General features: G+C 63.8%; 46 protein-coding genes and 1 pseudogene (2 of these 47 running past the window's edge). 29 read left to right on the forward strand and 18 right to left on the reverse strand.

The window, feature by feature from the left end:
- The 4 genes from NY78_RS15220 to NY78_RS15235 form a co-directional block, all read left to right on the forward strand.
- Positions 1 to 734: the 3' portion of an ATP-binding protein gene (locus NY78_RS15220; protein ID WP_043637727.1), read on the forward strand. Its footprint begins 46 nt before the window's first position; only the last 734 of its 780 coding nucleotides appear in the window; the start codon falls outside the window, past its left edge; it ends in the stop codon at positions 732 to 734.
- Positions 735 to 751: 17 nt separating this feature from the next.
- Entirely contained in the window at positions 752 to 1,924 is a 1,173-nt protein-coding gene (locus tag NY78_RS25790; protein WP_047960221.1) for an Hpt domain-containing protein, read from the forward strand.
- Positions 1,914 to 4,037, forward strand: coding sequence for a chemotaxis protein CheA (locus tag NY78_RS15230; RefSeq protein ID WP_043637729.1), 2,124 nt, complete (start codon positions 1,914 to 1,916; stop codon positions 4,035 to 4,037). The genes NY78_RS25790 and NY78_RS15230 overlap by 11 nt, the downstream gene beginning before the upstream one ends.
- Before the next feature lie 121 nt (positions 4,038 to 4,158).
- Positions 4,159 to 4,602, forward strand: a complete 444-nt coding sequence (locus NY78_RS15235) for a Fur family transcriptional regulator (protein ID WP_043637731.1) — start codon at positions 4,159 to 4,161, stop codon at positions 4,600 to 4,602.
- Between the two features lie 239 nt (positions 4,603 to 4,841).
- Here NY78_RS15235 and NY78_RS15240 read toward each other — a convergent pair whose 3' ends face one another.
- Positions 4,842 to 6,716: a SulP family inorganic anion transporter gene (locus NY78_RS15240; protein ID WP_197084263.1), complete on the reverse strand. Its 1,875-nt coding sequence runs from the start codon at positions 6,714 to 6,716 to the stop codon at positions 4,842 to 4,844.
- 257 nt (positions 6,717 to 6,973) lie between these two features.
- On the opposite strand from NY78_RS15240, the gene NY78_RS15245 reads away from it, so the two are divergent.
- Entirely contained in the window at positions 6,974 to 7,345 is a 372-nt protein-coding gene (locus tag NY78_RS15245; RefSeq protein ID WP_043637733.1) for a hypothetical protein, read from the forward strand.
- 256 nt (positions 7,346 to 7,601) lie between these two features.
- Here the strand turns inward: NY78_RS15245 and NY78_RS15250 are convergent, their stop codons facing one another.
- Positions 7,602 to 8,084 (reverse strand): methyltransferase family protein, encoded by a 483-nt coding sequence (locus tag NY78_RS15250; protein WP_043637735.1) that lies wholly within the window; start codon positions 8,082 to 8,084, stop codon positions 7,602 to 7,604.
- A gap of 292 nt (positions 8,085 to 8,376) precedes the next feature.
- On the opposite strand from NY78_RS15250, the gene NY78_RS15255 reads away from it, so the two are divergent.
- Both NY78_RS15255 and NY78_RS23190 read left to right on the forward strand, forming a co-directional pair.
- Positions 8,377 to 9,228 (forward strand): DUF169 domain-containing protein, encoded by an 852-nt coding sequence (locus tag NY78_RS15255; RefSeq protein ID WP_047960223.1) that lies wholly within the window; start codon positions 8,377 to 8,379, stop codon positions 9,226 to 9,228.
- 345 nt (positions 9,229 to 9,573) lie between these two features.
- Positions 9,574 to 10,098 (forward strand): hypothetical protein, encoded by a 525-nt coding sequence (locus NY78_RS23190; protein ID WP_053062240.1) that lies wholly within the window; start codon positions 9,574 to 9,576, stop codon positions 10,096 to 10,098.
- A 102-nt stretch (positions 10,099 to 10,200) separates the two neighbouring features.
- On the opposite strand, the gene NY78_RS15265 is transcribed toward NY78_RS23190, so the two are convergent.
- From NY78_RS15265 to NY78_RS15290, 6 genes are all read right to left on the reverse strand, one after another.
- Positions 10,201 to 10,899, reverse strand: a complete 699-nt coding sequence (locus NY78_RS15265; protein ID WP_053062241.1) for a CatA-like O-acetyltransferase — start codon at positions 10,897 to 10,899, stop codon at positions 10,201 to 10,203.
- Between the two features lie 6 nt (positions 10,900 to 10,905).
- Positions 10,906 to 11,454 (reverse strand): cysteine hydrolase family protein, encoded by a 549-nt coding sequence (locus tag NY78_RS15270; protein ID WP_231584012.1) that lies wholly within the window; start codon positions 11,452 to 11,454, stop codon positions 10,906 to 10,908.
- A gap of 15 nt (positions 11,455 to 11,469) precedes the next feature.
- Entirely contained in the window at positions 11,470 to 12,567 is a 1,098-nt protein-coding gene (locus tag NY78_RS15275) for a nicotinate phosphoribosyltransferase (RefSeq protein ID WP_043637739.1), read from the reverse strand.
- A 359-nt stretch (positions 12,568 to 12,926) separates the two neighbouring features.
- Positions 12,927 to 15,572: an alanine--tRNA ligase gene (alaS, locus tag NY78_RS15280; protein ID WP_043637742.1), complete on the reverse strand. Its 2,646-nt coding sequence runs from the start codon at positions 15,570 to 15,572 to the stop codon at positions 12,927 to 12,929.
- Between the two features lie 455 nt (positions 15,573 to 16,027).
- Positions 16,028 to 17,104: a recombinase RecA gene (gene recA / locus NY78_RS15285; RefSeq protein WP_043637743.1), complete on the reverse strand. Its 1,077-nt coding sequence runs from the start codon at positions 17,102 to 17,104 to the stop codon at positions 16,028 to 16,030.
- 199 nt (positions 17,105 to 17,303) lie between these two features.
- Entirely contained in the window at positions 17,304 to 17,609 is a 306-nt protein-coding gene (locus NY78_RS15290) for a hypothetical protein (protein WP_043637745.1), read from the reverse strand.
- Positions 17,610 to 17,824: 215 nt separating this feature from the next.
- On the opposite strand from NY78_RS15290, the pseudogene NY78_RS15295 reads away from it, so the two are divergent.
- Positions 17,825 to 18,891: pseudogene (locus tag NY78_RS15295) on the forward strand (tRNA(5-methylaminomethyl-2-thiouridylate) methyltransferase).
- Between the two features lie 222 nt (positions 18,892 to 19,113).
- Here NY78_RS15295 and NY78_RS15300 read toward each other — a convergent pair.
- Positions 19,114 to 19,773, reverse strand: a complete 660-nt coding sequence (locus NY78_RS15300; RefSeq protein ID WP_043637747.1) for an HAD family hydrolase — start codon at positions 19,771 to 19,773, stop codon at positions 19,114 to 19,116.
- Positions 19,774 to 19,913: 140 nt separating this feature from the next.
- On the opposite strand from NY78_RS15300, the gene NY78_RS15305 reads away from it, so the two are divergent.
- The 4 genes from NY78_RS15305 (at position 19,914) to NY78_RS15320 (ending at position 25,074) form a co-directional block, all read left to right on the forward strand.
- Positions 19,914 to 21,086, forward strand: a complete 1,173-nt coding sequence (locus tag NY78_RS15305) for an NAD(P)/FAD-dependent oxidoreductase (RefSeq protein WP_043637750.1) — start codon at positions 19,914 to 19,916, stop codon at positions 21,084 to 21,086.
- Between the two features lie 26 nt (positions 21,087 to 21,112).
- Entirely contained in the window at positions 21,113 to 21,910 is a 798-nt protein-coding gene (locus NY78_RS15310; protein ID WP_043637752.1) for a hypothetical protein, read from the forward strand.
- A 255-nt stretch (positions 21,911 to 22,165) separates the two neighbouring features.
- Positions 22,166 to 24,340: a sensor domain-containing diguanylate cyclase gene (locus NY78_RS15315; protein WP_082140061.1), complete on the forward strand. Its 2,175-nt coding sequence runs from the start codon at positions 22,166 to 22,168 to the stop codon at positions 24,338 to 24,340.
- A 122-nt stretch (positions 24,341 to 24,462) separates the two neighbouring features.
- Positions 24,463 to 25,074: a hypothetical protein gene (locus tag NY78_RS15320; protein ID WP_043637757.1), complete on the forward strand. Its 612-nt coding sequence runs from the start codon at positions 24,463 to 24,465 to the stop codon at positions 25,072 to 25,074.
- An 83-nt stretch (positions 25,075 to 25,157) separates the two neighbouring features.
- On the opposite strand, the gene malQ is transcribed toward NY78_RS15320, so the two are convergent.
- From malQ to NY78_RS15335, 3 genes are all read right to left on the reverse strand, one after another.
- On the reverse strand, positions 25,158 to 26,663 hold the full coding sequence (gene malQ / locus NY78_RS15325; protein ID WP_043637758.1) for a 4-alpha-glucanotransferase: 1,506 nt from the start codon (positions 26,661 to 26,663) through the stop codon (positions 25,158 to 25,160).
- A gap of 335 nt (positions 26,664 to 26,998) precedes the next feature.
- Positions 26,999 to 28,921 carry a 1,4-alpha-glucan branching protein GlgB gene (glgB, locus tag NY78_RS15330; protein WP_043637759.1) on the reverse strand — a complete coding sequence of 641 codons (1,923 nt, stop codon included), beginning with the start codon at positions 28,919 to 28,921 and terminating at the stop codon, positions 26,999 to 27,001.
- 82 nt (positions 28,922 to 29,003) lie between these two features.
- Positions 29,004 to 29,843, reverse strand: coding sequence for an MBL fold metallo-hydrolase (locus NY78_RS15335; RefSeq protein WP_043637760.1), 840 nt, complete (start codon positions 29,841 to 29,843; stop codon positions 29,004 to 29,006).
- 113 nt (positions 29,844 to 29,956) lie between these two features.
- On the opposite strand from NY78_RS15335, the gene NY78_RS15340 reads away from it, so the two are divergent.
- The gene (locus tag NY78_RS15340; protein WP_043637761.1) at positions 29,957 to 30,253 is read left to right on the forward strand and encodes an SH3 domain-containing protein; all 297 of its coding nucleotides are present in this window, start codon (positions 29,957 to 29,959) and stop codon (positions 30,251 to 30,253) included.
- Between the two features lie 92 nt (positions 30,254 to 30,345).
- On the opposite strand, the gene NY78_RS15345 is transcribed toward NY78_RS15340, so the two are convergent.
- Positions 30,346 to 33,258, reverse strand: coding sequence for an insulinase family protein (locus NY78_RS15345; protein WP_043637762.1), 2,913 nt, complete (start codon positions 33,256 to 33,258; stop codon positions 30,346 to 30,348).
- 336 nt (positions 33,259 to 33,594) lie between these two features.
- Here NY78_RS15345 and NY78_RS15350 point away from each other — a divergent pair, with 336 nt between their 5' ends.
- Both NY78_RS15350 and NY78_RS15355 read left to right on the forward strand, forming a co-directional pair.
- Positions 33,595 to 34,632 carry an OmpA family protein gene (locus tag NY78_RS15350; protein WP_043637763.1) on the forward strand — a complete coding sequence of 346 codons (1,038 nt, stop codon included), beginning with the start codon at positions 33,595 to 33,597 and terminating at the stop codon, positions 34,630 to 34,632.
- Between the two features lie 76 nt (positions 34,633 to 34,708).
- A complete protein-coding gene (locus NY78_RS15355) occupies positions 34,709 to 35,644 on the forward strand; it encodes a LysM peptidoglycan-binding domain-containing protein (RefSeq protein WP_043637764.1) in 936 nt (311 codons plus the stop codon).
- Between the two features lie 246 nt (positions 35,645 to 35,890).
- On the opposite strand, the gene NY78_RS15360 is transcribed toward NY78_RS15355, so the two are convergent.
- Entirely contained in the window at positions 35,891 to 36,511 is a 621-nt protein-coding gene (locus NY78_RS15360; RefSeq protein WP_043637765.1) for an XTP/dITP diphosphatase, read from the reverse strand.
- A gap of 125 nt (positions 36,512 to 36,636) precedes the next feature.
- On the opposite strand from NY78_RS15360, the gene rimO reads away from it, so the two are divergent.
- From rimO to NY78_RS15385, 5 genes are all read left to right on the forward strand, one after another.
- Positions 36,637 to 37,935 carry a 30S ribosomal protein S12 methylthiotransferase RimO gene (gene rimO / locus NY78_RS15365; RefSeq protein ID WP_043637766.1) on the forward strand — a complete coding sequence of 433 codons (1,299 nt, stop codon included), beginning with the start codon at positions 36,637 to 36,639 and terminating at the stop codon, positions 37,933 to 37,935.
- A 566-nt stretch (positions 37,936 to 38,501) separates the two neighbouring features.
- A complete protein-coding gene (locus NY78_RS15370) occupies positions 38,502 to 40,232 on the forward strand; it encodes a 30S ribosomal protein S1 (protein WP_043637767.1) in 1,731 nt (576 codons plus the stop codon).
- Positions 40,219 to 41,157 carry a signal peptide peptidase SppA gene (gene sppA, locus NY78_RS15375; protein WP_043637768.1) on the forward strand — a complete coding sequence of 313 codons (939 nt, stop codon included), beginning with the start codon at positions 40,219 to 40,221 and terminating at the stop codon, positions 41,155 to 41,157. Before NY78_RS15370 ends, sppA begins: the two co-directional genes overlap by 14 nt.
- A gap of 156 nt (positions 41,158 to 41,313) precedes the next feature.
- A complete protein-coding gene (locus tag NY78_RS15380) occupies positions 41,314 to 42,198 on the forward strand; it encodes a fumarylacetoacetate hydrolase family protein (protein ID WP_043637769.1) in 885 nt (294 codons plus the stop codon).
- A gap of 117 nt (positions 42,199 to 42,315) precedes the next feature.
- Positions 42,316 to 42,561, forward strand: a complete 246-nt coding sequence (locus NY78_RS15385; protein ID WP_043637770.1) for a hypothetical protein — start codon at positions 42,316 to 42,318, stop codon at positions 42,559 to 42,561.
- A gap of 165 nt (positions 42,562 to 42,726) precedes the next feature.
- On the opposite strand, the gene pyrF is transcribed toward NY78_RS15385, so the two are convergent.
- The 3 genes from pyrF to glmS are packed head-to-tail and all read right to left on the reverse strand — an operon-like array spanning position 42,727 to position 47,214.
- A complete protein-coding gene (gene pyrF, locus NY78_RS15390; protein WP_043637771.1) occupies positions 42,727 to 43,416 on the reverse strand; it encodes an orotidine-5'-phosphate decarboxylase in 690 nt (229 codons plus the stop codon).
- Between the two features lie 16 nt (positions 43,417 to 43,432).
- The gene (locus NY78_RS15395) at positions 43,433 to 45,382 is read right to left on the reverse strand and encodes an N-acetylmuramoyl-L-alanine amidase (RefSeq protein WP_043637772.1); all 1,950 of its coding nucleotides are present in this window, start codon (positions 45,380 to 45,382) and stop codon (positions 43,433 to 43,435) included.
- Positions 45,383 to 45,390: 8 nt separating this feature from the next.
- Complete coding sequence (glmS, locus tag NY78_RS15400; protein WP_043637775.1) at positions 45,391 to 47,214, reverse strand: glutamine--fructose-6-phosphate transaminase (isomerizing); 1,824 nt, start codon at positions 47,212 to 47,214, stop codon at positions 45,391 to 45,393.
- Positions 47,215 to 47,844: 630 nt separating this feature from the next.
- Between glmS and NY78_RS15405 the strand changes: the two genes are divergently transcribed.
- The 5 genes from NY78_RS15405 to NY78_RS15425 all read left to right on the forward strand — a co-directional run bounded on the left by NY78_RS15405 (position 47,845) and on the right by NY78_RS15425 (position 52,647).
- Positions 47,845 to 48,339 (forward strand): AmiS/UreI family transporter, encoded by a 495-nt coding sequence (locus NY78_RS15405; protein WP_043637836.1) that lies wholly within the window; start codon positions 47,845 to 47,847, stop codon positions 48,337 to 48,339.
- Positions 48,340 to 48,458: 119 nt separating this feature from the next.
- Positions 48,459 to 49,955, forward strand: a complete 1,497-nt coding sequence (locus tag NY78_RS15410) for an outer membrane homotrimeric porin (protein WP_043637776.1) — start codon at positions 48,459 to 48,461, stop codon at positions 49,953 to 49,955.
- 236 nt (positions 49,956 to 50,191) lie between these two features.
- Positions 50,192 to 51,406: an AmmeMemoRadiSam system protein B gene (amrB, locus tag NY78_RS15415; protein ID WP_043637777.1), complete on the forward strand. Its 1,215-nt coding sequence runs from the start codon at positions 50,192 to 50,194 to the stop codon at positions 51,404 to 51,406.
- Positions 51,403 to 52,413 (forward strand): radical SAM/SPASM domain-containing protein, encoded by a 1,011-nt coding sequence (locus tag NY78_RS15420; RefSeq protein WP_043637779.1) that lies wholly within the window; start codon positions 51,403 to 51,405, stop codon positions 52,411 to 52,413. The genes amrB and NY78_RS15420 overlap by 4 nt, the downstream gene beginning before the upstream one ends.
- A 12-nt stretch (positions 52,414 to 52,425) precedes the next feature.
- The gene (locus NY78_RS15425; protein WP_156180960.1) at positions 52,426 to 52,647 is read left to right on the forward strand and encodes a type II toxin-antitoxin system PemK/MazF family toxin; all 222 of its coding nucleotides are present in this window, start codon (positions 52,426 to 52,428) and stop codon (positions 52,645 to 52,647) included.
- 149 nt (positions 52,648 to 52,796) lie between these two features.
- On the opposite strand, the gene NY78_RS24805 is transcribed toward NY78_RS15425, so the two are convergent.
- Positions 52,797 to 53,546 (reverse strand): hypothetical protein, encoded by a 750-nt coding sequence (locus NY78_RS24805; protein WP_156180961.1) that lies wholly within the window; start codon positions 53,544 to 53,546, stop codon positions 52,797 to 52,799.
- A 191-nt stretch (positions 53,547 to 53,737) separates the two neighbouring features.
- Between NY78_RS24805 and NY78_RS15430 the strand changes: the two genes are divergently transcribed.
- The 4 genes from NY78_RS15430 to tsaA form a co-directional block, all read left to right on the forward strand.
- A complete protein-coding gene (locus NY78_RS15430; RefSeq protein ID WP_043637780.1) occupies positions 53,738 to 54,697 on the forward strand; it encodes an ArsR/SmtB family transcription factor in 960 nt (319 codons plus the stop codon).
- On the forward strand, positions 54,687 to 56,111 hold the full coding sequence (gene ahcY, locus NY78_RS15435) for an adenosylhomocysteinase (protein WP_043637781.1): 1,425 nt from the start codon (positions 54,687 to 54,689) through the stop codon (positions 56,109 to 56,111). The genes NY78_RS15430 and ahcY overlap by 11 nt, the downstream gene beginning before the upstream one ends.
- Before the next feature lie 147 nt (positions 56,112 to 56,258).
- Positions 56,259 to 57,449, forward strand: a complete 1,191-nt coding sequence (locus tag NY78_RS15440) for a GGDEF domain-containing protein (RefSeq protein WP_043637782.1) — start codon at positions 56,259 to 56,261, stop codon at positions 57,447 to 57,449.
- A 165-nt stretch (positions 57,450 to 57,614) separates the two neighbouring features.
- Positions 57,615 to 57,671: the start of a tRNA (N6-threonylcarbamoyladenosine(37)-N6)-methyltransferase TrmO gene (gene tsaA, locus NY78_RS15445; protein WP_047960224.1), read on the forward strand. 471 nt of this gene lie beyond the right edge of the window; the window shows 57 of its 528 coding nt (coding positions 1–57); its start codon is at positions 57,615 to 57,617; its stop codon lies beyond the right edge, outside the window.

Genomic DNA, 57,671 nt, shown 5'->3' on the forward strand with positions numbered 1-57,671 from the left:
CGGCCAGCTTGGCGCTGCTGGATCGGGCCGTGGACGAAACCGTGCGGTTCATTACCGGCAGAAACGTCTCGGGGAGCCTTTTCGACGTCAAACTGCTCTTGCGCGAAGCCCTGCTCAACGCCGTCATCCATGGCAACCGCTCCGATCCCCTGCGCCAGGTGACCCTCGACGTCACCGCCGCCGACGGCCGTCTCACCATCACCGTGGCCGACCAGGGACCGGGCTTCGACTGGCGCTCGGGCCTGGCCAAACCGCCCCCGCCCGAAGCCACCAGCGGCCGGGGACTCACCATCCTGACCCTTTACGCCGACGACGTGCGTTTCAATGCCGCCGGCAACCAGGTGACCCTGACCAAGGCCGTCTCCGGCCTGCGGGGTCCCGCCACCCCCCCCAAAGACGCCGGGGACAACACCGCTTGGAGCCCGCCCATGCACGACATCAGTATCAGCGACGGCTGCACCATCCTGACGCCGGCCGGAGACATCGTGGCCTCTGTGGCCGATGACTTGCGGGCGCGCTGCAAGGAAATCATGCAGCAGCTCACCGGCCCCCTGGTCATTGATCTGACCCGGGTGGAACTCGTCGACTCCGTTGGCATCGGCCTTTTGATTGCCGTGCACAACACCCTGTCCAAAAAAGGCGAACGGCTTATCCTGGCCCATGTCAGCCCGGATCTGGCCACGCTGTTGCGCACCATGCGCCTGGACAAACATTTTTCCATCCAACCGGCGTAACAACGCCCGGAGACGCCATGGACCAGATGGATGACGAAATCCTTGCCATGTTCATCGAGGACACCCGGGAGCACCTTGCCAATATCGAAACGGCCCTCATGGATATGGACCGGCTCGGAGCCGACATCGACGAGGAGCTCGTCAACACCGTCTTTCGCGCTGCCCATTCCATCAAGGGCGGCGCGGGGTTTTTAAATCTCAACAACACCCGCGACCTGTCCCATCGCCTGGAAAATCTCCTGCACATGATCCGCAGCCGCGAGATCGTCCCGGAAACCCGGATCATCAACCAGCTCCTGACCGGCTTTGACCGGCTGCTCGCCCTGGTCGAGGCCGGACCGGCCAGCGACGCCGAAGACATCAGCGAACTCCTGGCCAGCCTGTCCGGCATCGCCACCGAACATCTTTCCACCGAACAGCGGGCCGAGGCCGTGTCCATCGTGCCCGTCGCCCTGCCCGGCGGCGAAGTCATCTTCGAACTGGATGCGCTGACCCTGCGCCAGGGAGCAAGCGGCGGCAAAAATCTCTACCTCGTCGAATACGACCTCATCCACGACGTCCAGGCCCGGGGGAAAACCCCCTTTGACGTCATCGCCACCATGGAATCGAGCGGCCTGATCGTCGATTGCCGCATGGAACTGGCCGCCGTCGGCGACCTCGACGCCCCGCCGGTCAACCGCATTCCCTTTTACGTGCTCTACGCCTCCATCGTCGAGCCGGACATCATCGGCTACCTGTTTGCCCTGGACGTCAGCCGCATCCACCCCTTCCCGCTGCCTGAACCACCGGCCGCGCCCGTCCCGGCCGGGGTTGCCGCGGCCCAGGATTTCGGTCCCTGGCAGCTGTCCCTGGACCTGGACACGGCCTCCCTGCGCCTTGGTTCCGGGCAGGCCCCGGACGCGGGGACGGCCCGCGAGGCCTTGCTGGCCGCCCTCTCCCAAGGGTTGCCCACCACCATTGACTGGGGCGCGCCCCCGTCCTGCGATCTGGCCATGCTCCAGGTGCTGGTCGCCGCCGCCCGGACCTATGCCGCCCGGGGACTGGACCTGACCCATGTCGCCTGTTCCCCGGTCGTGACCAGCACTGCCGCACGGGCCGGGATCACCCCCGCGGCCCTGGCCGCAGCCGGCCTGCCCGGCCACCTGTTTGCCGCCTGCCCAGGCGTTCCCGGAGGACCGGATGGCATTTGACGCCGAGACCCACGCCCTGTTCCAGGAAGAAGTCTCCGAAACCCTCGCCGAACTCGACGGGGCCTTGCTCGAACTGGAAAAAAATCCCGCCGACAAAAACCTGGTCGACCGGGTTTTTCGCGCCGTCCATACCCTTAAAGGGGCCTGCGACATGTTCGGCATCACCCCGGTGGTGTCTTTGGCCCACAACCTGGAGTCCCTGTTCGACCATGTCCGCAGCGGCTGGAGGGTGGTGAGCAAGGAACTGCTCGACACCGCCTTTGCCGCCAAGGACCGCTTCGCCACCATGCTGGCCGAAGGAGCCGACCCGGCCGCCCTGGAAGACCCGCAGCTTTTGGACCGGCTCAGGCAATTGCTGCGCACGCCGGATGCGCCGCAGGAGGCCGTCGTGCCCGAACCAAGCCCCCAGGCCGCCCCGGACGACGCGTCAAACCTGGGCCAAAACGATCCCGAAGGCACGGCCGCCCAGGCCACGGCCACCTGGAGCGTCACCCTGTCGCCGTCCGATCCCGGCTTCCTGTCCCGTAGCGACCCGCTGCCGCTCCTCGACGAACTTCGGGGCCTGGGCCAGGCCACAGTGACCTGCGACGTCTCCGGGGTGCCGGATCTGGCCGAACTCGACCCGGCCGATTGCCGGCTGCGCTTTCACGTCTGCCTGACCGCCGACACCGCCACGGTCCCGGACGCCAACACCCTGCGCGATGTCTTTTTATTCCTGGACAACCAAGCCGACGTCGTTGTCACTCCGGGCAACGGCCCGCTTCCGGTCTTTCCGGCCGCCGGGGCCGAAGGCGTCCCGGCCCAGGCCCGACCGGCAGCCCAGCCGGCCGCGTCGACGGCAGCCGCCAAGCCCGTGCAGCCGCCCGCTGCCCCGCCATCCCCCCCGGTTGCGGCCACGGCCAAGGCAGCCTCCCCCCCGGCCGGCGAGGCCAGACCCCAGGCCGCCAAGAAAGAAACCATGCAGAGCCTGCGGGTGGATGCCGGCAAGCTCGACGATCTGGTCAACCTTGTGGGCGAACTGGTCATTGCCCAGGCCCGGCTCACCCAGCTGGCCGCCAGTCTGACCCATCCGGCGCTCATCAGCGTGGCCGAGGAAATCGAACGGCTTTCCAACGAACTGCGCGACAATACGCTTGGCATCCGGATGCTGCCCATTGGCACCACCTTCAGCCGGTTCCGCCGGCTGGTGCGCGATTTGTCCTCGGAAATGCAGAAATCCATCGAGCTGGTCACCGAGGGCGGGGAAACCGAGCTGGACAAAACGGTCATCGAGCAGCTCAACGACCCGCTGGTCCACCTGCTGCGCAACAGCATCGACCATGGCATCGAATCCCCGGAGGAACGGCTGGCCGCCGGCAAGCCCGAAGCCGGCACAATCGTTATCTCGGCCGAACACGCCGGCGGCGAGGTGGTGATCAACATCACCGACGACGGCAAAGGCATGTCCGCCGAACGGATTCGGGCCAAGGCCGTGGAAAAGGGGCTGGTCGCGCCCGATACCCGTCTGACCGAGAGCGAATGCTTCAACCTGATTTTCCTGCCCGGCTTTTCCACGGCGGAAAAGATCACCAACATCTCGGGCCGGGGCGTGGGCATGGACGTGGTCAAACGCAGCATGGACGCGCTTCGCGGCAAGATCGACGTGCAAAGCGAGCCGGGCAAAGGGACGCGCATCACCATCAAGCTGCCGCTCACCCTGGCCATCATCGACGGCCTCCAGATCAAGGCCGGCGAGGACCAGTACATCATCCCGCTGTCGCTGGTGGAGGAATGCGTGGAACTGCCGCGCGACCGGGCCGAGGCCTCGGGCCGGGGCCGCACCATCCAGCTGCGCGGCGAAATCGTGCCGTTTATCCGGCTGCGCGAGGCCTTTGAACTCGACGGCCAGCCGCCGGCCATCGAACAGATCGTGGTCACCCGCTTCGAGGGCGAACGGGCCGGCATTGCCGTGGATCAGGTGCTTGGCCAGCAGCAGACCGTGATCAAGAGTCTTGGCAACTACATCGGTTCGGTGTCGGGCATCTCCGGGGCCACCATCAACGGCGACGGCACCATGTCGCTGATTCTCGACGTGCCGACCCTGGTGGCCTCGGTCAAGCGGGTGGCTGCGTGAGGCCGGACCGTGGCGGGCCGGCAGCGTCGCCAGCTCGCTGGGGCATTTTTCCCCACACATTGACCCCTTGCCCCGAGGCCGCTACAATCGCCGAAATCCGTGGGACGAGGACCCTTGCCGCATGAAAGATCCGTACGACCTGTTTGCCGATTTCGTGGCGCGCCAAAAGCTCAAGATGACGCCCCAGCGGCGGCAGATTCTTGACGTTTTTCTGGCCGAAAAAGGCCATGTCACGTCTGAAGAACTCTACCAGAAGGTCAAGGCCGAGTTCCCGTCCATCGGACAGGCCACGGTCTACCGCACGCTCAAGCTCCTGGCCGATTCCGGGCTGGCCAAGGCCGTGGAATTCGGCGACGGGGCCATGCGCTATGAGATCCTCTATGGCCAAAGCCACCACGACCACCTCATCTGCGAGTCCTGCGGCGTCAACGTCGAGGTCGTGGACCCGGCCATCGAGCAGTTGCAGGAAGACGTGGCCCGACGCCACGGCTTTGCCCTGACCGGCCACAAACTCTACCTCTACGGCCTGTGCCCGGAGTGCCGCAAAAAGCGCTCCGTGGCCTAGGCTGGCCTGCCGCAACACTACGGTCGTTTTTTTGAGGGGAAAGAGCCCTCCTTGCCTGGTGTCCGGCCTGCCGGCCGAAGCGAATTACCCGGCCGCCGCTCGGGATTCCTCCCGGTCGGTGCGCGGTTGCCCCGGGCTAATTCCGTCTTTGTCCCATCGGACGTTGTGGGTCCTCTCCCGGCCGGTTCGCGGCTGTCTCGGGCGGTTCTCCGGTCCGTCGCCTCTCCGTCCGCCCGGCCTTAGTCCGGCTCTCCAGTCGTTCCTGCGGTCCCGGCCGACCCCTCCCTGCTTCGGCTGCGCCCTGCCCCGGACCCAGCCGCCCAGCCGCCCGGCCGCGTGGCGCACTCGGCAAAAACCCGGGCCGGACAGCAGGCGCAGCGTTCCGGGTCGAGCCGCTCCACAATGCCGGCAATGGCCGATTCCTTGTCCGGAAAGACGTTTTGCCTGCCGATGCGGTCCAGACAGCCACCCCGCTCCAGCAGCTCCAGCACCTCCCTCTTGAGTGAACAAAAAAAGATCTCCCGCCCCGACAACTTCATGGCTCCGGCCTCGTGAAAGAGCATGTGGCAGCCGCCGGCGTCGATAAAATTGATGCCCGAACCGAGGATCAGAATGTGGCACTGCTCGGGGCTCCTGGCCACGAGACGGTGCAATTCCTCGGCGATATGGTTGACGGCCCCGAAGAAAATCGAGCCGTCCAGGCGCAGAATCTTCAGCTGCGGGCACTCGGCCAGGGGCTTTCGCCGCACATTGGTCAGGGCGCGGTGGGCCGAATCCGGATTCGGGGCCAGGGTGATGAAATGCGGGTGGCTGGTGCGGCGCAGGTAGAGCAGAAGCGACAGCATGACCCCGGCATAGATGGCAAATTCCAGGGCCACAAAGAGCGTGGCCAGGAAGGTCGCCCCCAACACCCCGGCTTCCGAGCGGTCCGTGTGCAGGATATGGCGGATGGCCTTGCCATTGACCAGCCCGGCCGCCACCAGCACGATGACCCCGGCCATGGCCGGTATGGGCAGATAGGCCGTGGCCGGGGCAACAAGCAGCACCACCGCGGCCAAAAACAGGGCCGAAAAGACCGCTGCCAGCGGCGTCTTGGCCCCGGCGTCGAAATTGACCCCGGTGCGGGTGAACGACCCGGACGAGGCATAGCCCGACAAAAAGCCGCCGACCAGATTGGCCAGCCCCTGGCCGATAAATTCCTGGCTGTTGTCGATGGTCTGCTCCGAGCGCACGGCCACGGCCCGGGCAATGGACACGGCCTCGGCCAGGCCAAGCATGGCTACGGCCAGGGCTCCGGGGAAAAGCACCCGGAAAGTGCCGAGATCAAATTCCGGCAGGGACAGGGGCGGCAGACTGGACGGCAAGGCCCCGACCAGCTTGGCCCCGTGTCCGGCCCCGTCCACCAGCTGGCAGACCAGACTGCCGCCGACAAGGGCCAGGAGCAGGGCCGGGGAACGCGGCCAGAGCCGGCGAAGAAGGATGGCCAGGACCAGCGTGGACCCGGCAATGAGCGCCACCGTCCCGTTTATGGCCGGGAGCTGCCCCAAAAAAGCGAACCAGGTTTCCAGAAACGAGCCGCCGCGCGGCAGCGTGACCCCGAAAAAATGCCCCAGCTGGCTGGTGGCGATCAGGATGGCCGCACCGGCCGTAAAGCCCGTCACCACCGAATGGGACACAAAATTGACCACCCCGCCCAGGCGGGCCAGTCCCAGGCCGAACTGCACCAGCCCGCACAGGGCGGTCAGGGCCAACACGAGGCGGATATAGTCCGGCGACCCCGGCAGGGCCAGCTGGCTGACATTGGCGTAGACGACCAGGGAGATGGCCGTGGTCGGGCCGGAGATGAGGTGCCAGGAGGAACCGAACAGGGCAGCCACGATGACCGGGGCCATGGCGGCGTAGAGACCGTACTGGGGCGGCAGCCCGGCAATGGCGGCAAAGGCCACGCCCTGGGGCAGGACAATGACCGCGCCGGTCAGCCCGGCCCACAGGTCGGCGGACAGCGTGCGGCGGTTGACCCGCGGCCACCAGCCAAGAAACGGCAGGAACCGGGGCAGGGTCTTTTTAAGCGCGTCCAGGGACGTCGGACGTCGGGGCAGTTCACAGCGTTCCATGCCGGTCTCCAGGGCTGGGCGTATGCTAGCGACCATACCCGGGAAGCCGGCAGGGTCAAGCCGGCTGGTCTGCAGCAGACGACGCCCTCGCCCTCCGCGCCCATCGCTCCCACGCCCCCTTGCCACGACGGGGAAAGCGTCTTACAGTTTCATTCCTTTCCTCCACGGACGGAGCCGGTCCCCGATTGATGCGGGGCCGCGAGGGCAGGCACGCTCGTGTCCCCGCCGCGCAGCGCTTTTGCGCCCGGAGTCCGCCCATGGCCGCCATTGCCGCCACATCCCCCATCGGGGCCTATCAGCGCGAGGCGTCTCGCCTGGCTTCGGCTGTGCCCAACGTCGGCGGCAAGATCGTCAACCGCGAGGCCGGGTTCAACGTCGGCCCGTTTTCCGTGCGCTATACCGCCACGGACTATGAATTCGACCTCACCGGGGCCACGGCCCAGACCCCCCAGACCTCGTTCGCCGACACCCTGGACGCGGCCGCAACCGTGGCCAAGCTGGCCGAAATGCCGGCCCTGGAAGAAACGCCGCCGCCCAACGCCCTGACCCGCAGGCAGGCCCTGGCCGGCTACGCCGCCGCTGCCACAGCCAGACCCGCGACCCCGTCCATGTTCTCGGTGCGGGCGTAGATCGTTGAAATGATGCAGGGAAGAGTGCCTCCGGCGGCCGGGGTGTTGGGTGAGAAAAGAGAAAGAGTGCCTCCGGCGGCCGGGGGCCTGAGGCCCCCGGACCCCCCAGCGGGAAGAGGTTTTTTAGGGGGTTTTGGACGGGGGGTGTCAAACGGGTCGGTTGTGGGCCGGAAACAGCCCGAGCCGAGGCTTGACGGCAACCACGGCTGCTCCGATGACCGGAAGGATGCCCCCGGCCACCGGCAAAGACGTTGCCTCAGCCGGCCGAAGGCTCACCCGACCGGCTGAATTTGGGCACGATGCCGCCCACGCGCCGGCAGTAGCGTTGGTACTCCTCGCCATAGCGCCCAAGCAGCCAGGCTTCCTCGTGGGGAATGCACAAGCGGTAGATTATCGCCGCCACAACCGGTGTGAGCAGGGAGAGAAGCGTGCCCTGCATCAGCGCCAGCCCCGGCACAATGCACCAGACCCAGGCGGCGTAGAGGGGATGGCGCACCACGGCAAAAATGCCGCGCGTGGCCAGCTGTCCGGCGTCAATGGCCTTGTAGACGGAAAAGGTGCCCAGGGCATAGACGACTAGGCCCAGAAAAAGCAGCACGCCGGCTCCGGCCAGGGCCAGCCGCTCGGGCACAAGCCGGTCGCAAAACGAGGCAATGAGGATGGTGTCGTAAAAAATGGCCAACAGCGCATAGCAGATCGTGGCCCGGTACAGCATGGTTCCCATACCCCAACGATTCATGGCCCCACCTCCAAGGTCATGACTCGGTTGCACCCAAATTTTCGCCGCCTGTCAAGCCTGCCGCCGCCCTGCACGCTGCCGGACAAGCCGGATTTCCGACCCGGGCCAAAGCCCACTACCGCTCCCGGGGCTTTGCATGGTAGCATTGCTCCCACACGGGGTAGGCCGCCCCCCCCCCCCGCGCGCTTGCTGCGCCCACGTTTTCCCAAAGGGAGTTTTCTGGCCTTTCGACACCAGCGCCGGACCTGAACCTGACCTGTCCCGGCGCGCAAATCGCCCGCCGGAGGTCGCCATGCCCGACACCTTCCCCGATCCGTCCCTGCCCGAAACGTCCCTGGACAAGCTGCTCGCCGCCCTGGGATTGACCGAAGAGCCATATGGTCTTTTTTACACCGACAGCGAACCGGTCGACGGGTTTTTCCCGGATGCCGGCCCGCCGCTGTCCCTGGAACGCGAGGCCCGGGGAGAGGTGGACTGGGGCGCCGTCTGGGGCCATTTTTCCTGCGTCATGGGCAAGCTCTGGCTGGCCCGCAAAAAGCGCGCGGCCGCCTGGTTTGACGCCGAACACTACGGCTGTCCCGGCGGTTCCTTCTACCTGGGTTTTCACGCGCCCCAACTGGAATTTATCACCTGCTACGTCTCGACCGGCATCCCCGGCAGCCCGGTGACCGGCGAACGCTACCTGCCCTCCCCGGCCTCGGCCCGCCGGTTTTTCACCGAACTCGCCCCCCGTCCGGCCCCGGCCAAATACTGCGTGCTCAAACCCATCACCCATTTTGCCCCGACCGAACTCCCGGAAACCGTGATCTTTTTCGGGCGCGGCGAGGTCCTGACCGGCCTGTCCACCCTGGCCGCCTTTGTCGCCGATGATTTCGAGATCGTGGCCGCGCCCTTTGGGGCCGGGTGCAGCTTCATCGCCACCTGGCTGTTCCATTATCAGGCGGCAGGCCGCCCCCGGGCCGTGCTCGGCTGCGGCGACCCGTCGGCCCGCAAGTTCATGAAGCCCGACGAAATGACCTTTACCGTGCCCTACGCCCTCTATCGGCAATTTCTTATGCGCTGGCCGGAATCCTTCCTGCCGACCAAAACCTGGGGCCTGGTCCAAAAAAAGATCGCCCGCAGCCGGGAGGCCTGGGGGGAATGAGCGGGAGCGGTGGGACCGCTCTGACGCAGCCACGCCCGAGACAACAGTGGATTTCGCCGCCCGCATCCCCGGGGCCAGGCTGGTCGTCATCGAGGACGCCAGCCACAGCCACCATCTGGAGCAGCCGGAGGTGTATTTGGAGGCGTTGGCTGGGTTTATGGCGTAAGCGGCCCAGGCCGCACAGGTCTGCCGGGCGATGCCGTCGCCGCAGCGCCTGCCCCTGGCGCGTCGGTGGCAACGGCCCGGCATCGACGCCCGGGGCCGGAGTGCAGCGGGAAAATCGCCCGAAACGGGCAAACGGGAACACGCAGAAATCCGGCCGCAAACAAGGAGACAGGGGTCACTATGCCCGCCCGCAAACACTTCAGTTTTTTATCAAAAATCCTGCTGGCTCTAACCAGTCGCCATGGCATTATCGCCTTCAACATCTTTCTGACGGGGCTGTCCGCCATCTCGCTTTGGGTCATGCTCCCGATGATTTATGATGCGGCCAGCCATACCTCGGAACTTGAGAACATTGCAGAATATCTTGGCGTCATTTTCATCGGCTACGGCGTCGCTATTGAGGAACGCCAGTCGTTCATGGGCATCTTCAAGCTCTATCCCGAGTTCCAGACGCCCTTTCAGAGCAGGATAGACCACATCTGCCACGAATACGGGCTTTGTTATCTCCTGCTCGGCCTTTTTATGGAGATCTGCGTCGCCTGCATCAAAATCCCGGACGCCATCATCGACACGGACAACATAGAGGATATTTTCTTCTCCATCAGCGCCCTGTTCTTGTTCGCAAGCGCCGCGCTCATGATCCACCAATCCTGGATTCTGTTGCGGGCCAGGGACGTTGCAAACGAGGGCAGCCAGGAGCCGTGATGGGTTTGTAGCCAGCCAGGGAGCGATCGGCAGCGTTTTTCCCGTGTGAAGGGCGCTCGAAACAGGACCGGAAGGGCCGGGGCCCCCTCCCCCTTGCAGGCGTCAGACCCCCGAAAACACGCCCTCCGGTTCACTCAGGACGGCTTCCAACCGCTCGCAAAACAGACTCACGTGCCGGCCGTCCACGAAGCTGTGCAACACTTCCAGCGCCACCGGCAGGGTCAACAGACCAGGGTCGATCTTGCCAAAGACCACGCGCGGCACGGAATCCTGCCAGGGGTCGCCCCAGGGGTTGGACAGGGCCGTGAAGGCCACCTCCGGCAGATTGCTCATGTAAATAAGGCCCTGGCCTTCCGCGCCGGCCGGAGTCAGGGTCGGGCGCAGGTCGGCCGCAGCCCGGGCCGCGTCCAATGCGGCGGCAAACCGGGCAAAATCCGTAGCATACCCGGCCACGCAATTGGCATGAAGGCTTTTCCCCTGCGGCACATAGGTGAACCCGGCATTAACCGTGTCAAACTCCACCGGCCGCAGATCAACCAGACGCAAACGCAGTTCCGGCACGCTGTTGGCGCTTTGCATGATCGCGTAATACAGGCAATCCGACAGTCGCGGCTTTGTCCCGGCGCACCGCTTTCTATAGGTCGTCAGGTTCTCGACGGACACCGGTGCGGTGACAGCCAGACAGGGATTGCGCCGGCCCTGGAAAAACTGGAAATGCTCCCTCCGTTCCCACTGGTCCAGATCGATAACGCGCATGGCCTTGCCCACTCCACAACAGCTCGATTCTCCAGATGCAGCCATACGCCCTCAGCCCAATTGCCCAAGAAGCGCTGCCGTGTCCGTAAACGCGACTCCGGCCTGACGCATGGTCTCCAGGGCTTTGTCGGCGTCGCCTTCATGCAGGTCCACGCCGGCGATGGCGTCCAGGACCACGGTGACAGCCAGTCCCCTGGCCCGCGCGTCCAGGGAACAAGCCTGCACGCAGTATTCCGTGGCCACGCCGGCCATGTAGAGATGGGTTGCCCCAAAGGCCTTCAGAAGATTCTCTGCCGGGGCATGGGCCAAAAATGACATGGCGTCTTTATGGAACACAATGTCTCCGGGGCCGGCCTGGAGCTCGTCGACGATCCGCGCCCCCCAGGTGCCCATGACGCAGTGCGGCGGCCAGGAGGCAAACTCTTCGGAATCCTCCGGGTGGGCATCGTTCACATACAGGACCGGCCAGCCGGCGGCGCGAAAGGCGGCCCGAAGCCGGACGATGGGGTCCACCACGCCCTGGCCTTTGGCAAAATACAGTTTGCCCGACGGCTTGATGAAATCATTGAGCATATCGACGATGACAAACAGTTTTCCCACAGCGACCGCCATTGGCTAAAGGATGCGTTGCAGACGCGGATTGGCCCGGTAGCCCCGGCCCGTCTTGGCCAGATCCCGGCCCTCGATCCGCACGATGTCGGCGGTGGCGCACCAGGCGTCAAACAGACCGCCAATTCCCAGGGAATCAAAAAGCCGGCCATGCTCGCGTTCGGCAGCGGCAAAGGCGGCCACCTTGGCCGGATTGCCAAAGCCGCTGGAGAGCACGATGCCGACGTGTTGCAACCCGGCGGCGTCCAACGCCCGACGCAGAGCCAGCGTGCCGGCCACGGTGACGCCCTGGCCCGTGACAAAGGCGCGGCCGTCAAAGGGTGTCCCGCCCTGGGCCATAAGCTCGCCGGCCGTGTCCAGGCGCACCCCTTGCAAGCGGTCGCCCAAGGCCCGGGCCGTGTCCAGGGCATCGTCAATTTCGTGGTTAAAGGTGTCGACCAGGGCGATGCGGCCGCACTCGGGTTCGATGTGGCGGTCAAAAGCCAGGGTCGCCTCGCGCGTTGCGTGCTCCGGTCCGACATGGTGGGCAAAAACCAGAATGAGGGCATGGGGAATGGTGCCAACGCCAGCCGCGAGGCCAGCCGCAGCCGCTCCGGCATCCGTGGCGCAGGAATCAAACCCGGCCGCAACGGCCGCCCGGCTGATGGCCGCCTCCATGGACCAGTGCCAGTGTCTGGCCCCGAAATACATCAGTCCCTTGTCCGGGACCAACCGGCGAATGGCCCCGGCCTTGGCCGCAACCGCCGCCAGATCCGGCGCGGCCAGCCCGTTTGCCTGGCTGGTGCGGGCGGTCAGGACGCCCAGATACATGGTCTCCAGCTCGATAAAATCCTGGATCGGGCCTTCGATGTGCATGACCGGTTCGAGCGGCGAAAAGGGGCTGCCGTCGGGCAGGGCCATGACTGTGCCGCCATGCTCGGCCAGGGGCGAGTAGGCGCGAAAAAGCTCGGCCGCCTCGGCCACGCCCTGGAGAACGCCCGGCCCGTTGCGGAAAAAGACCTGTATGGTCGCCCGGGGACTCAGCCCTTCGCGCGCAAGGATCAGGCGCGAGCGGATGAAATACTTATCGGTATAGGGCAGGTGGCTTTCGGGAAGCGGCGGCATGGCGACTCCATGATCGGGCGCAGGCTGTGGTTACGTAGGCATTTGTTCAACAAATAGTGTGCCTTCACGGCGTTGCCAAGCGAAACCTGCGGGGCTGATCCTGCTTTGAAAAGCGCAACTCCAGGCGTGCTGGCCCTTCTTCAGGCAATCTCCCACCCGATACCGGCGGAGGGTCGCAAAAAAGGCGGCCCCCGCTTGGAACCGCCTTTCGTCTTGCTCAAAAAATCCAGCGCACCCGCCAGCTGGCGCACCGCTGCACAACCAGCGCCGCAAACCCCTTGAAAACTTCTTCCAGTGCAGGGGTCCGGGGGGATCATCCCCCCGGCCGCCGGAGGCATTCTTTCTCTTCTCTGCTCCCCTCACTCCCCCGCCACGGCCGCCTTGACCTTGGCCAGGGCTTCGTCGATGCCGGCCGGGTTGGTGCCGCCGGCCTGGGCCATGTCGGGCCGGCCGCCGCCGGAACCGCCAACCGCCACGGCCGCGTCCTTAATCAGCACCGGAGCCGTAAATCTGGCATGCAGGTCTTTGCTGACGGCAACGATCAGGCTGACCTTGCCGCCTTCCTGCTCGGCTGCGATGGCGATGACGCCGGAGGGGAGCTTGCTGCGCAGATCGTCCATGGCTTCGCGCAGCGCCTTGACGCTTGGCGCGTCCACCCGGGCGCACAGCAGCGGCACGCCATTGACCTCTTCCAGGCCGGCCATGAGGTCGCGGCCCTGGCCGGAGGCCAGCTTGGCGGCCAGCTGTTCCTTGTCCTTGCCAAGGGCCTTGATCTCGTCGAGGAGCTTTTTGACCCGCGCCGCCAGTTCGCCCGGCTTGGCCTTGACGGTTTTAAGCGTCTCGTCGAGTTCGCCGCGCATGGCCCGCACATGGTTGATGGCATTGACGCCGGTGACGGCCTCGATGCGCCGGGTGCCGGCAGCCACGCCGGACTCGGATAAAATGTAGAAACTCCCGGCCTGTCCGGTGGCCTTGATGTGCGTGCCGCCGCACAGTTCCATGGACACGCCCTGGACGTCGACCACGCGCACTTCGTCGCCGTATTTCTCGCCGAAAAGGGCGGTGGCCCCCTTGGCCCGGGCCGCCTCAATGCCAAGAACCTCGGTCACGACCGGGGCGTCGAGCAGGATGGCCGCGTTGACCTCGTCCTCCACCCGGGAGAGTTCCTCGGCGGTCATGGCCGAAACATGGGAGAAGTCGAAGCGCAGCCGGTCGGGCGTCACCAGCGAACCGGCCTGATTGACGTGGCCGCCCAGCACGTTTTTAAGGGCCTTGTGGAGCAGATGGGTGCAGGTGTGGTTGCGGGCGCTGGCAGCGCGAACGGCCGCGTCCACGGCCAGCTCGGCTTCCTGGTCGAGCAGGATTTCGCCGGTTTTCACCTCGATATGGTGTGCCGTCAGCTCTGTGCCGGCCTTGATGGTGCCAAGCACGGCCACGTCGCCGGTCAGGGTCGTCACCTTGCCCACATCGCCGGCCTGACCGCCGGATTCGCCGTAAAAGGGGGTGACGGCGCAGACCATGTAGCCGGTTTCTCCGGCCACCAGGCGTTCGACCGCCAGCCCTTCGGCGGAAATAAGCGCATTGACCCGGCTGGCGGCGGTCAGCTGGTCATAGCCCACAAAGCGGGACTTCATGCCGGATTCCAGCAGCTCCAAAAAGAGCACGGCCGGATCGGTTTCGCCGGAACCCTTCCAGGCTTTTTTCGCCCGGGCCTTCTGCTCGGCCATGGAGGCCTTGTAGCCGTCCTCGTCGGCCGTGATGCCGCGCTTGCCGGCCACGTCGTTGACGATGTCCAGCGGGAAGCCGTAGGTGTCGTAGAGCTTGAAGGCGAAGTCGCCGGTGATGACCGTCTCGCCGGCAGCGGTCATGCGGTCGAGTTCCTCGGCCAGGATGGCCAGACCCTTGTCCAGGGTCACACCGAAGCGCTCTTCTTCCTCGCGCACCACCCGCTCCATGAATTCGCGGCTGGCGACCAGTTCCGGGAAGGCCTCGCCCATGACGTCGACCACGACGCCGGCGGTTTTGTAGAGGAACGGATCAGACAGGCCGATGAGCTTCCCGAAGCGCAAGGCCCGGCGGATCAGCCGGCGAAGGACATAGCCCCGGCCCTCGTTGGAGGGCATGACGCCGTCGGCCAGGAGAAAGGCCACGGAGCGGCTGTGGTCGCCGATGACCCGCAGGGCGGTGTCGTGCTCGTCGTTGTCGCCGTAGGTCACGCCCGCGATGGTGGCGGCGGAGGCGATGATGGCCTGGAAAAGATCGATGTCGAAATTGGAATGCACGCCCTGGACCACGGCGGCAATGCGCTCCAGGCCCATGCCGGTGTCGATGCTCGGACGCGGCAGGGACACGCGGTTGCCCGGCTCGATCTGGTCGTACTGCATGAAGACGAGGTTCCAGATTTCGAGATAGCGGTCGCAGTCGCACTTGCCGATGCCGCAGTTCGGGCCGCAGCCCACTTCCTCGCCCCGGTCGTACATGATCTCGGAGCAGGGACCGCAGGGGCCGGTGTCGCCCATGGACCAGAAATTGTCCTTGTCGCCCAGGCGGAAGATGCGGTCGTCGGAGAGGCCCGCGATCTTTTTCCACAGCCCGTGGGCCTCGTCGTCGTCGAGGTAGACCGTGGCGTAGAGGCGGGATTTGTCCAGGCCGATGACCTCGGTCAAAAATTCCCAGGCGAAGGTGATGGCGTCTTCTTTGAAGTAGTCGCCAAAGGAGAAGTTGCCGAGCATCTCAAAAAACGTGTGATGGCGGGCGGTGCGGCCGACGTTTTCCAGGTCGTTGTGCTTGCCGCCGACGCGCAGGCATTTCTGCGAGGTGGTGGCGCGCACGTACCCGGGCTTGTCCTGGCCGAGAAAGACCTTCTTGAACTGGACCATACCGGCGTTGGTGAAAAGAAGCGTCGGGTCTTCGCGCGGCACCAGCGGCGACGACGCCACCACCTGATGTCCCTTGGACGCGAAAAATTCCAGAAACTTGGCGCGAATCTCGGTAGCCGTCATCATTGTTTTTATGCCTCCGCATGGGGATGGAAGATCAAAGGAATCACATCCCCCGCATCTTCCTCGAAAAGTAAAGACGAAGAGCCAGGAGGGGCGTTGCCCCTCCCGGACCCTCCCCATCGGGGGGGATCATCCCCCCCGAACCCCCTGTACGGGGTGGGGTGTAAATTTCATACGCTGCCCGCTCAGTTGGCGGGAGCAGTCTGTTCAATAAAGCGCCCGTGGTCTTGCCGTAGCTCTCTGCCAGCAGCACGCCCCCCCAATGTGGGGTCCGGGGCAACGCCCTGGCCGCCAAAACAACGGGGGGTCTCGTCAGACGTACGCTCCGCTTGCCCCGGACCACAGCCGACCGGATTGCCAGTCAACTCCAAAAAACCCTTTAAAAATTCTCCCCTTTGCAGGGGTCCGGGGGGATCATCCCCCCGGCCGCCGGAGGCACTCTTCCTCCTGCCGCTCACCTACATGCCGTCTTCTTCTTCCATCACTTCGGGCGTTTCAGGGGTGGGCGGCGGTGTGTATTCGGCAAAACCCAGGTGTTCGCGCAGCTTGCCTTCGATCTGGTCGCGGATGTCGGTATGTTCCTGCAAAAAGGCCCGGACATTGTCGCGGCCCTGGCCCAGGCGTTCGGAACCATAGGCGAACCAGGAGCCGGACTTGTCCACGATGCCGGCTTCGATGCCCATGTCGATGAGTTCGCCTTCGCGGGACACGCCCGTGCCGTAGAGGATGTCGAACAGGGCCTCGCGGAACGGCGGGGCGCACTTGTTCTTGACCACCTTGACCCGGCAGCGGCTGCCGTAGGTCTCTTCCTTGTCCTTAAGGGTCTGGATGCGGCGGATGTCCAGGCGGATGCTGGCGTAAAATTTGAGGGCATTGCCGCCGGTGGTGGTTTCCGGGCTGCCGTAGCCGGTCATGCCGATCTTCATGCGGATCTGGTTGATGAAAATCACCGACGTATTGGATTTGTGAATGGTGCCGGTGAGCTTGCGCATGGCGTGGGACATGAGCCGGGCCTGGCCGCCGACTTGCGTTTCGCCCATTTCGCCTTCGAGTTCGGCCTGGGGAATAAGAGCGGCCACGGAGTCGATGACCACCACGTCCACGGCGTTGGAGCGCACCAGCAGATCGGCAATGTCCAGGGCCTGCTCGCCGTAGTCGGGCTGGGAAATAAGCAGTTCCGGGGTGTTGACGCCAAGCCGCCGGGCGTAGTTGACGTCCAGGGCGTGTTCGGCGTCAATAAACGCGGCCGTGCCGCCGAGCTTTTGGGATTCGGCAATGATGTGCAGGGCCAGCGTGGTCTTGCCCGAGGATTCCGGGCCGTAAATTTCCGTGATGCGGCCCTTGGGGATGCCGCCGATGCCCAGGGCCAGATCGAGGCCGATGGAGCCGGTGGGAATGGACGGAATTTTTACGTGGGCCGAATCTTCCATACGCATGACCGCGCCCGCCCCGTGCTTGCGTTCGATGGTGGTCAGCGCGGTGGCGAGGGCTTCGTTGCGGAAATCTTCGGGGCTTAACGCGGGCTTACGGGCCATATCGCCATGCTCCTGGCGTTGATTGTTGGGGCGCAAAGGAGAGCACTTAGCAAAAAGCCTGCCGCCCGGCAACTTCGACGACGCCAGGGGCCGGCGGCGACAGCGACCTGCTCAGCCGGCCCGACACCCTTTGGGCAACGCCATCCTGCCGCCGTCTCAGGAGAAATCTGGACGGCGGCCAATAGGGCGAACGATGGGCTCAGGACGGAAGACGACGAGGGGCGGGATGGGCGGACAGATGGGGGGCGGGCTGATGGTGACGGGACAGCCGGCGGGAGGCTGGTTTTTTCTCTGCCTTGTAAATGGGCAACCGCTTCTTTTCCCAGTTCAAAGCATCAAGGCCGGTGTGAAAGGCCGCCAGGCAACGCTGGAGCCGGCCGAACACCGACTCGATGTCTCCAAGCACCTGTTGAAAATTGGCGAGGCTTTCCTCCTGGGCGTCGAGCTTGGCCCGCAGGGCCTTGATCGCAGCGGCCGAAGCGGCCGGGGGCATATGCTCTAACATGGCGCTGTCTCCCGCAGGCCGGAGGGGCCGGACCTGCCCGTTTCCCGGCCGCAGGGGGCTGCGGTCCGGGCCGTAAGCAGATAGACGGTCCATGTTGTGCACGGGTGACAAAACCGGGACCATGCGGTGAATTCGCTGCGCCGGAAAGGCAGCCCCACGCCCCGGCCCGGCGATTGCCCCTTGCCACGGCGGCCGGGAGGCTTTAGCTACGCCGCATGAAATCATACCACGCCCTGGCCCTTTTTTCCGGGGGCCTCGACAGCATATTGGCCGCCAAGACCATCGCCGCTCAGGGACTTCGCGTCCTGGGCCTGCATTTCGTCAGCCCCTTTTTCGGCAAACCGCACAAAATCGAGCACTGGAAGGCCATTTACGGCCTGGACATCATCCCGGTGGACGTGTCCGAGGCCTACGTCAACATGCTCTCGGCCGGCCCGGACCACGGCCTGGGCAAGTCCTTGAATCCCTGCATCGATTGCAAGATCCTCATGCTGCGCCACGCCAAGGAACTGCTCGCCACCTACGGTGCGACCTTTCTCATTTCCGGCGAGGTGGTGGGCCAGCGGCCCATGTCCCAGCGGGTGGACGCCCTGAACATCATCATCCGCGACTCCGACACCAAGGGCATTTTGCTGCGGCCGCTGTGCGCCAAGCGGCTGGCCGAGACCGAGCCGGAGACCTCGGGGTTGGTTGACCGGGAAAAGCTCTTCGGCATGAACGGCCGGGGCCGCAAGGACCAGATGGATCTGGCCGAGGTCTATGGCTTGAAGGAAATCCCCACGCCGGCCGGGGGTGTCTCCTGACCGAACAGGCCTCGGCCCGGCGCTTCCTGCCGCTTTTCATGCACAGTAAAGCCCCCCGGCCGGCGGATTTCGAACTGGCCAATATCGGCCGGCAGTACTGGGCCGGGGGACATTGGCTGGCCATTGGCCGCAACCGGGCCGACAACGACGCCCTGGAAGCCCTGGTCGGCCCGGAGGATATGCTTTTTAAGGTGCGCGACCTGCCCGGTCCGCTCGCGTTGGCCAGACGCCTGCCCGGCGTGGACTGGGACGACGCGGCCGTTATCGACGCGGCCGCGTTCATGGCCTCGTTTAACCCCAAAGCCAAGGCCATTGCCGGGCCGGCGCGGGTGGACGTGGCCGGCTGGTCCCGGGGATCGGTGATCATCACCCCCGCGCGCCAGACGACCCTGCCCTGGGCCGAGCCGACCTGGGAGGAAGTGGTGGAGAGGAAACGGGAGCGATTCAAGGTCTGCGGCGACGGGCGCGGCGCGCAGTAAACGGCCGGCGTCGCTCCGGGGCATGCCGCCGGCCATGCCGGCCCATCCGCTTGCAGCCTACCCGGCGTCCTTCGCCTGCCACCGCCTGCCTGCACGCCCTCGAAGGGGCGGGGCGTCTCACTTGGGCTGCCATCCCCCTAGCCGGGGGCCGGGGGGCTACCCTCCCCCCGGCGGGGTTCGGGGCAGCGCCCCGATTTTTCCTCCGCTCTTCTTCTCTCCCCCCTACGCCAGCAGGACCACCAACGCGGCCACATCGTCGGCCAGATAGTCCGGGTCGTGGCGGGCCAGTTCGGCCAGGGGAATGCGGCCGCTGGCCAGGGCGGCGGTGCGGACGCCGGCGGCCTTGCCCGTGGCCACGTCCATGGGATGGTCCCCGACCATGAGCGCCCGGGCGGGCGGCACGTCCAGACACGCCAGGGCGTCGAGGAGATGGCGGGGATCGGGTTTGACGTGGCGGGCGTCGTCGCGGGCCAGGATCACCCCGGCAAAGTCGGCGGCGTCGGGGAAAACGATGTCCACGGCGGCCCGGCAGTTGCGGGTGATGATGCCGATCTTGATTCCGGACCGGGCCAGGGCGGCCAGGGCCGGACGGGTGGCGTCAAAGAGCCGGGCGGCGCGGGCGGCCTCGATCTCCTGGTCCATGATGGCCCGGGCGGCGAACAGCTCGAACCGGGCAGCGGCCTGGGGCGAATCCCGACCGATGGCCTCGGCCAGAAACCGGACATATTCCAGGGCCGGCAGGCCGTTTGGCGTGGGCACGTCGGGCAAAAAGCCAGCCGCCACGCGGCCCACCTGGGCCTTCATGGCCGTAAAATCGAGGACCAGTTCGGCCAGGGTGCCGTCGAAATCGAATACGGCCGCATCAAACAGGGGCTTTTGCATCACGAATTGACCTTGCCGGCGGATTGCCCGACGGGCTTGTCGCAGGTATGATCCCCGGCTGTGTAGACGGGGCGACGCTCCATGGCAACCAACGGGCACGGCCCTTTGCCGCCGCAACCTCTAGCCGCGATACCCACCCCATGATTGAAACCCACGATGCCGTCATTATCGGGGCCGGCCCGGCCGGGTCCACTGCCGCCCATGTGCTGGCCCGCAAGGGCGTACGCGTCCTGGTGCTGGACAAGGCCGAATTTCCCCGCGACAAGCTGTGCGCCGGGCTGCTCACCTGGAAGGCCGTGGACGTGCTGGAACGGGTCTACGGCGATACGGCCGAAGGCCTGCTCGCTTCCGGCGTGTTCAACGCCGCCCAGCCCGGCTACGCCATCCGCTTCCGGGACCGCATCATTGCCAGCGGCGAGACCCTCTATCCCTTCCATTTCACCAGCCGCCGGGTGTTTGACAAGCATCTGCTCGATCAAGCCGTGCGGGCCGGAGCCGACGTGCGTCTGGGCAGCCATGTCGCCTTTGTCGATCCCCTGGCCGGCGTGGTGCGCTTGGACGACGGCCGGGAATTTCGCGGCCGCTACGTCATCGGCTGCGACGGCGCGGCCAGTCTGGTGCGCCGGGCCTGCCCCTTTGACAGCGCCGCCTGGAAGGCCGGCATGGGCGGGGCCCTGGAATTTTCCCTGCCCCGCACCGATCCGCTTCTGGCCGGGGCCGTCCATCCCGACCTCTCGGCCGACCATCCCACGGTCTATGCCGGTTTTCTGCGGGCCGGCTATGGCTGGGTCTTCCCCCACGCCGACAGGCTCATCATCGGCATCGGCGGGCACAGCGCCCGGCATGGCCGGGAATTTCGGGCCAAACTCCGGGAATTCGTGGCCTTCCTCGGACTGCCGGAGCGACTGGCCGACGCAGCCAAAGGCCACGGACTGCCGTACGGCAACTACATCAAAACGCCCTGGCACGGCCGCACCCTGCTGGCCGGCGACGCGGCCGGGCTGGTCGAAACCCTTTTTGGCGAGGGCATCTATTACGCCCTGCACAGCGGCGAACTGGCCGGCGAGGCGGTCAGCGCCGCGCTGACCCGCAACGCCGATCCGGCCGCGGTCTACGGCCAGGGGCTTAACCGCGACATCCTGCCGGAACTCATCTGGTCGCACCGGCTGCGCCGGGTGCTCTACGCCAGCCAGTCCTGGGGCTTCCTGCCGCTTTTATGCTTTGTCCGATGCGGCGGCCGGCTCTTTGGCGAAATGGTCCACGGCCTGCGCTCCTACCGGCTGCTGCTGCCCCGGGCCAAAGGACCGGCCTGAGCGGACACCCCCAACCCGGAGGGCGTATGACGCGACACGCTGCTTTCCATGAGACCCTGCCCCGGCGCAGGGCGGACCGGACGCCGCTTGCGACCCTCCGGCGGCTGCTGGCCGTTGTCGCCTGCTGCCTGCTGGCGCTTGTGGCCGGGTGCGCCGCCAAGCCCAAACACGACGCCCCGGCCAAACCCACAGGGTTTGACTCGGCCGACGCCAAAAACATCCACGACTTCATGGAGCGCTATCCCGACATCGCCGCCAGCGGCGACGGCAAGGCCATGTTGCGTATTTTGACCGAAGACGCCCGCTACGTGCCGCTTCTCGGCAACGCCATCCGCCCGATCCGGGGCGGCGAACTCTCCAAACAATTACCTGCTGTCATCGCTGAGGAAAAGCGCATGGGCCTGCATCTGGCCTGGCGTGAACCCATGGACATCCAGGTCAAGGGCGAACGGGGCAGCGTGCGGGTGGTGGCCGATCTGACCTGGCGTCAGTCCGGGCAGGCCAGGCAGGCGGTCATGAGCTGTTATTTCGGGTTGGTGCGCGATGAAAACCTGCTGTGGAAAATCAAGGAATTTCACGGCGAACCCGTGGGACCGGATTTCCGGCTGCCAGCCAAAAATCCCAATCTCAAGCCGCTGCCGCCCCGCGAAGCCCCCCATGGCCCCGCCAAAAAGCGCGTCATAAAGGGTGAGCCGCCAAAGCCGGCCCCAGCCGCCAAACCGGCCCCGGCTGCAGCGCCCGCACCGCAGCAACAACCCGAGGCCGCTCCGCCGTCAGACGGTTCGCTCGTGCCGACCAATGAGGCTCCCAGGCCGCTGTTTTAACCCGTCGGGGCGGGGCGTTGTCCCCCCCAAAATCCTCTGCTGCTGTCTGGCCCGGAAGCGCCTGGAGTCCTCCCGGTTCCGAAGACAACGCAGCTTCAAGGGATGCGTCCGCAAAGCAGTCAAGCCCGAGATCATCCCGGCAACGCAACAAAGGGAACGAATGCATTGACGCCTCTCTGACGTTGCCGCTGACGGAAAAGAAGACAACCTTGCTTTCGCGCGCAATTCATGTGAGGCATACATACTGGATGGGAAATGTCTGCCGACGAAGCGACCCCAAGGGAGACGGAATCTTTGAACAAATCACTATTTACGTTAAAAATTGTTCTATTATCAACAGTTCCCATCATACTTTTTTCAATCATATCCATCACGCTGCTCATTTACAAGATGCATGCACTCAACAACAGCGTTGAAAACACGACTGGAAGCTCTCTCAACATCATTTACACCAAAATGCTTGAGGTTAAAAGCACTGATATTTCCGAGAAAGTCTTATTCAAAATCAATACAGTACTTGACGAACTGAACATCTTGCGCGCAGCCGCCCAACAATTGATTGATAAAAAAGCGTCTCGCGACATCGACAGCGAAATAAAAACAAATCCATGGATCAACCATGGATTTGTGTACAATTCTGAAAAGAACTGGTCAAACCTTGCCAAGTCCGAAACCAACATCAGCCTAAGCGTCTGGGGCTACCTTCACGACGCCGTCGGCTCGATAAACCGAGCCACCCAAGAATACGTGGCCCTCATGTCGCCAATCCAGATGCTCATGCAGGTTATCGGAGAAAACGGCGTGGACAAAGGCTGGTATTACCTCTGCGGTCCCAAGGAAACGCCAGTCATGATCATGACCCCCTGGGCGCAAATGCCGGAAATATTTGACCGACTATATCCGGGGCACAACGCGGAAAACTGGTGGGACCATTTCTTTCCCGGCGTTGTCGAGGCCTGGAACGGGTGGCTTGCGACCCCTGATTTCGCCATCGGCAATTTTCGCAGCCAGGTCACCGTAACGCCCCTTTATGAAGACGCCGGCGGGACAGGCCTGATGGTCACGTTCTTTGCCCCCCTCTGGAATGCGGCCCGGACGGCAAATTTCGGCACAGCAGCCGTGGACTACAACATCAAAAACATCCTGGACATTGTCAGCGAGGAGAAAATCGGCGAGACCGGCTTCGCATTTCTCGTGCAAAGCGACGGCAACGTCTTGGGCGTCACAGACGCCATCGCGGAAAAACTGCAGCTGTCGCGAAGCACTGGCGAGGCAACAGGCGTTGCAATTTCCCGCTATACTCTCAGAGACAGCCGACTCCCCGAGCTGGCTGACATTGCCAAAAATATTGGCGGGGTCCAAAATTTCGCAACATACCAGTTCGACGACGGCCAGGAAAATGGCCAGTTCATCTCCATCAAGCGCATGCTTGGCCACAATGCCTGGGCGGGAAACGGCCCTACAATAACAAAAGAGGCCCTCTATCTTGTGGCAATTGTTCCAGAGGAAGAAGTTTTTCAAGTAAAAGATCATATTCTTGGCAGAATCAATATCCTTCAGCGAGACACCCTCTACTCGCTTATAGCCGTCTCGGCGGTTCTGGCCCTTCTGAGCATCTCCGTCGCAGTTTGGTATGCACTCCAGAACACTCGCCAGATACGGAAAATGTCACGAGGAATTTCCGAGGTCGGTCAAAAACGATACGGCATGTCTATCGACATCGTCGCCAAGGATGATCTTGGCGAGCTGGCGCGCTCCTTTAATCAAATGACGCAGGATATCAGCACAGCCTACCGGCAGCTTGAAAACTACGCGCGCGAACTTGAAGACAAGGTCAAAGAACGCACGCTGCATCTTGAGAAAGCAAATGAAGAACTGCAAAAGATCAGCACAGTCGATGGATTGACGCAAGTATACAATCGAAGGCACTTCGACAAACGTCTTGAGGATATATGGCGAGAATATGCCCGGCTCCAGCACCCTATTTCGCTCATCCTGATTGATATAGATTATTTCAAAAGATACAATGACAACTACGGCCATCAGTCGGGGGATACCTGCCTCTGCCTTGTCGCCGGCGTGCTGCTGGAACATGCAAAACGGAGCAGTGATGTCGTCGCCCGCTACGGAGGCGAAGAATTCGCTGTCATTACCTGCGACACGCTTGCATCAACCTGCAAACTTGCTGAATCCATGCGCCTTGCCGTGCAGTCGCTTGCCATTGAGCATGCTGCTTCTGAAAAAGGAATCGTTTCGATCAGTCTGGGGGTCTCCTCGATCCTGCCCAGGGCCGACGGGGATATGGGCATTCTCATCAAGAATGCGGACATGGCCCTGTATGAAAGCAAGCATAACGGCCGGGACAGGGTCAGTGTCCGCCTTATTGAACCAGCAGGCGCAGCGTCCGCCGCCAAGGACGCACCCAGGTAAGACGCTCCCTGCACGCTCCTGCGACGCCCTGTTGCCCTATGGTCTCGAATTTGGGGCCGATCCGGCTTGCGCTCGTCGACCAGGGTACGCTACTGCAAGACAATACCAAGTGAGGAGGGGATATGCGCGGGATATTCGTTTTCATCGCCCTGGCGATGTGCGTCATGCTGGGAGGGACGGCCATGGCGCGCCAGCCCGATGGATTTGCAGGAACGGCTTTCGGCACGCCCCTGGCCACCCTGCCCTCTTTCACGCCCCTGAAAAAAGACGGCAACGTCACCTATGCCGTCAATCTTGCCGAGAGCTACCGTTTAAACGGCCAAGCGCCGGTGGTGGTCTACGGTTTTGCCTCGGGCAAACTGTTTGCAGCCTTTGTCCGCCTGGACGGCCTGATTGAACGTGAGGCCATGGTGAAGCGGCTTGTGGAGCAATACGGCCAGCCGGTCGTGGCCATGGACGATGGGTCCGAGGTGCTGCGCTGGCGCAAAGGCAAGGTCAAGATCAAGCTCAAGGCCAACGCGGCCACGGGGTCCCTCAAACTCGCCTATTATTCCGGGGCCGTCCCCGGCCCTGCGGCCAAGCGGTTGGAACTGGACAACGTGGATATCGACGCCCTGGTCAAGCTCTACGAAAAAGACAAGATCAGCAAGAACATCACCCTGCCGGCAGCCTCCCCCGAGCAGCGCTCGCCCTTTGACGGCAAGCCTGCCGCGCCGGATCACCGGATCCAATAGACGGACCGCCCAAAAGAGCACGGCCAGACGGGACACACGCATATCGCTGTCCCGTCTGGCCGTGCCCGGCAAAAAAACCAATCTCAATGGTTGCGGCCGAAAATTCCGGTCATGGCCCTCAGCCGCGCGGCAATGGCCGGCTCGAACTGGTCGTCCACGGCCCGCCAGCTCCAGTTGCCCTTGGCCACCGACGGCATGTTCATGCGCGCGCCCTCGCCCAGGCACAAAAGATCCTGCATGGGCACGACCACCTTGGAGGCCGCGCTGGCCATGACCAGACGCAGCAAGGCCCAAGGCACTTCCTCATGGGGAATCTGCCGGCCGAGATAGGCGTAAAGCGACTCCAGAGCCTCGCTGCCGGATTCGCTGCGCGCCCAGCCCAGGGTGGTGTTGTTGTCGTGGGTGCCGGTGTAGGCCACGCTGTTTCGGCTGTAATTATGCGGCGCGTCGCGGTTCACGGCGAGGCTTGAACCAAAGGCGAACTGAAGCACGCGCATGCCGGGAAAGCCGAAATCCTGCATGAGTTCGCGCACCTCGGCGGTAATGACGCCCAAATCCTCGGCAATGAGCGGCAGGGCCGGAAACCGCCGGGTCAGGGCCGTAAAAAGCGCCCGGCCCGGAGCCTTGACCCACTCGCCCCGAACGGCCGTCTTCTCGCTGGCCGGGATCTCCCAATAGGCCTCAAAGCCCCGGAAATGGTCCAGACGGACGATGTCATAGAGGGCCAGGGTGCGCTCCATGCGTCGCAGCCACCAGGCAAAGCCGCTCGCTTCATGGGCCGGCCAATCGTAGACCGGATTGCCCCAGCGCTGCCCTGTCTCGCTGAAATAATCCGGCGGCACGCCGGCCACCAGGACCGGCCGCCTGTCCGGACCGAGCTTGAACAGGCCGGGATTGGCCCAGACGTCGGCGCTGTCCTCGGTAACATAAATGGGCATGTCGCCAATGACCTGGATGTCGGCCTGGCGCAGTTCGGCCCGAAGCGCCTTCCACTGCCCGTCAGCCAGATATTGCACGAACCGGACATACTCGATCTCTTCGGCCATGCGCTGGGACAAGGCGGACAGCTCCCTGGCGTCGCGGTCGCGCAACGCCTTGGGCCAATCGCCAAACCCGGCCTCGCCATGCTCCCGCTTGGCCGCCCGGAACAGGGCGTAATCATCCAGCCAGCCGGCTTCGTCCCGGCAAAATATCGTGAAGCCGGCATCCAGCCCCACCCGCTCCCGGTTCTTGCCAAAAGCCAGCCGCAACAGGGCGTCTTTCTTCACTTGCGCCTGTTCGTAATCGGCCACGGCCGGATTTCCCGCCACGGCCGCCGCCTCGATCTCCTCCGTCGTCAACCAGCCGTCCGCAACCAACTGCTCGGGGCTGATCAAGAGCGGATTCACGGCAAAGGCCGAATCACTGCTGTAGGGCGAATTGCCTATATAGGTCGACGTCGGCGTCAGCGGCAGAATCTGCCAGTACGACTGGGACGACTGGGTCAAAAATCGGGCGAACCGCCGCGCCCCCGGACCGAAGTCGCCAATACCGAACCGGGACGGAAGCGAGGTGATGTGCATGAGCACGCCGCTGGCTCTACGCTGCATGGTGGCTCCTTTTGTGGGAATAAAGGAGAGAATGTGGGGGAGGGAACCCCGGGCCAGCGGCCCGCAGCAATGGGTCCGTCCCAACTCCGACACTCCCCAAAACTTTTAACGGGATCAAAATTACATTTTCATGGTCAGGCAGCAAGCCCGCACGAAATACCCCATCTTCGACGCGCCCCCACCCCGGCCATGCGCCCAACCCGCTTACCGCTCTCCCTCGCCCCTATCCGGGGGTCCGGGGGGATGATCCCCCCGGTGGGTCCAGGGCAACGCCCTGGTGGGGTCTGGGGCAACGCCCCAGCAGGGTCCGGGACAGCGTCCCGAATGTCCCTCCCCTACGCCGGCTTCAGAAACACCGCGCCGAGCGGCGGCAGTGTCAGGGTCAGGGAATGGGGCCGGCCAAAGCTCTCGATCGTGTCGGCCATGACGGCTCCGGCGTTGCCGAGTCCCGAGCCGCCGTAGCTGCGGGCGTCGCTGTTTACGAGTTCGCGCCAAAGCCCCGGGACGGGCACGCCGACGCGGTAGTTCTCGCGGGGCACGGGGGTGAAATTGAGCACCACGAGCACCATGTCGCCGGGTGTCTTGCCGTGGCGCAGGAAGGCCAGGACGCTGGCTTCCGTGTCGCGGTAATCGATCCACTCGAAGCCTTCGGCCTTGAAGTCGCGTTCGTGCAGGGCCGTCTCGGTGCGATACAGACGGTTGAGGTCGGCCACCCATTGCAGGATGCCCTGGTGGGGCGGCGATTCGAGGAGTTCCCATTGCAGTTCGGCGTCGTGGTTCCATTCCTGCCACTGGCCGAACTCGCCGCCCATAAAGAGCAGCTTCTTGCCGGGGTGGCCGTACATGAATCCGTAGAGCAGGCGCAGGTTGGCAAAGCGCCGCCAGTCGTCGCCGGGCATCTTGGAGAGCAGGCTGCCTTTGCCGTAGACCACTTCGTCGTGGGACAGGGGCAGGACGAAATTTTCCGTAAAGGCGTACCAGATGGCAAAGGTAAGCTGGCCGTGGTGGTATTTGCGAAAGATGGGGTCGAAGGCGAAGTAGGCCAGGGTATCGTGCATCCAGCCCATGTTCCACTTCATGCCGAACCCGAGGCCCCCGAGGTAGGGCGGGCGCGAGACCATGGGCCAGGAGGTGGATTCCTCGGCCATGGTTTCGGTGTCCGGGAAGCGGGTGTAGGTCATTTCATTCAAGCGGCGCAAAAAGTCGATGTTTTCCAGATTTTCGTGGCCGCCATGACTGTTGGGAATCCATTCGCCCTCGCGGCGGGAGTAGTCGAGGTAGAGCATGGAGGCCACGGCGTCCACGCGCAGGGCGTCGATGTGGTAGTGCTTGAGCCAAAAGAGCGCACTGGAAATAAGGAAGGCGCGGACTTCGAACCGGCCGGTATTGAAGATGTAACAGTTCCAGTCGGGATGGTAGCCCTTGCGGGGATCGGCGTGCTCGAAGAGATGGGTGCCGTCGAAAAAAGACAGGCCATAGCCGTCGGCCGGGAAATGGGAGGGGACCCAGTCGAGGACCACGCCGATGCCGTTTTGGTGCAGCCGGTCAATGAGGGTCATAAAGTCTTGCGGCGTGCCGAAACGGCTGGTCGGGGCAAAGTAGCCCAGGGTCTGGTAGCCCCAGGAGCCGAAGAAGGGGTGCTCCATGATGGGCAGGAACTCGACGTGGGTAAAGCCGGCCCGCAGCACGTGTTCGGTCAGGTGGTCGGCCATCTCGATATAGGACAGGGAGCGGTAGCGGTCCTCGTGGACGCGGCGAAAGGAGCCGAGGTGGACCTCGTAGATGGAGACGGGCGCGGCAAAACCGTTTTTGTCCTGGCGCGAAGCCATCCAGGCGGCATCGTTCCAGGCGTGGTCAAGGTCCCAGACAATGGAGGCCGTGTTGGGCGAGGTTTCCCAGTAAAAGGCGAAGGGGTCGCCCTTGTCGGCCCGGTAATCGGCCACGGCGGAGGTGATGTGGTACTTGTAGTGCGCGCCCTTGCCGAGTCCCGGGATGAAACATTCGTAAATGCCCGAAGCATCGTGGCGCACGGCCATGGGATGGCGTTCGGGTTCCCAGCCGTTGAAATCGCCAACCACGGAGACGGCTTTGGCATTGGGCGCCCAGACCGCGAAATGGGCGCCGGGCTGGCCGTCCACGGTCATCAGGGCGGAGCCGAGCTTGTCGGGCAGATCGAAGTGGTTCCCCTGCTTAAACAGGTAGATATCGTGTTCGGTAAGGCGCGAAATATCGTGACGGGGCGGGGTTGTGTCCCACATGGGATTCTCCTTGCTCTGACCAAACCCAGGCTGATCCGGGAAAGATAAGCCAAATGGCGGCTTGGGGCAACGCGGGGGAAATTCAGGCGAAAGAAAGACGCAGCCCGGAGCCGACCTCATGGACCGGAACAATCCGGGCCAGGGCCAGCTTTGCAGCCAGTCCGGTGCAATGGCAGGGATAGAGGGCGGCCAGACCGGCCCGGTGCAGGTAGTCGGCGGTGGCGGCAAAAAGCGCCGGGTCATTGGCGAGCAGATGCAGTCCGCCGATGACGGCGGCCACCCGGCGCACGCCGGTCACCCGACGGGCATGCTCGACGATGTTGCAGATGCCGGCGTGGGAACAGCCGGTGATGATGACCAGCCCGTCGTCGCTGCGGTAAGCCAGGGCGGTGTCGTCGGGCAGCTCGTCGGGCACAAGGCCCTGGAGACCGTGGCGTTCACCGATGGGGCGGGCGGTCTCAAAGGGCAGCAGGCGGGGAATTTCACCGAGAAAGAGCAACCGATCGGTCAGCGGCACAGGGTCGGCGGACAGGGTGAGGTCAAAACACTGTTCCAGGGCTTCGCAGCCAAGCAGGGAGCCGATGGGTTCGCCGGGTGCGATCCGGCGCGGGGCCAGGGCCTCGGGATGGGCCACCAGCCGGGGTTTGCGGCCAGGATGTCCCTTGGCGGCCTGTTCGGTCAGGCAGGCCACGAGGGGCACAAGGCCCCAGGTGTGGTCGTTGTGGCCATGGGACAGGGCCACCGCGTCGATGGCGGCCAGATCAATGCCGAGCCGGGCGGCGTTGCGGCAGGCGGCGTCGGAGTAGCCGCAATCAAGGAGCACCCGGGTCCCGCCCTCTTCCATATAAAGCGACAAGGCCGGCTCACCGAGCAGATAGTTGTCGGTCAGCGTGTTGTTGTCGATAAGGACCGTGAGTTCCATAGGAAGCGAGTGGCCTCAACTGTAGCCGAAAGTCAAGGTATTCCTGGACAGACCCCCTGACATCGGGCACATTGTACAACAAAATCCGTACACTGATGCAGAAGGGGGACTCTATGAAAACACGTCTGTTGCCGGCCTTTGCCCTGCTCCTGCTGCTCGCCGTCGTCAGCGTCGGTTGCAGCGTCTCCATTGACCTGACCCCGCCGCCCTCCGCCGGCTATGTCCGGGTGGTCAGCGTCGAATCGGTGTATATCCGCAGCTGCCCGTCCACGAGCTGCGATGTGCGCACCGTGGTGTTTCGCGGCCAGGCCGTGCGGGTGTACGAATATCAGAACGGCTGGGCTCGCGTGACCTTGCTCGAATCCGGGGCCACAGGCTGGATGGACGCCCACTATCTGCGCAATCCCTAAGCATTTTTTCGATACACCGGGCAAATGCAAGAGCCGGGCGGAGAGTCTCCGCCCGGCTCTTGCATTTGGGGCCGAGGGCCGGCTCGTCCGGCTTACAGGACGTCGAGACGCGACAGACCGGGCACTGCCGCCCCCAGGGCGTCCAGGGACGACGTCGGTCCCAGCACCACCACCGAGGCGTTTTTGGCCGCAGCGTCCAGGGCTTCGCCGTACTCCCGGAACCGGGCCATGCCCGCGCCGAGCACCTGGGCGCGCAGGGCCGCCCGGCGTTCGGCCGTATCGCCGGTCAGCCGCCGGGCCAGGGCGACATGGCCCTTGGCGTCGGGCAGCATGTGGGCGTCAATGTCGCCGATCGCGCCAATCACGGCCCGGGTCATCTCCTCGTCGGAAAAGTCCGCGTCCATGAGATAGCGCCCGGCCTGCTTGAAGATCTCGACCGTGGCCTCGGTGTTGGGGTCGCGGTAGGAGACGAAGACCGCCTGCCCGCCGATGCGGTCCAGGGAGCAAAACGCGCCGTACGCGCCGCCGCGCACCCGCACCCGGTCCCAGAGATAGGCCATGCGCAGGTAGCGGCTGGCCACCAGATCCGCGCCGTCAAAGGTCCAGCCGGTGGGGATGAGGTCAAGGCCGACGCCGACGTAATGGACCTGGGCCGGAATGGCCATGCCTTCGGCCGCAGCCAACTCCGGGCGCGTCCAGGCCTGGGGCGTCGCCGCAGCGGCGGGCAGGGTTTCCAGGAAAGCGGCCAGGGAGCGCTCCATGTCGGGCATCGCCCCCTCGGACACGGTCAGCCCGGCCATGGTCCCGGCACGGGTCAAAATCAGATCCCGCAGGGTTTCCAGATCGCGCCGCACGCCCTCGTAGTCATCCCCCAACCGGGCCACCAGCTGGCGCAGATAGAGCAGTTGGGACACGCCGCGCAGCCGCTCGCCCGTGGCTCCGGCCAGGGTGTACCGGGCACGCAGCCGCGATCCGGCCGTGGCATGGCCGGCCGGAGCCAGCCGCCGCTCCAGGCGCGACTTGGCCTCCACCGCCATCTGGCTGAACCGCTCGCGGTTGCCGAAGTCTGTTTTTTGAATGATTTCAGACAGGATATCATAGAGTTCCGGCATCTTTTCCACCGTGGCCTTGGCCCGCAGCACCAGCCGGGCGGCCACGGCGTCCGGACCGGCGTCCACCACGCCGGCGGCCAGGACCTCGCGGGCAATGCCGCCGGTCTTGGCGGCAATGCGCCGGGTGAGCGTCACGGCGTCATAGCGCTCGGTGCCAAGCTCCAGCAGCGCCCGGCCGAAAAGCGGGGTCAGCGGCACCAGATGATCCGGCACGCCGGCCAGGGGAAAGGCCAGATCCAGATAGGCCACGCCCGAGGTTTCCAGGGGATGGAGCAACAGCTCGGCCTCGCCGTGGGCCACGACGCGCTGGGGAATGGGCGCTTCGTCCCGGGGCAGGTCGGCCAGGGCCAGACTGGGGATTTTGGCCAGATCCTCCGGGGCGTCCGGGGTATCCTGGAACTGGCGCAAGGCGGCCAAATCCGCTTCAATGGCGGTGCGGCCGGCGTCGCTTAAGGCGGCGGCCACGGCGGCCAGTTCGGCCTTTTCCTCGGCCAGCCGACGTTCGTCGAGTTCGGTGTCCGGGGCCAGGGTCAGGGCCACGCGGTGGGGGTTGTCGAGCAGCCACAGGCGCAAGGCGTCCTCCAGCACCCGCTCGCCGGCGGCCAGACGGGCTTTCAAGCGGCCAAGCGGACCGGAAAAGCGCAAGGGGGTCAGCGGATCGCCGTCGTGCAGCCAGGTGGTCAGGGCGCGCAGCATCATGGACAGCCCGCGCGGGAACGAGCCGGTGTTGTTTTCCCGAAGCGAGAATTCCAGGGCATTGACCCCGGCTTCCACGGCGTCGGCCGGCAGGCCTTCGGCGGCCAGGCGGGTGAGCGTGTCGACGATGAGCTGCTCCACCGCAGCCGAGGTGCCGGGCTTTATCCCTTTGAGACCAACCGAGAAAAACATCTGGCGCAGCTCGGTCTCAAGGCCCCCGCCGGCCAGATCCTCGCCCAGGCCGCTGTCGAGCAGGGCCTTGCGCAAGGGCGAGGACGGCAGCCCGATCAGCACATGCTCAAGGACATCAAAGACCATGACCAGATCCTGGTCGGCCACGTCGGGGAGGAGCCAGTTGACCGTGACAAAGGCCCGATCGGCCTGTCCCGGGGCGGCGGCGTAGGGCATTACCACGGTTTTGGGCGCGGCAAAGGGCTGCTGGCGGGCCACCGACACGGCGGCCGGGCGGGCTTCGAAACGGCCCAGATAGTCGTCAAGCAGGCGCAGCCGTTCGGTTGGATCGTCGTCGCCGGAAAAAAAGAACCGGCCGTTGGACGGATGGTAATAGGTGTCGTGAAAGGCCTTGAAGGCCTCGTAGCTGAGGGTGGGGATCACCTTGGGATCGCCGCCGGAATCGACGCCGTAAGTGGTGTCGGGAAACAGCAGGCGCTGGGAGAATTCGCCGAGAACCGAATCGGGCGAGGAATAAACCCCCTTCATTTCATTAAAGACCACCCCGCTGCGAATCAGTTCGCCGGCCGGGTTCCATTCGAAATGCCAGCCTTCCTGAAGAAAGACGGCCCGGGGGATGCGCGGGAAAAACACGGCGTCGAGATAGACGTCAACCAGGTTGTAAAAATCCCGGACATTGGTCGAGGCCACGGGATAGCAGGTCTTGTCGGGGTAGGTGAAGGCGTTTAAAAAGGTGTTGAGCGACCCCTTGAGCAGTTCGACAAACGGCTCCTTGACCGGGTATTTGCGCGACCCGCACAGCACGGAATGCTCAAGGATATGGGGCACGCCGGTGGAACAGTCCGGGGGGGTGCGAAAAGCCGCGCCAAACACCTTGTTGGCGTCGTCAAGGACCAGGGAAAGGAGTTCGGCGCCGGTACGGTCGTGGCGCAACACCATTGCCCGGGCAGCGTATTCGTCGAGGGATTCGTCGCGAAGGACGGAAAAACCATGGGTTCGGGACATCGTGGCTCCTACGTTGGTCGTTACCTGCCGGGATATGGCCGGCGACCTTTTTTGTACACATTCAGGCAAAATATGCTATAGGGGTCGAACCGATCAGGTTCGCATCGGTCCGTGGCTGAGGAAAGGGGGCGCATCCACTTGCGCCTGGGAGAAAAATGAACTATATTTTAACTGGAGAACAGAGGGAAGCGCCTCAGACTGTCATTAATTCAACGAATTAAGCGACTTGAGGGGCTGGGGATTCCTTGCCCCCGCGGGCGGCGAATTCCCGTTCTAGGCTAATGAGGGTTTTTTTTGGCAAGGGTGAATCTCATTCACATCTCCGAGGAGGGAGTTATGAACAAGAAACTTCAAGTTTTGTTGGTGGCCCTGGTTGCCCTGCTGCTGGGCTTCAGCGGCCCGGCCATGGCGAAGAAGCAGGTCCCGAAAGTCGATAACTTCATTTATTTTATCGACCATTCCAGCTCCATGGCGTTTTCCTACAAGGGACAGCGCTATGTGCAGTTTGGCGGCGTCTCCAAGATCATGATGGCCAAGTCCCTGGCCCGTGAACTCAACAAGATGACCCCCGAGCTTGGCTACAAGGCCGGCCTGTACACCTTCGCCCCGTACAAAGAGTACGCCGCGATGGCCCCGTTCAAGCAGGCCACCATGGCTCCCGCCATCGAAAAGATCAACACCGACTACACCGTCTACGGCCGCATGACCCCCATGGGCAAGGGCCTGGAAGATCTGGACAAGCTGCCCCTTTCCACCCTTTCCGGAAAGACCGGCGTGTTCATCTTCTCTGACGGCGATTCCAACTGCGGCGTCGACCCCGTGGCCGTTGCCCAGTCCCTGAAGGCCAAGTACGGCGACAACCTGTGCTTCTACATCGTTGACCTGTCCGACAGCAAGCATGGCCAGCAGGTTCTGAAGGCCATTGCCGCTCTGGGCAAGTGCAACTGCATCGAGCTCGGCGAAGAGCTGCTTCGTAACGAAGCCGCCCGCGAGAAGTTCCTTGAGTGCGCCCTGTACGAGTGGATCGAAGACGAAATCGTCGTCTTCCGCAGCATCTACTTCGACTTCGACAAGTACAACATCAAGCCCGAGTTCGTGCCCGTTCTTGAAGAAGGCACCGCCATCATCAAGTCGAAGACCGGCATGAAGGTCGTCCTTGAAGGCCACACCGACTCCATCGGCTCCGAGCAGTACAACATGAAGCTTGGTCAGCGCCGCGCCGACTCCGTCAAGGCTTTCTTCGTCAAGAAGGGCATTGATTCGAGCCGCATCGAGACCATCAGCTTCGGCGAGTCCGACCCGGTCGCCACCAACAAGACCGCTCAGGGCCGCGCTCTGAACCGTCGTTGCGTCATCAAGTTCAAGTCCATGTAGTTGAGACTCGACGTCTCACTGGCCAGACGCCCTTCGGGGCGTCTGGCCTTGTATTTTGATCGGAGAGAAAAACCCCATGCCCACCTCCAAGATCCTTGTCTCCCTCGCTCTCCTGATTTTCGCCGTCACCAGCGTGGCCTCCGCCGGATTATCCATCTATCCTGCTGACGGGCCTGCCCCGAAAATTGTCGTTGAACAGCCCAAGCCCCTGACCTACAAGGTCGAGAAGGGCGATACCGTGGCTGTCATCGCCAAGAAATTCGGCCTGGACGCCAAAGCACTGCTGGCGGCAAACGGACTGGCCGACGCTAAAAAGCTCAAGGCCGGCCAAACCCTTACCATCCCCGGGAAGACCGCTGCTCCGGCTGCCGCGCCGGTTGCCGCGCCGGGAGCCAAGACGCCGCAGCCGGCAGCTGCCGACACGGCCCAGGCCAAGACTCCCGCTCCCCTGGCTGCCGCCCCTGAGGCGATCAAGCCCGATGCGACCGCCCGCAAAGGCAAGTCAAAGGAAGCCATGGACCCGGGCGTTGTCGAGGAAAAGCCGGTCAAAGGCAAAAAAGGCAAGAAAGGCAAGGACGAGCCCCTGGCCGTCCCCTCGCCCACAGTCGAAGTCAGCGACAAGATGCGGGCTTCCTTCGGCAAGACCGGCGTCATCGGCAACACCACCGACGTCCCCCAGGCCATTCGCGACGAATTCTGGCGCTATGCCCAAAAGTGGGTTGACGAACTCGACCGCCTGGGCGTCGGCACGGCCCAAAACAAAAAGATCCGGCAGGTCGGCAGCCAGTGGGAAGCCACCTACCGCGTCATCATCCGCGATTCGCTCGGGGCCGAGGTCAAGCGGGTCGAGTACGACCACACGCCCTATGTCGGCCACATTACCTACACCCAGCGCGTCTACACCTCGGTGGCCCCGACCAAGGACGCCGCCCTGCGTGGTCCCTGGACGGAAAAAGACGAAGCCATCCGCGAGATTTTCAGCTATTCCGGCAAGAATAAAGCCTGGCGATAAGCGCCGGCGTTTGACGAGAAAGCCCCCCGGACCGCTGTCCGGGGGGCTTTTTTATTGCGTGCTCAAGCGCAGCCCTGGCAAGCCGGTCCGCAGCCGACCGGCTTGCCAGTCACTCCCAAAACCCCTTTACAAACGTCTCCCGTTGCAGGGGTTCGGGGGGATCATCCCCCCCGCCGCCAGAGGCATCTTCTGCCTTCGTTCCCGGCCGCCGGAGGCGTCTTCTGCCTCCCCTTTCTCCCCCTCATCTTACGCGCGCCAATCGCGCCACTGCGCCAACAGTCCGGCCAGGGCCTTGCCGCGGTGGCTGCAGGCGTTTTTCTCAGCGGCAGTCAATTCGGCTGCGGTCTTGCCGGCGGCCGGGTCAAAAAAAAGCGGATCATAGCCAAAGCCGCCGACTCCGGCCGGGGCAGTCGCCACCCGGCCTTCCCAGGCGCCCTCGGCAATCAGTTCGCGGCCATCGGGTGCAGCGGCCACAACCACGGACACGAAACGGCAGGTCCGGTCAGCTTCCGGCACATGGGCCAGGGCAGCCAGGAGCTTGGCGTTATTGGCGGCATCGGTTGCGTCCTCGCCGGCGTAGCGGGCCGAGCGCACCCCGGGCGCACCGGACAGGGCATCGACGCACAGCCCGGAGTCGTCGGCCAGACTGATGTGGCCGGTGGCCCGGCAGACGGCCTGGGCTTTGATACGGGCGTTTTCCAGAAAGGTGTCGCCGGTTTCGGCTATTTCGCCGATGGCCGGAAAATCGGCCAGTCCGAGCACCGTCACGCCAAATCCGTGGAGAAGGGCGTTTAATTCCTTGATTTTCCCGGCATTGCGGGTGGCCAGGACAACGGTTGTCGCGGCAGGTGAACACGTCGCATCCATCGAAACTCCTTCAATTTTCCGGCCTGCGGCGGCAGTGGCCCAGCCGCTCGCGGGGCTGCTTTTGCCTTCCGGGCCTTCCCATGGTAGCCCGGCGACACACTGCCTGCAAGGATGGAACGAAACCCATGTCAAAGATATACCGCGTCCACACCATAAGCCTTGGCTGCCCCAAGAACCGGGTGGACACCGAGGCCGTGCTCGGCGGCCTGCCCTTTGCGACAACTCCGGCCGAGAGCCCGGACGCAGCCGATCTGGTGGTCATCAATACCTGCTCGTTTATTGCGCCGGCCGTGGAAGAATCGGTCGCCGCCATCCTTGAGGCCTCGGAGGCCATCCGCGAATTGACCCCTCGTCCGGTGCTGGCGGTGCTCGGCTGTCTGCCTTCCCGCTTTGGCCAGGACCTGCGCGACGGCCTGCCCGAGGTGGACATCTGGGGCCTGCCCTCCGAGCTGGATCTGATCCCGGGCCGGCTGGCCGCAGCCCTGGGCGCGGAACCGGCCGCCCCTACGGGCCGGCTGGCCAGCACGCCGCCGTCGTATGCCTATCTCAAGATAGCCGAAGGCTGCGACCACGCCTGCCGCTACTGCACCATTCCCTCGATCCGGGGCGGACTGGTCAGCCGGCCCATGGATTCCCTGGTCGCAGAGTCCAGGCGGCTCCTGGAAAAAGGCGCTTCGGAAATCGTGGTGGTGGCCCAGGACGTGACCGCCTATGGCCGCGACCTGGGGCAGAAAGACGGCCTCAAACACCTGCTCGATGCGCTCCTGCCGCTTGCCGGCCTCAAATGGCTGCGCCTGCTCTATCTCTATCCGTCCGGCATGACGGATAGTCTGCTCGCCTATCTGGCCGGGGCCGGGCGGCCGTTTGTGCCCTATTTCGACATTCCCTTTCAGCATGTGCATCCGGACATGCTGGCGGCCATGGGCCGGCCCAAGGCGGCGGCGGCCGAGGTGATTGTCGAGCGGGTGCGCCGCCATTTCCCGCAGGCGGCCCTGCGCTCGACGTTTATTGTGGGCCTGCCGGGTGAAAAGAAGGAACATTTTGAAACGCTGCTCAATTTTGTGAATGAGACCAAGCTCCATCATGTCGGCGTGTTTCCCTATCATGCCGAGGCCGGCACGCCGGCGGCGGCCATGCCCGGGCAGGTGCGCCGCGACGTCAAGGCGCGGCGGGTGGATGCGATCATGACCGCCCAGCGCGAGATCAGCGCCGATATTTTAGAAGGGTACGTGGGGACGGACATGGAGGTGCTGGTGGACAGCGTGCATCCGGAGTGGCCGGGCCTGCACGTGGGCCGCACCTGGTTCCAGGCCCCGGAGATCGACGGCGTGACCTATGTCAGCGGCCCGGGCGTTGCCCCCGGGGCCATGGTGACGGCCACCATCGAAGACTCCAAGGACTACGATCTGGTCAGTCTGACCTAGGCCGGGCCAAAACTCCTGGCCTTGGGTGTCCGGGGCCGCAACAGGCCCGAGGCTTTCTCCGATTTTTTATGGACGCAGGTGGGGGTCAAGGACGAAATAGGGCTTGGCCGGGACCGTTCACGGCTCGGGTTGCGCCCGATTCGGGAGCCGGCAGCCCATTTTGGGCTGGATTTACAGTCTATTGCGACCTCCCCGTCCGTCCGCAAAAAAGAACACGGGCCACACCGCAAATGGTTCCCCAAATAAGCTCCCCGGGGAAACCGACGGCATCTCCAGTTGCGGTCGGGTGTTGCGGCCCAAACCAACAGCCTTGTCGCCAATTCCGCTGGTATCTTTGGCCTAAACAGTGTGCTATCGTCCGCGATCAGGCAGATTGATGCGGCCTTAGCCTATGCCGCCCTCTGGGTGGACCTCGATATCCAAGCCCTTTTCGACTCAGGATTTCGGCCGATTTTTCGGATCTTTTCATCCGGCGGGGTGGGGCACATTACGGTTGTGCCCAGCCCGTGTTTCTGCTATTACCACAAATCCTTTTCAGAGGGATAGATCGCGTTGGAGGTCAACTCATGGACAAAACTCAGGAAATGCAGAACAATTCTAACATGGATATGGAAGTCAACTTCGAGGACGCGCTGGAAAATTACCTCAATGAGGATTTCGGCGACCTGGAAGAAGGCTCCATAACCCCGGGCGTCGTGGTTCGCATCGGCAAGGAGCACGTCCTGGTGGACGTCAACTTCAAGTCCGAAGGCCAGATCCCCGTCAGCGAATTCTTGGACGCACTCGGCGAAATGGAAGTCAAAGTTGGCGACCAGATCGACGTGTACGTCGTCTCCAAGAACGAATCCGAAGGCACCATCATCATGTCCCGCGAGCGGGCCAAACGGATGCAGCTTTTTGATAAGCTCGAGGAAATTCAGGAAAAAGATGACGTCATCAGCGGTAAGATCGTGCGTCGCATCAAAGGCGGCTACACGGTCGATCTCGGCGGCGTCGAAGCCTTTCTGCCCGGCTCCCATGTCGATCTGCGCCCCGTGCCCGACATGGATGCCCTGGTCGGCCAGGAATTCGAATTCCGCGTTCTCAAGATCAACCGCCGTCGCAGCAACGTCATCGTCTCCCGCCGCGTGCTCCTGGAAGAGCGTCGGGATTCCATGCGCAAAGACCTCCTCAAGACCCTCGAAGAGGGCCAGACCGTTACCGGTCGGGTCAAAAACATCACCGAGTACGGCGTGTTCGTCGACCTCGGCGGCCTCGACGGCCTCATGCACATCACCGACATGTCCTGGAAGCGCATCAAGCATCCCAAGGAGTTGGTGCACCTCGGCGACGAACTGGAACTGAAGGTCCTTTCCTTCGACCAGGACAAGCAGAAGGTGTCGCTGGGCATGAAGCAGCTGGTGGCCGATCCCTGGGAAAACATCGCTGGCAAATATCCCGAAGGCACCCGTTTGTCCGGCAAGGTCACCAACCTTGTGGACTACGGTGCGTTTGTCGAGCTGGAGCCGGGCGTTGAAGGGCTGGTCCACATCTCCGAGATGTCCTGGACCCGCAAACTGCGCCACCCGAGCCAGATGGTCCACGTCGGCGACGAAGTCGAAGTGGTCGTCCTGTCCGTTGATCCGGACAAGAAGCGCATCTCCCTTGGCATGAAGCAGGTGCGCCCCAACCCCTGGGACATCGTGGCCGAGAAGTACCCCGAGGGCACCATCCTTGAGGGTTCGGTGAAAAACATCACCGAGTTCGGCATCTTCATCGGCATCGAGGACGGCATTGACGGTCTGATCCACGTCTCCGACATCTCCTGGACCAAAAAGGTCCGCCATCCGGGCGAGATGTTCAAGAGCGGCGACATCGTCATGGCCAAGGTCCTCACCGTCGACAAGGAAAACGAGAAGTTCACCCTTGGCATCAAACAATTGTCCGAAGATCCCTGGACCCGCGTGCCCGACACCTATCCGGTCGGCGCCATGGTCAAGGGCACGGTGACCAACATCACCGACTTCGGCCTCTTTGTTGAAGTCGAGGAAGGCATCGAAGGTCTCGTCCACGTCTCCGAGATCAGCCGCAAGAAGGTCAAGACCCCGGCTGAACTCTACAAGGAAGGCGACGAGATCGAAGCCAAGGTCATCCACGTCTCTGCTGACGAGCGCCGCCTGGGCCTGTCGATCAAGTCTATCAAGGACGAGGAAGACAAGAAGAAGGCCAAGGAGTTCCGCACCGCCGGTCCTTCCGACACCGGAAGCAACCTGGGCGAGCTGCTGCGCCAGAAGCTGGAAGAGGATGCCCAACGCTAACTCGCCCTTTACTGCCAGGCACCCGGCTCTGTTCGGGTGCCTGATAGCGCTTGCGGCCGTGATCCTGGTTTTCGGGGTCGCGGCCGCTTTTGGCGTCCTTGGGCATGACGAGGAAGGGGACTCCCTCTTCGGCCAGCCCGAGGCCCGCCTGGGTCTGGTCCGCATCGAAGGACCCATCGCCGATGCCGAAGACGTGGTGTCGTTTATCCGCAAACTGCGCGACGACAAGACCGTCAAGGGCGTGGTGCTGCGCATCAACTCCCCGGGCGGAGCCTTTGGCCCGTCCCAGGAAATGTACATGGCGGTCAAAAAACTTGCCGCCCAAAAGCCCGTTGTGGCGTCTTTCTCCGCCGTGGCCGCCTCGGGAGGCTACTATGCCGCCTGCGGGGCCAATCGGATCTTCTCCAATCCCGGCACCATCACCGGCAGCATCGGGGTCATCACCCAGCTGGCCAATGCCCAGGAGCTGTTGCAAAAGCTCGGGGTCAATTTCGAGTCCCTGACCACCGGGAAACTCAAGGACGCCGGCAGTCCGTTTCGCCAGCTAAGCGATGCGCAACGCGCCTATCTGGAAGGCCTCATCACTGACCTCAACGCCCAGTTTTCCGGCGATGTCGCCACCGAACGCAAGCTCTCCAAGGAAGCCATTGCGCTCATTGCCGACGGCCGGGCCATGACCGGCATGCGGGCCAAGGCCCTGGGGCTGGTGGACGAGTTGGGCGGCCAGGAAGAAGCCGTGGATTCCCTCAAGGCCGAGCTTGGGCTGACCGGGGATGTGCCGCTTTTCAAAGGCCCCAAAAAGAAAACCAGCATCTTCGACAAACTGTCCTCCGCCCTGCACCTGCCCGACGCCCGCGGCCTGGCGGCCTTGTCCACCCTGGCCGATCTGCTGGACGGCGGCCAACCCCTTCCCCAAAGTCGCTAAAAGCCTTTTCCCGCCTGCCTGCCATCCTTCGCCTGCCGCGATCGGATGTTTCGCAGGCCGCACCATGAACAAACCGTCATGGCGGCCGGCCGTTCCATTCTTGACGCGAAACCGGCGCTCCTTCTAGTGTGAAAAATCGCCCCTGAAGGAGTCCCCATGCGTCTCGTCACCTTTTTGCACAGTGCCGGTCCCCGCCTGGGCGTGCGCCTGGGCGACGTGCTGGTTGATCTGGCTGCGGCCGATCCCTGCCTGCCCCGCGATATGGTCTCCTTTCTGGCCGGCGGCGAAGCAGCGGCCGAAGCCGTGTGCGCGGCCGTCGCCAAGGCCCCGGATGCCGCCAGGATGCGCTTTTCAGCCGTCCGGTTGCTCCCGCCCGTGCCCAATCCCGACAAGATCATCTGCGTGGGGCTTAACTACGTGGACCACGCCGTGGAGATCGATCCGCGAAACCTGCCCGATTATCCGACTTTTTTCGGCCGCATGGCCACGACCCTGGTGGCCCACAACGAACCGCTGCTGCGCCCGACGGTCTCGACCAAACTCGATTTTGAGGGAGAGATGGCAGTCGTCATCGGCAAAACCGGACGGCTGATCCCCCAGGCCCGCGCCCTGTCCCACGTGGGCGGCTATGCGCTTTTCAACGAGGGCTCGGTGCGCGACTACCAATTCCGCACCTCCCAGTGGTTTCTGGGCAAAAATTTCGACGGCACCGGCGCATTCGGGCCGGAGCTGTGCACGCCCGACGAACTGCCGCCCGGGGCGCGGGGCCTGTTCCTGGCCACCCGGGTCAATGGCCGGGTCATGCAGGAAGGCTCCACGGCCGACATGCTCTTTGGCGTGGCCGCGCTCATTGCCAGCCTGTCCGAGGCCATGACGCTTTCTCCCGGCGACGTCATCGTCACCGGCACCCCCTCGGGCGTTGGGTTTGCCCAGAAACCCCCGTATTTCCTCAAACCCGGCGATGTCTGCGAGATCGAACTGGAAGGCTACGGCGTCCTGAGAAATCCCGTGGCCGACGCGCCGTGCGTGGGAGAAGAATAGGAGAAGGCGGAAGGCGGAGGATGCCTCCGGCGGCCAAAGGGACTGCGTCCCTTTGGAATCCCCTCCTGGAGGACGTTTGATTGGACCGGGTACGCTGCCAAACCGGCGGAGGGTGTCATGACAAAATCGTATCTGCTGTACAAGTGCGGTGCGACGTCCCGGACGCCGCTGGTCGTCTTTAGCGCCGACAACGTGGACGAAGCCCGCGAGGCCCCGACCTGGCTCAAACGCAAACATCCGGACATGCCGGCTCTGCACCTTGAGCCTGGTGAATTTTTCGAAATCATCGAAAAAGATTTCTGCGAGCCCGAGGACTGGGAAGCGGCAAAGCAAGCCATGGCCGGGGCGACGGCCGGAGGCTGAAGCCGGCCGGGAGATGCGGCCGAGATTGCACGGTCGGCAGGAGACTGTCCGGCGGCCATGCGCGGCCGCGCTTTCCCGCCTTGAGCCAAAACAAAGGGGACGATGCCCAGCGTCGTCCCCCTCCTCTGTGTCGGGCTGCCGGCCCGCAACACTCTGTCGCCGCGCTCATCCGATCTCGTCGAGGATCTCCCGGGCGGCCGTTATCGGGCTGGCGGCTTTGGTGATGGGCCGGCCGACGATGATGTAGTCGGCTCCGGCCTTGACGGCGGCGTGGGGCGTGGCCGTGCGGGTCTGGTCGTCGCTGGCGCTGTCCAGGGGCCGGATGCCGGGGGTGGCGATGATGGCTTTGGGGCCGACGGCCTTGCGCACCAGGGCTGTTTCCAGAGGCGAACAGACAATGCCGTCCGCGCCGGCAGCCAGGGACGTCTCGGCCCGCAGGCGCACCAGATCGGCCAGGGAGCCGGCGAAGCCGGACTGGGCCAGCTCTTCGCGGCCAAGGCTGGTCAGCACGGTGACGGCCAGGATCTTGGTCCTGCCCTTGGTTTTGGCGGCAGCGGCCACCACCTGCGGATAGCCATGCACCGTGGCCAGGGCGATGTCGTGGTTGGCCAGCTGGGCCGTGGCCAGGGCGACGGTTTGCGGGATGTCGTGAAATTTGAGGTCGAGCATGACCTTGTGCCCGCGCTTGGCCAGGGCGTCGCAGACGGCAAAGCCGGCGTCGAGGAACAGTTGCAGGCCGACCTTGAAAAAATCGACCTGGGGGGCCAGGGAATCGGCCAGGGCCAGGGCCTCGGCGGCGGTCGGCACGTCCAGGGCCACGATGAGGCGCTTTTGGGGCGGATGTTGTGCAGGCATGGCGGTATAGGGTGGGTTAAAGATTGGCGTAGCGTTCGAGGCGTTTTTTATAGGCCAGGATGCCGTCGACCATGCCCTGGGCCAGGGCGCGCATATAGGCGTCCGAGGCCAGCCGCTTGGCGTCGTCGGGATTGGTGATATAGCCCAGTTCGATGAGCACGGCCGGCATGTTGGCCCCGATCAGCACGAAAAACGGCGCTTCGTGGGGTCCCCGGTCGCGGGTGTGGTAGTCGCCGCGCAGACCGGAAATGGCCCGCTTTTGCACCAGCTTGGCCAGATCCTTGGATTCGGCGGTCTTGGCCGAGAGCATGAGGTCGGTCAGGATGGCTTGCAGGTCGCTGATTTTCTTCTGGGAGGCGGCATTTTCCCGGGCAGCCACGCGCACGGCCTCCTGGGTGGTGGCCAGGTTCAGGGAATAGGTCTCAAGGCCGGCCGAGCCGGCATCGCCGTGGGCGTTGCAGTGGATGGAAACAAAAAGATCGGCCGCCTTGGAGTTGGCCATTTCGGTGCGGGTTTCCAGGGGAATGAACGTGTCGTTTGCCCGGGTGTAAATGACCTTGAGCCCTTTTTTCTGCAGCTCCTCGCCGAGGATGCGGGCAAAGCGCAGGTTCACGTCCTTTTCCGTCAGGCCGTTTATCCCCTGGGCGCCCGGGTCTTTGCCGCCGTGGCCCGGATCGATCATGACCGTGTGCACGGACAGGCCGAACTGCTCCAGGAGGCTGCCGGCATTTTTCTGGGCAGCCGTCGGCGGGCGCAGATTCGGGGTCGGCGCGGCGGGCAGGGGCGGCGGCGTGACCGGGGCCTTGACCTCCCGGGCCGAGGCATCCTTTTTGGCAGGCGCGGGCGCGGCCTCGGCGGTTTCGCCCCGGGGCTTGGCCTTGTCGCCGGAAAGGTCCAGGACCACGCGGAAGGGGTTGGCCTCGGACCGGATTTCATATGTGCCGAGGCTTTCCAGCTCCAGGACCACGCGCACGGTTTCCGGGGTGAAGTAGCCGGCCCGAAGCCGCGACACCGGGCCGTTGGCAAACCGGCGTTCGGTGCCGGTCTTGGTGTTGGTGCGGGTGTTGTCCAGATCAATATACAGCCGCTTGACCGGTTCGCCGCTGGGACGCTTCTGGTCGAGGATCTGGTAGCGAAAAGCGGTTTCCCGGGAGAGGGTCAGGGTCAGCCGGCTGCCGCTTGGGGTCGTTTCCAAGGCGGCGTTGGACAGGGTGGCCGGTTTGGCCGGCGTGGCCAGAGCCGCAGCCGGACCGACAGCCTTGGCCGGCGCGGCCGAGGCTTTGGCCGGCTCCGATGCGGCGGGCGCAGCCGATGTCGCCGACGCTTTGGCTGGCTCCGGTGTGGCGGATGCAGCCGGCCCGGCCGACGCTTTGGCCGGCTCCGGGGCGGCGGGTTTGGCGACCGAAGCGACTTTGTCCGCCGGGGCCTCGGCAAAGCCGGCCAGGAACTTGCGGGCCTGGGCCGCCATATCGCCCTTGCGGTACTTGTGCAGGATGGTTTCGAGATCGGTCTTGGCCTCGGCCGGCCGTTTGAGATTTTCCGCCAGGATGACGGCCCGACGCAGCAACGCGTCATCGGCCCAGGCATGGGTGGGAAAGCTGGCGGCCATCCGATGGTACAGGCCGGCAGCCGCCTCGTAGTCGGCGTCGAGGGCGGAACGCCGGGCCAGTTCGGCAGTGGTCCAGGCCTCATAATAAAGCGCCTTGGCTGCCAGCGACGTGTTGCCGCCGGCCTTGACCACAGCGGCAAAGTCCCCGTCCAGCTCCTTCCACAAATCCCGGCGGCCCGACGACGCGGCATCCTTTTTAAGCGCCTCAAAGCGGGCCACGGCTTTGTCGTAGCGGCTCTCCAGGCCAGCGGCCCCGGCCCGGCCCGGCAGCAGGGCCAATCCCGCCAGGCCCAGAGCCAGGGCCAGGACGGCGGGAACCACCCTCCCGGCCCGTATGGCTGCGACAAGTTTCTTCACGCCCCTGCCTACTCCACCGTGACGCTTTTGGCCAGATTGCGCGGCTGATCCACGTCCTTGCCCAGATAGTCGGCCATCTCGTAGGCAAAAAGCTGGAGCGCCGGCAGCATGAAGAAGGTGGACAGCGGTCCCCAACCGGCCGGCACCTCCCAGGGATGGTCCACGTCGAGATCCGCCCCGGGGTTGGTCAGCGCAATGATCTTGCCGCCCCGGGCCTGGACTTCCTGCAGGTTGGACTTGACCTTGGGATAGAGGCTGTCGAGCGGCGCCAGGGCAAAGGACGGGAATTTGGGGTCAATAAGCGCAATGGGGCCGTGCTTCATCTCGCCGGCGGCATAGCCCTCGGCGTGGATGTAGGAGATTTCCTTGAGCTTGAGCGCCCCTTCCAGGGCCATGGGATAGTCGAGCCCCCGGCCGAGATAGAGGAAACTTTTGGCCTCGCTGTAGACCCGGCACAGCTCCTGGGCCCGCGAGCGCATCCCGAACAGGGCGGCGTCGAGTTCGGCCGGCAGCGCTTCCAGGGCCGGCAGGCACTTCTCGGCCACCTCCGCCGGCAACACGCCGCGCTTGCGGCCAAAAGCCAGGGCCATCAGCGTCAGCAGGGTCAGCTGGGAACACATGGCCTTGGTCGAGGCCACGGAAATTTCCGGTCCGGCCTGGGTGTAGAGTACCACGTCGGCCTCGCGGGCCACGCTTGAGCCGACCACGTTGCAAAGGCCGATGACCTTGGCCCCCCGGGCCTTGGCCAGGTGGATGCCGGCCAGGGTGTCGGCGGTCTCGCCGGACTGGCTGATGGCCACCACCGTGTCGCCGGGACCGAGAATGGGGTCGCGGTAGCGCAGTTCGGAGGCGATCTCCACCCGGGTGGGGATGCCGGCCCACTGCTCCATCAGATACATGCCCCACAGCCCGGCGTGGTACGACGTGCCGCAGGCCACGATAAAAAGCCGCTCCGGGGCCGGGATGTCTTCGAGTTCCGGCAGCACGGCCTGTCCCGTGGTCCGGTCGATGCGTCCGGCCAGACAGTCGGCAATAACGCGCGGCTGCTCGAAGATTTCCTTGAGCATGAAATGCTTGTAGCCGCCCTTCTGGGCCGCGGCCACGTCCCAGGAGATGTGGCGGACGTCCTTTTCGATGGGAGCCAGGGTGGCGGCGTCCATGACCTGCCAGGAACCGGCGTCGATGCGCACCATCTCGCCGTCGTCAAGAAAAACCACTTCCCGGGTGTAGGGCAGAAAGGCCGGAATGTCCGAGGCCAGGAAATTTTCCCCGACGCCGACGCCAAGAACCAGGGGCGAATGCTTGCGCGCGGCGTAGAGCATCCCCGGGTTGTCGCGGCTGACCACCACGATGGCGTAGGACCCTTCGACCCGGGCCAGGGCGGTGGAGACGGCCTCGGCCAGGGAGCCTTTTTCCTTGAAATACAGGCCCACAAGTTGGGCTAAAACCTCGGTGTCGGTCTCCGAGACGCAGCGGATGCCGGCGGCGGCCAGCTCTTTTTTGAGCTCCTGGTAATTCTCGATGATGCCGTTGTGGACCAGGGCGATGGCCCGGGCGGCGTCGAGATGGGGGTGGGCGTTTTTCTCGGTGGGCAGGCCATGGGTGGCCCAGCGGGTGTGGCCGACGCCGGAGGTGGCCAGATAGATATTTTGCGCTGCGAGTTTGGCTTCCAGGTTGGCGAGCTTGCCTTCGGCTTTGACCGAAACCAAGTCCTTCCCTTGGAGAAAAGCCACGCCCGCAGAATCGTAGCCGCGATATTCCAGACGTTTAAGCCCTTCGATGATAACCGGGACAGCCGGCCGATGTCCGCAATATCCGATGATGCCGCACATAGAATGGCCTCCTGGCGCGCCGTGGGCGCAAGCCGCTTGTCGGCTGGTCAGGCAAATCGGCCGCTGTGGCCGTCCGCGGTCCCATGCCGTGCTCTGACGAGCTTTAGCCCGGCTTGGCGCGTGTTGCAACCGGGCGGGTACGGGCAGCAGCTGGCGACGTTTTTTATGAGACATTTTGACCCGCTCTTGCCGTGTGTGAAATTTTGACCCACCGGCGGCTCCGTTTTGGACAAAAAGTCTCATTTCTGCCAACAGTCCAATATCACAGGACAAAACAATCGACCCCGGCCTACTCTGGATCAGGGGACAACGATTTCTGTGTGCAGGTGTCCCACCCAAAAAGGAAGCGCCGCCGCCGCAAAACGTAATTATTTAAAATAATTCATTTTTTATAACGGGCCAATACTTGCTATGCCCGGCGCAACCCCAATCAAGCGAAAAGACAGCGTGTTTTTTCCGCTTGCGCTGCCTCCGGACGCGGGTCTGCCGCCACGGGCTACAGCGCATGCTGGGGCACTCGGTGCGTTTCGCCTCCACTGGACCCGGACGGCGCGACGCTGTGGCGTAAACGGCAGACGCGTGGCGGGAGGTTTTTTCAAGCGGATCAACCAGAAACGGTGGGGGGACACGATGACGCTGGCTATCTTGATTGCCATTTCCTTAATGTGGCTGCCCGTGGCTTTGCTCTTTCTCGGCTACGGTGAAGCCAAAGGCACGGGGGCCATCTGCGCCTTCGTCGGTATCTGCGTCGTACTCGGCGCATTTGTGAATGCCATCCAAAACGACGCCTTCACGGCCGGCCTGCTTTTCGCCCACGGGCTGCTCTACTGCACGGTCGCTTTTGCCTTGCTGACCGGCTTGGAAAGCATGCATTCCGTCGGAAACGTCAGTCTGACGGTGGCCATCGTATCCTTCATCTACATGCTGATGTATTACCATGTGAAGGGGAGCAACTATTTCACGTTGGCTTGTGCCGGCTACACCGTCCTGACGCTGGAAGTATGGCTGAACGCCTATGGCAAGCTGTCCGGCAAGGTTCTTGCCTGGTCGCTTATCATCTGGGTTCCCATCGGGCTTTACATTCCTGCGTTTTTGTTGCTTGCTGGAAAGCCACTGCCTTTCTAACGCTTGTGCGACTCTCGGCCCGGTCTGTTTCTGCGGCCCGGGCCTGTTCGATTTTCTGCGTCGGTTGGGTTTCAAATCTGTTTCAGAGGGGTTTTTACGTCATTTCGGAGGAGGGAATCATGAAACGCTTTCTGCTTTTGATCGTGGCGGCCGCCCTGGTGATGACGGCCGCAGTCCGTGCCGAGGCAGCCACCGAGGTGCGGATGACGGGCGACGCGCTGGTCTACGGCAACTTTTTTGCCAACCGCAATTTCACGGGATGGAACAGCAGCAAATGGACCAATGAGGCCGGCGCCGTCCAGAAAGCCGGGACCCGGACCGAAGATCGCTTCGAAATCTGGGAACGCTTCCGCCTGCGCAGCGACTTCATTGCCAATGAGGCCGTGAAATTCCGTCTGGGCATCAAGGTGGAGGACACCTGGGGCCACGGCACTCTGACCGCCGCCAACCCGACCGTGTCCATGGAAGTCTACCAGGCCTACCTGTCCTTCAAATGGCCCGGTTGCGACGTCTCCATCACCGCCGGTCTGCAGCCGGCCGCCCTTCCCCAGAGTTCCTTTTTTGCCGGCAGCATCGTGTTCGACGAAGACGTCGCCAGCCTCATCGTCTCCGCGCCGCTCATCGACGACCACCTGACCATGATCCTGGGCTATGTGCGCACCATCTCAAGCGACCGCACCTACGCTCCGACCACCAATGACGTGTACGCCAACGAAGAGGGCTACCTGCTGGCCCTGCCCATTACCGTGGAAGGCTTCAAAGCCACCCCGTGGGCACTCTTTGGCGTCGGCGGCAAAGGCGGCCACTACCTGGAAGGCGGCGGATGGGCCGAGGGCCTGATCTCCTCGGGCCTGTTCTCCATGGCTCCGGTCGGCTGGAAGAACAACTTCATCACCGCCCTGTGGGCCGGCTCCACCCTGGAAGTCACGGCGCTTGATCCCTTCAAGTTCTACGCCGACGTGATCTGGGGCCAGCACGGCATGAACGAGTACAAGAAAAACGTGCGCAACGGCTGGTTCATCGACGCCGCCGCCGAATACACCGGCCTGACCATGGTCACCCCCCAGGCCTTCGGCTTCTGGTCCACCGGTGAAGACAGCTCCACCCGCAACGGTTCCGAGCGTATGCCCAACTTCTTCCCCGGCTCCGGCCGCGGCGGCGAGCACAACGGCGGCACCCAGTCCTGGAACGCCGGCAACAGCTTCCTGTTCGACGGCGGACAGGAACTGGTCAAGGGCTCCAACATGGGCATCTCGCCCCTTGGCGCCTGGGGTGCTGGCGCATCGCTGAACAACATCAGCTTCATCGAGAAGTTGTCCCAGCGACTGACCTTCGCCTTCGTCCACGGCACCAACTCCTCCAAGGCCATCCGCTACGCCAACGCGGTGCTTGGTTCCAATCCCATCTTCGTCATGGGCCGCGACCTGACCGCCCAGGAATGGGTCATGGGCCTCAACTTCGACACCAAGTACATGCTCTATGACAACCTGGCGCTCATCATGGAAACCGGCTGGGCCCACCCCAGCGCCTTCCAGAAGAGCGTCTGGGGCAGCCGTCTGGCCAACAAGGCCGAAGATGCCTGGAAGGTGTCTTTCGGTCTCAAGTACACCTTCTAGCCAACCACGCCATCCGACCGACGCAGGGCCGGAGTCCGAAAGGGCTCCGGCCTTTTTTGCGCCCGGCTGCCTTGCCCCGGCCCTGCCCTGGCTCTGGCCCTACCTTGGATCAACGCTGGCCCTGGCTCTGGCCCTACCCTGCCCCGGCGCTGGCTCTGTTGCCGGGCCAGAACAGCCCCCCTCCAACCGCCCCCTGGCGTTGCCAACGCCGGCCGGCTACGCTACCGTTGCCGCCCATGAGCACCGACAATCCCCGCGCCCGCCATGACCTGGAGTTCATTCCATTTGACCACGAAGGCCAGCCCGCCATCCTGGTGCGCGACCGCCTGGAAATCGTGCCCTGGGGCACCGGCATCCCCCCCGGGGTCCTGCCGGTCCTGGCCCTTCTGGACGGCCGGCATACCCTGGCCGAGGTGGCGGCTGCCGTCACCGAAGCCCAGGGCGGCCGGCTGGTGGCCGCCGAAGACGTGGCCGGACTGGTGGCCCAGCTGGACACGGCCGGACTGATGGACTCCCCGGGCTACCGGGAGCGCAAGGCAGCCATTGCCGCCGAATTTGCCGCCGCCCCCCGGCGCGACACCGTGTTTGCCGGACAGGCCTATCCCGATACGCCGGCCGCTCTGGCCGGCTATCTCGACGAGCTGCTGGCCGAAGCCCCGGCCGAGGCAACAGCCGACGCCGCCCCTCTGGCCATCATCGCCCCGCACATCGACCCCGAGGCCGGTCGGGCCGGCTATGCCGCCGCCTACGCCGCCATCCGGGGCTGCGCCCCCAGCCGGGTCATAGTCCTTGGCGTCGGGCACCAGCTCATGGCCGGACTCTATTGTCTGACCGACAAGCCCTTTGCCACGCCCCTTGGCGAAGTCGCGGTGGACGCCGCGGCCGTGGCCCGGCTGCGCCAGGCCGGGCAGGGCTGCGTGGACCCGTCCGAGCTGCCGCACAAGGCCGAGCATTCCATTGAATTTCAGGCCGTATTTTTGCACCACACCCTGAAAAAAACGCCCTTTGCCATGGTGCCCATCCTGTGCGGCTCCCCGGCCGGGCTGTTAACGGAAACCTCGCGCCGGGCCTTCCGGGACGCAACCGGGCCGTTTCTTGATGCCCTGGCGGAACTGGTGCGCCAGCCCGGCACGCTCATTGTCGCCGGCGTGGATTTTTGCCACATCGGCGGCAAATTCGGCCACGCCGAGCCGGCCGAGGCCCTGGAAGAGGCCGCGCTGGCCCATGACCGGGCGTTGCTCGACGCCCTGGCCGCCGGCGACCCGGACGCTTTCTGGGCCGAATCGGCCCGGGTGGACGACGCCTACAACGTCTGCGGCCTGACCGCCCTTGGCACCCTGGCCGAGGTGCTGCCTCCGGCCGCCATGGTGCTTTTGGGCCACGACATCATGCGCGAAGCGCCCACCCTGTCGGCCGTGTCCTTTGCGGCGGCGGCGTTTACGGCCAGATGAGCGCACCGCTGGTTCTCGACCACCTGCTCATCGAGGCCTCCTCGCGCAGCCGGGCGGAGGTCGGCTACACCATCCGGGCCGGGCACAAGCGCCGCTGGCTCGACCACGATCTGCCGGCGGCCGTGTTTGAAAAGATGCTGCGCGAGATCGTGGCGGTCACGGAAATCCGTTTCCACGGCTGGGGCGACTCCCTGGCCAACCCCGACATTCTGACCATGCTGACCCTGGCCAAGCACCGGGGGGCGCGCACGGTGCTGGTCACCGACGGCAGCCGCCTGGACGACGAACAGGCAACCGCGCTGGTGCGCGACGACATTGACGCCGTGGTCTTCCCCCTGGCCGGGCTGACCGAAGACACCAATTTTCGCCGGCGCGGCACCAGCCTCTATGCCGTCCTGGCCGCCATCGACCGGCTGGCCACGGTCAAGGCCGTGCACCAGTCGTCGCTGCCGGAAATCCGGGTGCGCTACACCCTGACCAGCTCGGGCCTGGACACCGAACTTGCCGCCCTGCCCCGTTTCCTGGCCGACATCGGGGCCACGGCAGCCTCCATCCGGCCCCTGTCCTACGCCACCGGCCCGGAGACGGAATACGACACCCTGGTTCCCACCGATCAGGACGCCTTCGACGCCGTAGCCGCCCGACTGCGCGCCACGGCCAAGGCCGCCAACGAACTGGGCATCCGCCTGGACAGTCGGCTGGTTCACGGCGGCCAGACCCGCTTTCGCTGCCCGGACAAGCCGTCCGCCTCGCTTTTCATCGCTGCCGACGGCGCAGTCAGCCCGTGCGCCCTGCGCAACGTGCCCATCGCCGACCCGGCCGGCTACCGCTTCCACGGCCACACCGTCCCCTTCCCCCGGGACGTGCGCGGCAATCTCCACAACACCCCCCTGGCCGCCATCTGGAACGATCCCGACTACCGCGAATTCCGCTACTGCCACGACACCGACACCCCGCCGGGCGGCTGCGCCGGCTGCTGGCGCTCGTTTTGGGTGGACGTGGAGTAGCTTTTTCGAGAAGTGGCGCAGCCGACGCCTTCAGGCGGGCGGGCTTGCCATGTCGCCCGCACCGCCGGCTTCGCCGTGCCACTGTCCGGGACCGGCACGCAGACAACGGGTGTGGTGCGCTGTGATCAGCCCCAGGCTATCGACTTGTCCGCGCGGCGCGCGAGAAAGTTGGAGAGTGTGCCGGTGGGGGTCATGGATGAGGTGTTGGCGCGGTTGGCCACGCTTATGGGGTGAGGGGGCACGTACCCGGCGACAAGGAGAGGGAGATCTACTTGAAAATCAGCTAGTTACTGGGAGTTCTGAAACTTCTTCGACTCTGGCACGCCGCTCGACGGCTACGCCGACTGCTGGTAGCCGTTCTGTGCATGATCTAGAAATTCTTTCTATTCACTAACTCCAAGTTCTTTTTTTGTATATTTCTCTCTATCTCTAGACCTATTGTGCAAAGAAATTGTTTCAGAATAATGCAGCGCAACATCCTTTCGAGGATATTTACCTATCTCTACCAACCTCTCTTTTACAAATCTCTCGTCATGAACGTTCCTATCAACAATCCTATCTGTTTGCCAAAAATAAAGGTACTCATAGGCGAAACCCTCTGGTGCCTGAATTATTCTTCGTCTTATATCATCAATGCCAATAACCGGTTGGCCTAAAATATTATCGACATATCCAGATACTGTACGCCAACTTTTGACTTCATTCAGTAAATTTCCTGCCAGTTCATTTTCAACCAAGAGGCGCGACCCTTTATGCTTACTCTCCAATGCAACAGCCCGAACAAGTTCTGTCCCTTTCGGTAAATGTTTTTGAAAAGTTTCAATTGTAAATCGTGGATCAAAATCTATCTTACCACTTACCATTGCACCTCGAAGCAATAATTTTTTAGTATGAATTAATTTTAAATACACAAGCTGAAGCTCTTTAAGTGCACTACTTGCGTCATCACCATACATCACCATGCTATCACTAAACATACATACTTTTACATCTTGATGTTCATCCATGTAACTTGATAATGAATTAAATACAGTATTATAAAATCCGTCAAGAGCTTCATACCCTAGCTTAGGATCAACACTATAGAGCGATGTAACACCAACGAGATCACCATAATATGTGAATGGTACCATCTTGCCCCCAATTTATCTTTTATCTATTTTTATATATAAGCACATCTCCCTGTCAAGCTATTTTGCGAACCCTTCGCCAGCCAGTTCCCACGACTCTCGTGCCACACCTAATTTTAAGCGATAAGTATAATCCATCCTCCCTTGACACCCCCCGACGAAATCACTACACCCACATATCAGGATATCTTGATATGCTCATTAACGACGACGCCACCCCACTCCCCTGGTTCAAGGCCCTGGCCGACGAGACGCGCTTGCGCCTGGTGCGCGTGCTGTCGCGCCATGAGCTGTCGGTCGGGGAAATCACCAGCGTGCTGGACATGGGCCAGTCGCGCGTGTCGCGCCATCTTTCCATACTGGTCGGCTGCGGGCTGCTGGTCAGCCGGCGCGAAGGGGCCTGGACCTTTTACAGCGCCACCACTGTTGGGCGCGAGGCGTCATTCCTCGGCTGCCTCGCCCCATTTCTGGAGACGGCCGGGCCGGACAGCGACCTGACCGCCGTGGACGCCGTCTTGCGCGAACGCCGGTTGGAAACGCGCCGCTTTTTCAACGACATCGCCTCGGATTGGGCCACCCTTCGCCGCGAGGTCCTGGGGGATGTCGATCCCGCCGCCCTGGTGCGCGAGGTCATGCCGGCCGGCGTTGGGGCTGCGGCCGACCTCGGCTGCGGACCGGGCGACCTGCTGCCGGTTTTGGCCGAGCGGGCCGGGGCCGTCATAGGCGTCGACAGCTCACCCTCCATGCTGGCCCTGGCCGAACGCCGAAGCCTGGGGTTGCCGGTCAGCGTGCGCATGGGCGAACTCGAACACCTGCCCATGGCCGATGGCGAGGCCGATTTTGCCGTCATCTGCCTGACGCTGCACCATCTGCCCGATCCGGCCACGGCGCTCACCGAAGCCCGCCGGGTGCTGGCCCCGACCGGACGGCTGGTGGTCATTGATTTCACTCCCCACGAGGACGAAGCCATGCGCCGGCGCTTCGGCGACCGCTGGCTCGGCTTTTCCCGGGAGAAACTGGTTGAATGGCTGGACCGGGCCGGGTTTACCCTGGACTCGTGGTCCACGCATCCCGTCAACAAGGGGCTTGTCGCCGCCAGAGCCGTGGCCGCGCCCCGTCAACATCCTCTGAAAGGAGATCCCCATGAGCGTTAAAGCCCTTGATCTGACCCTGCCCTATCTGGTGGCCGACATGGCCCAGGCCGATTGGGGCCGCAAGGAAATGCAGCTGTCGGAAAACGAAATGCCGGGCCTTATGTCCGTCATCAAGAAGTACGGTGCTTCCAAACCCCTGGCTGGCCTGCGCGTCACCGGGTCGCTGCACATGACCATCCAGACCGCCATGCTGATCAAGTGCCTGCACGCCCTGGGCGCGGATCTGCGCTGGGCCTCCTGCAACATCTATTCGACCCAGGACCACGCCGCCGCCGCCATTGCCGCCGACGGCTTGGCCGCCGTCTATGCCTGGAAGGGCGAGACGCTCGAAGACTACTGGTGGTGCACCGAGATGGCGCTGACCTGGCCTGACGGCTCCGGCCCGGACCTGATTGTTGACGACGGCGGCGATGCCACGCTCTTCATCCACCACGGCGTCAAATGCGCCAAGGATGCCAAAGTCTTGAATGCCCCGGCCGACAACAAGGAAATGGGCATCATCATGGACCGCATCAAAGCGGTCGTGGCCGCCGATGCCGGCCGTTTTGACCGCATGGCCAAAAAGATCCGCGGCGTGTCCGAAGAGACCACCACCGGCGTCCATCGCCTCTATCAGATGATGCAGGCCGGCGAGCTGCTTTTCCCGGCCATTAACGTCAACGACTCGGTCACCAAGTCCAAGTTCGACAACCTTTACGGCTGCCGCGAGTCCCTGGCCGACGGCATCAAGCGGGCCACCGACGTCATGGTTGCCGGCAAGGTCGTGGTCGTGGCCGGGTACGGCGACGTGGGCAAGGGCTGCGCCCATTCCATGAAGGGCTTTGGCGCGCGCGTCCTGGTCACCGAGATCGACCCTATCTGCGCCCTCCAGGCGGCCATGGAAGGCTACGAAGTCACCACCATGGACGACGCCTGCTCCCAGGGCGACATCTTCGTCACCTGCACCGGCTGCTGCGACGTCATCACCGGCGCGCACATGGAAAAGATGCGCGAAGGGGCCATTGTCTGCAACATCGGCCATTTCGACTCTGAAATCGCCGTGGCCTACCTGGAAAACACCCCGACCTGCAAAAAGGACCAGATCAAGCCCCTGGTCGACAAATGGACCATGGCTTCGGGCAACTCCATCCTCATGCTGGCCGAAGGCCGGCTGGTGAACCTCGGCTGCGCCACCGGCCACCCGAGCTTTGTCATGTCCAACTCGTTCACCAACCAGGCCCTGGCCCAGATCGAGCTGGCCACCAAAAAGTACGCCGTCGGCGTCTACACCCTGCCCAAGCTGCTGGACGAGGAAGTGGCCCGCCTGCACCTGGAACGCCTCGGCGCCCGGCTTGAGACCCTGACCCCGGCCCAGGCCGCCTACCTGCATATGGACGCGGCCGGCCCCTACAAGCCGGACCATTACCGCTACTAAGCAACGTTCACCCTCCCAATCCCGGCCGGGGACGTCGTGGCTCTGTTGCCATGGCGTCCCCGGTTTGTTTATCCGCTCAATAAAGTCTTTTTTTAATGGAATGAGGGTTCTTGCAGCCTTCCCGGTTTCATATTAAACATCGCTACGATGTTGCCCCTGGATTTCCGTACAGCGATAATACTGTACTTCTTTACCAACCTCTGTATCGCCGCCATGCTGGTCGTGGCCTTTTCCAATGGCCAGGCCCGGGGCACCCGGCTATGGATCGCCGGGATGGTGATCCAGCTGGCCTCGGCCCCGCTGTTTGTGTTGCGCGGGGTCATTGCCGACAGCCTGTCCATTATCCTGGGCAACCTGCTTTTCACCCTGGCCTGGAGCTGCTACCTGGCCTCCCTGGACCGATTTTTCGGCAACCGCCGCCAGCCCTGGCTCTACGCCGCTCCGCTGGTCCTGGCCGCAGCCATCTTCGGCGTCTTCCTGCACGACGCCCGCACCCGCACGGTGCTCGCCAACGGCCTCTACGCCGCGCAATGCCTGGCCCTGGCCGCCGTGATCCTGGCCCAATGGGGACGGTTTCGCCGGCGGTTCATCACGACCTTCGCCCTGGGCTACGCGCTGGCCACCGGGGCCTGCCTGCTGCGGGCGCTGGCCATCCTCCAGAACACCGATCCGACGCCCGACCCCTTTGGCCCGGGGCCGGCCCAGACCGCCTCCCTGCTCCTGTCCGTGCCAAGCCTCGTGGCCTGCACCCTGGGTTTCGTGCTGCTCCACCGGGAACGCATGGAAGTTGAAATCCGTCGGCTGGCCGAGATTGACCACCTGACCGGGCTGACCAACCGGCGCGGCTTCGAGGCCGGCTTTGCCAAGGCCCTGGCCCAGGCGGCAGGAAGCCACTCCTGGACCAGTCTGGCCCTTATTGACCTCGACCGCTTCAAGGCCATCAACGACCGCCTGGGCCATGCCGCCGGCGACGTGGTGCTGGTGGAACTGGGGCGTATCCTGACCCGGGAGATGGGGCCGGACGACCTGCTGGCCCGCATCGGGGGCGACGAATTCTGCGTGGTCATGCCGCGCACCCCGCCGGAACAGGCCGCCGCCCTGGCCGAACGCCTGCGCCGGGCCGTGGCCGGCCACGACTGGCCGGCTTACGGACTGCCCCAGCCGCTGACCGCCACCATCGGCCTGTCCAGCCGCCGGGGCAGCCGGCAGGACAGCGGCGCGGACTTCCTGCGCCTGGCCGACATGGCCCTGCTGGCGGCCAAGGACGAAGCCAGAAACACCATACGCCAGGCGGACGCCCCGGCGACCTGCCCCGCCCAGGCCCAGGCTCAGGCCTGAATCGGCCCAAGCGGCACGAAAAAAGTAAAAAACGTGTGCTTTCGCAAGGTTGCTACACTGGCGACAAGTTTGTATGGCTCACATACGGATTTGTCTGCCCGCTGCGGCAGTGCTTTCGGGAAACACTGTAAATACAGGAGACCAGCCCCTGGCCTGGATATTGTAATGTCCGGGCAAGAAGCCCTCCAAGGACGTGCCGTGAACCAAGCCCCCGAAGACATC

Origin of the sequence: Desulfovibrio sp. TomC (assembly GCF_000801335.2) — a bacterium.
Classification (GTDB): Bacteria; Desulfobacterota; Desulfovibrionia; order Desulfovibrionales; family Desulfovibrionaceae; genus Solidesulfovibrio.

What these genes read in the sequence shown, in the direction of transcription:
- NY78_RS23190 (WP_053062240.1), top strand. Translation starts at nt 9,574, where the DNA reads ATGCCCGCCCGCAAACACTTCAGTTTTTTATCAAAAATCCTGCTGGCT.
- alaS (WP_043637742.1), bottom strand. Translation starts at nt 15,572, where the DNA reads ATGATGACGGCTACCGAGATTCGCGCCAAGTTTCTGGAATTTTTCGCG.
- NY78_RS15275 (WP_043637739.1), bottom strand. Translation starts at nt 12,567, where the DNA reads ATGCCGCCGCTTCCCGAAAGCCACCTGCCCTATACCGATAAGTATTTC.
- NY78_RS15345 (WP_043637762.1), bottom strand. Translation starts at nt 33,258, where the DNA reads ATGTCCCGAACCCATGGTTTTTCCGTCCTTCGCGACGAATCCCTCGAC.
- NY78_RS25790 (WP_047960221.1), top strand. Translation starts at nt 752, where the DNA reads ATGGACCAGATGGATGACGAAATCCTTGCCATGTTCATCGAGGACACC.
- NY78_RS15420 (WP_043637779.1), top strand. Translation starts at nt 51,403, where the DNA reads ATGAGCGCACCGCTGGTTCTCGACCACCTGCTCATCGAGGCCTCCTCG.
- NY78_RS15360 (WP_043637765.1), bottom strand. Translation starts at nt 36,511, where the DNA reads ATGGATGCGACGTGTTCACCTGCCGCGACAACCGTTGTCCTGGCCACC.
- NY78_RS15405 (WP_043637836.1), top strand. Translation starts at nt 47,845, where the DNA reads ATGACGCTGGCTATCTTGATTGCCATTTCCTTAATGTGGCTGCCCGTG.
- NY78_RS15350 (WP_043637763.1), top strand. Translation starts at nt 33,595, where the DNA reads ATGAACAAGAAACTTCAAGTTTTGTTGGTGGCCCTGGTTGCCCTGCTG.
- NY78_RS15230 (WP_043637729.1), top strand. Translation starts at nt 1,914, where the DNA reads ATGGCATTTGACGCCGAGACCCACGCCCTGTTCCAGGAAGAAGTCTCC.
- glmS (WP_043637775.1), bottom strand. Translation starts at nt 47,214, where the DNA reads ATGTGCGGCATCATCGGATATTGCGGACATCGGCCGGCTGTCCCGGTT.
- recA (WP_043637743.1), bottom strand. Translation starts at nt 17,104, where the DNA reads ATGGCCCGTAAGCCCGCGTTAAGCCCCGAAGATTTCCGCAACGAAGCC.
- NY78_RS15410 (WP_043637776.1), top strand. Translation starts at nt 48,459, where the DNA reads ATGAAACGCTTTCTGCTTTTGATCGTGGCGGCCGCCCTGGTGATGACG.
- pyrF (WP_043637771.1), bottom strand. Translation starts at nt 43,416, where the DNA reads ATGCCTGCACAACATCCGCCCCAAAAGCGCCTCATCGTGGCCCTGGAC.
- NY78_RS15235 (WP_043637731.1), top strand. Translation starts at nt 4,159, where the DNA reads ATGAAAGATCCGTACGACCTGTTTGCCGATTTCGTGGCGCGCCAAAAG.
- NY78_RS15315 (WP_082140061.1), top strand. Translation starts at nt 22,166, where the DNA reads ATGTCTGCCGACGAAGCGACCCCAAGGGAGACGGAATCTTTGAACAAA.
- NY78_RS15265 (WP_053062241.1), bottom strand. Translation starts at nt 10,899, where the DNA reads ATGGCTGCATCTGGAGAATCGAGCTGTTGTGGAGTGGGCAAGGCCATG.
- NY78_RS15370 (WP_043637767.1), top strand. Translation starts at nt 38,502, where the DNA reads ATGGACAAAACTCAGGAAATGCAGAACAATTCTAACATGGATATGGAA.
- NY78_RS15440 (WP_043637782.1), top strand. Translation starts at nt 56,259, where the DNA reads ATGTTGCCCCTGGATTTCCGTACAGCGATAATACTGTACTTCTTTACC.
- NY78_RS15335 (WP_043637760.1), bottom strand. Translation starts at nt 29,843, where the DNA reads ATGGAACTCACGGTCCTTATCGACAACAACACGCTGACCGACAACTAT.
- NY78_RS15430 (WP_043637780.1), top strand. Translation starts at nt 53,738, where the DNA reads ATGCTCATTAACGACGACGCCACCCCACTCCCCTGGTTCAAGGCCCTG.
- NY78_RS15255 (WP_047960223.1), top strand. Translation starts at nt 8,377, where the DNA reads ATGCCCGACACCTTCCCCGATCCGTCCCTGCCCGAAACGTCCCTGGAC.
- NY78_RS15320 (WP_043637757.1), top strand. Translation starts at nt 24,463, where the DNA reads ATGCGCGGGATATTCGTTTTCATCGCCCTGGCGATGTGCGTCATGCTG.
- NY78_RS15380 (WP_043637769.1), top strand. Translation starts at nt 41,314, where the DNA reads ATGCGTCTCGTCACCTTTTTGCACAGTGCCGGTCCCCGCCTGGGCGTG.
- sppA (WP_043637768.1), top strand. Translation starts at nt 40,219, where the DNA reads ATGCCCAACGCTAACTCGCCCTTTACTGCCAGGCACCCGGCTCTGTTC.
- NY78_RS15245 (WP_043637733.1), top strand. Translation starts at nt 6,974, where the DNA reads ATGGCCGCCATTGCCGCCACATCCCCCATCGGGGCCTATCAGCGCGAG.
- amrB (WP_043637777.1), top strand. Translation starts at nt 50,192, where the DNA reads ATGAGCACCGACAATCCCCGCGCCCGCCATGACCTGGAGTTCATTCCA.
- NY78_RS15240 (WP_197084263.1), bottom strand. Translation starts at nt 6,716, where the DNA reads ATGGAACGCTGTGAACTGCCCCGACGTCCGACGTCCCTGGACGCGCTT.
- ahcY (WP_043637781.1), top strand. Translation starts at nt 54,687, where the DNA reads ATGAGCGTTAAAGCCCTTGATCTGACCCTGCCCTATCTGGTGGCCGAC.
- NY78_RS15290 (WP_043637745.1), bottom strand. Translation starts at nt 17,609, where the DNA reads ATGTTAGAGCATATGCCCCCGGCCGCTTCGGCCGCTGCGATCAAGGCC.
- NY78_RS15340 (WP_043637761.1), top strand. Translation starts at nt 29,957, where the DNA reads ATGAAAACACGTCTGTTGCCGGCCTTTGCCCTGCTCCTGCTGCTCGCC.
- glgB (WP_043637759.1), bottom strand. Translation starts at nt 28,921, where the DNA reads ATGTGGGACACAACCCCGCCCCGTCACGATATTTCGCGCCTTACCGAA.
- NY78_RS15305 (WP_043637750.1), top strand. Translation starts at nt 19,914, where the DNA reads ATGATTGAAACCCACGATGCCGTCATTATCGGGGCCGGCCCGGCCGGG.
- NY78_RS24805 (WP_156180961.1), bottom strand. Translation starts at nt 53,546, where the DNA reads ATGGTACCATTCACATATTATGGTGATCTCGTTGGTGTTACATCGCTC.
- NY78_RS15355 (WP_043637764.1), top strand. Translation starts at nt 34,709, where the DNA reads ATGCCCACCTCCAAGATCCTTGTCTCCCTCGCTCTCCTGATTTTCGCC.
- rimO (WP_043637766.1), top strand. Translation starts at nt 36,637, where the DNA reads ATGTCAAAGATATACCGCGTCCACACCATAAGCCTTGGCTGCCCCAAG.
- NY78_RS15300 (WP_043637747.1), bottom strand. Translation starts at nt 19,773, where the DNA reads ATGCAAAAGCCCCTGTTTGATGCGGCCGTATTCGATTTCGACGGCACC.
- NY78_RS15310 (WP_043637752.1), top strand. Translation starts at nt 21,113, where the DNA reads ATGACGCGACACGCTGCTTTCCATGAGACCCTGCCCCGGCGCAGGGCG.
- malQ (WP_043637758.1), bottom strand. Translation starts at nt 26,663, where the DNA reads ATGCAGCGTAGAGCCAGCGGCGTGCTCATGCACATCACCTCGCTTCCG.
- NY78_RS15250 (WP_043637735.1), bottom strand. Translation starts at nt 8,084, where the DNA reads ATGAATCGTTGGGGTATGGGAACCATGCTGTACCGGGCCACGATCTGC.
- NY78_RS15385 (WP_043637770.1), top strand. Translation starts at nt 42,316, where the DNA reads ATGACAAAATCGTATCTGCTGTACAAGTGCGGTGCGACGTCCCGGACG.